The 55947-nt window shown below is 62.3% G+C and carries 52 protein-coding genes (2 of these 52 only partly in view); 27 read left to right on the forward strand and 25 right to left on the reverse strand.

Features of this window, described 5'->3' with window-relative positions:
• The 5 genes from ACQZ5H_RS19370 to ACQZ5H_RS19390 all read right to left on the reverse strand — a co-directional run.
• Window positions 1-730: the 5' portion of a DMT family transporter gene (locus tag ACQZ5H_RS19370; protein WP_449098751.1), read on the reverse strand. The gene continues 161 nt to the left of window position 1, outside the view; only the first 730 of its 891 coding nucleotides appear in the window; the start codon lies at window positions 728-730; the stop codon falls past the left edge of the window.
• Between the two features lie 126 nt (window positions 731-856).
• Window positions 857-1999 carry a PQQ-dependent sugar dehydrogenase gene (locus ACQZ5H_RS19375; protein WP_449098803.1) on the reverse strand — a complete coding sequence of 381 codons (1143 nt, stop codon included), beginning with the start codon at window positions 1997-1999 and terminating at the stop codon, window positions 857-859.
• Window positions 2000-2067: 68 nt separating this feature from the next.
• Entirely contained in the window at window positions 2068-2835 is a 768-nt protein-coding gene (locus tag ACQZ5H_RS19380) for a class GN sortase (RefSeq protein WP_449098752.1), read from the reverse strand.
• Complete coding sequence (locus tag ACQZ5H_RS19385) at window positions 2835-5171, reverse strand: marine proteobacterial sortase target protein (RefSeq protein WP_449098753.1); 2337 nt, start codon at window positions 5169-5171, stop codon at window positions 2835-2837. The genes ACQZ5H_RS19380 and ACQZ5H_RS19385 overlap by 1 nt, the downstream gene beginning before the upstream one ends.
• A gap of 60 nt (window positions 5172-5231) precedes the next feature.
• Window positions 5232-5483, reverse strand: a complete 252-nt coding sequence (locus tag ACQZ5H_RS19390) for a hypothetical protein (RefSeq protein ID WP_449098754.1) — start codon at window positions 5481-5483, stop codon at window positions 5232-5234.
• A 63-nt stretch (window positions 5484-5546) separates the two neighbouring features.
• On the opposite strand from ACQZ5H_RS19390, the gene ACQZ5H_RS19395 reads away from it, so the two are divergent.
• The 5 genes from ACQZ5H_RS19395 to ACQZ5H_RS19415 all read left to right on the forward strand — a co-directional run bounded on the left by ACQZ5H_RS19395 (window position 5547) and on the right by ACQZ5H_RS19415 (window position 8190).
• Window positions 5547-6749 carry a pyridoxal phosphate-dependent aminotransferase gene (locus tag ACQZ5H_RS19395; RefSeq protein WP_112719302.1) on the forward strand — a complete coding sequence of 401 codons (1203 nt, stop codon included), beginning with the start codon at window positions 5547-5549 and terminating at the stop codon, window positions 6747-6749.
• Between the two features lie 105 nt (window positions 6750-6854).
• Window positions 6855-7151 carry a nucleotidyltransferase family protein gene (locus ACQZ5H_RS19400; protein WP_449098755.1) on the forward strand — a complete coding sequence of 99 codons (297 nt, stop codon included), beginning with the start codon at window positions 6855-6857 and terminating at the stop codon, window positions 7149-7151.
• Window positions 7151-7495, forward strand: coding sequence for a HepT-like ribonuclease domain-containing protein (locus tag ACQZ5H_RS19405; RefSeq protein ID WP_449098756.1), 345 nt, complete (start codon window positions 7151-7153; stop codon window positions 7493-7495). Before ACQZ5H_RS19400 ends, ACQZ5H_RS19405 begins: the two co-directional genes overlap by 1 nt.
• A 45-nt stretch (window positions 7496-7540) precedes the next feature.
• Window positions 7541-7801 (forward strand): type II toxin-antitoxin system Phd/YefM family antitoxin, encoded by a 261-nt coding sequence (locus ACQZ5H_RS19410; RefSeq protein WP_130277858.1) that lies wholly within the window; start codon window positions 7541-7543, stop codon window positions 7799-7801.
• 2 nt (window positions 7802-7803) lie between these two features.
• Window positions 7804-8190: a type II toxin-antitoxin system VapC family toxin gene (locus ACQZ5H_RS19415; RefSeq protein WP_449098757.1), complete on the forward strand. Its 387-nt coding sequence runs from the start codon at window positions 7804-7806 to the stop codon at window positions 8188-8190.
• 8 nt (window positions 8191-8198) lie between these two features.
• Here ACQZ5H_RS19415 and ACQZ5H_RS19420 read toward each other — a convergent pair whose 3' ends face one another.
• Window positions 8199-9296: a calcium:proton antiporter gene (locus tag ACQZ5H_RS19420; RefSeq protein ID WP_449098758.1), complete on the reverse strand. Its 1098-nt coding sequence runs from the start codon at window positions 9294-9296 to the stop codon at window positions 8199-8201.
• 233 nt (window positions 9297-9529) lie between these two features.
• On the opposite strand from ACQZ5H_RS19420, the gene ACQZ5H_RS19425 reads away from it, so the two are divergent.
• The gene (locus tag ACQZ5H_RS19425; RefSeq protein WP_449098759.1) at window positions 9530-9814 is read left to right on the forward strand and encodes a DUF2188 domain-containing protein; all 285 of its coding nucleotides are present in this window, start codon (window positions 9530-9532) and stop codon (window positions 9812-9814) included.
• Between the two features lie 30 nt (window positions 9815-9844).
• On the opposite strand, the gene ACQZ5H_RS19430 is transcribed toward ACQZ5H_RS19425, so the two are convergent.
• The gene (locus tag ACQZ5H_RS19430) at window positions 9845-10756 is read right to left on the reverse strand and encodes a LysR family transcriptional regulator (protein WP_449098760.1); all 912 of its coding nucleotides are present in this window, start codon (window positions 10754-10756) and stop codon (window positions 9845-9847) included.
• Between the two features lie 88 nt (window positions 10757-10844).
• On the opposite strand from ACQZ5H_RS19430, the gene ACQZ5H_RS19435 reads away from it, so the two are divergent.
• Window positions 10845-11846: an SDR family NAD(P)-dependent oxidoreductase gene (locus tag ACQZ5H_RS19435; RefSeq protein ID WP_449098761.1), complete on the forward strand. Its 1002-nt coding sequence runs from the start codon at window positions 10845-10847 to the stop codon at window positions 11844-11846.
• Here the strand turns inward: ACQZ5H_RS19435 and ACQZ5H_RS19440 are convergent.
• The 8 genes from ACQZ5H_RS19440 to trxB form a co-directional block, all read right to left on the reverse strand.
• On the reverse strand, window positions 11843-12640 hold the full coding sequence (locus tag ACQZ5H_RS19440; protein WP_449098762.1) for an aminoglycoside phosphotransferase family protein: 798 nt from the start codon (window positions 12638-12640) through the stop codon (window positions 11843-11845). The genes ACQZ5H_RS19435 and ACQZ5H_RS19440 overlap by 4 nt on opposite strands.
• Window positions 12641-12676: 36 nt before the next feature.
• Window positions 12677-13471: a hypothetical protein gene (locus tag ACQZ5H_RS19445; protein ID WP_449098763.1), complete on the reverse strand. Its 795-nt coding sequence runs from the start codon at window positions 13469-13471 to the stop codon at window positions 12677-12679.
• Complete coding sequence (locus tag ACQZ5H_RS19450; protein ID WP_449098764.1) at window positions 13468-14376, reverse strand: ABC transporter ATP-binding protein; 909 nt, start codon at window positions 14374-14376, stop codon at window positions 13468-13470. Before ACQZ5H_RS19450 ends, ACQZ5H_RS19445 begins: the two co-directional genes overlap by 4 nt.
• 245 nt (window positions 14377-14621) lie before the next feature.
• Window positions 14622-15746, reverse strand: coding sequence for an alkene reductase (locus ACQZ5H_RS19455; RefSeq protein ID WP_449098765.1), 1125 nt, complete (start codon window positions 15744-15746; stop codon window positions 14622-14624).
• Between the two features lie 24 nt (window positions 15747-15770).
• Window positions 15771-16937 carry an MFS transporter gene (locus ACQZ5H_RS19460; RefSeq protein ID WP_449098766.1) on the reverse strand — a complete coding sequence of 389 codons (1167 nt, stop codon included), beginning with the start codon at window positions 16935-16937 and terminating at the stop codon, window positions 15771-15773.
• Window position 16938: 1 nt separating this feature from the next.
• Window positions 16939-17232 carry an ArsR/SmtB family transcription factor gene (locus ACQZ5H_RS19465; RefSeq protein ID WP_112715713.1) on the reverse strand — a complete coding sequence of 98 codons (294 nt, stop codon included), beginning with the start codon at window positions 17230-17232 and terminating at the stop codon, window positions 16939-16941.
• A gap of 560 nt (window positions 17233-17792) precedes the next feature.
• Window positions 17793-18689 (reverse strand): LysR family transcriptional regulator VtlR, encoded by an 897-nt coding sequence (locus ACQZ5H_RS19470; RefSeq protein ID WP_112386304.1) that lies wholly within the window; start codon window positions 18687-18689, stop codon window positions 17793-17795.
• A 23-nt stretch (window positions 18690-18712) separates the two neighbouring features.
• Window positions 18713-19687, reverse strand: a complete 975-nt coding sequence (gene trxB / locus ACQZ5H_RS19475) for a thioredoxin-disulfide reductase (RefSeq protein ID WP_112715711.1) — start codon at window positions 19685-19687, stop codon at window positions 18713-18715.
• Window positions 19688-19921: 234 nt separating this feature from the next.
• Here trxB and ACQZ5H_RS19480 point away from each other — a divergent pair, with 234 nt between their 5' ends.
• The 4 genes from ACQZ5H_RS19480 to ACQZ5H_RS19495 all read left to right on the forward strand — a co-directional run bounded on the left by ACQZ5H_RS19480 (window position 19922) and on the right by ACQZ5H_RS19495 (window position 23412).
• Window positions 19922-20389, forward strand: a complete 468-nt coding sequence (locus ACQZ5H_RS19480; RefSeq protein ID WP_112715709.1) for an Lrp/AsnC family transcriptional regulator — start codon at window positions 19922-19924, stop codon at window positions 20387-20389.
• A 30-nt stretch (window positions 20390-20419) separates the two neighbouring features.
• Window positions 20420-21463 (forward strand): glycosyltransferase family 2 protein, encoded by a 1044-nt coding sequence (locus ACQZ5H_RS19485; protein ID WP_449098767.1) that lies wholly within the window; start codon window positions 20420-20422, stop codon window positions 21461-21463.
• A gap of 104 nt (window positions 21464-21567) precedes the next feature.
• Entirely contained in the window at window positions 21568-22377 is an 810-nt protein-coding gene (locus ACQZ5H_RS19490) for a glycosyltransferase family 2 protein (RefSeq protein WP_449098768.1), read from the forward strand.
• Between the two features lie 12 nt (window positions 22378-22389).
• Window positions 22390-23412: a glycosyltransferase gene (locus ACQZ5H_RS19495; RefSeq protein WP_449098769.1), complete on the forward strand. Its 1023-nt coding sequence runs from the start codon at window positions 22390-22392 to the stop codon at window positions 23410-23412.
• 2 nt (window positions 23413-23414) lie between these two features.
• On the opposite strand, the gene ACQZ5H_RS19500 is transcribed toward ACQZ5H_RS19495, so the two are convergent.
• Together ACQZ5H_RS19500 and greA are read right to left on the reverse strand one after the other, a co-directional pair.
• Entirely contained in the window at window positions 23415-24494 is a 1080-nt protein-coding gene (locus ACQZ5H_RS19500; RefSeq protein ID WP_449098770.1) for a glycosyltransferase family 4 protein, read from the reverse strand.
• Window positions 24495-24500: 6 nt separating this feature from the next.
• Window positions 24501-24977 (reverse strand): transcription elongation factor GreA, encoded by a 477-nt coding sequence (gene greA, locus ACQZ5H_RS19505; protein ID WP_112715701.1) that lies wholly within the window; start codon window positions 24975-24977, stop codon window positions 24501-24503.
• A gap of 243 nt (window positions 24978-25220) precedes the next feature.
• Between greA and ACQZ5H_RS19510 the strand changes: the two genes are divergently transcribed.
• The 3 genes from ACQZ5H_RS19510 (at window position 25221) to ACQZ5H_RS19520 (ending at window position 28502) form a co-directional block, all read left to right on the forward strand.
• The gene (locus ACQZ5H_RS19510; RefSeq protein ID WP_449098771.1) at window positions 25221-26453 is read left to right on the forward strand and encodes a putative DNA modification/repair radical SAM protein; all 1233 of its coding nucleotides are present in this window, start codon (window positions 25221-25223) and stop codon (window positions 26451-26453) included.
• Window positions 26453-27928, forward strand: a complete 1476-nt coding sequence (locus ACQZ5H_RS19515) for a UdgX family uracil-DNA binding protein (protein ID WP_449098772.1) — start codon at window positions 26453-26455, stop codon at window positions 27926-27928. The genes ACQZ5H_RS19510 and ACQZ5H_RS19515 overlap by 1 nt, the downstream gene beginning before the upstream one ends.
• A 136-nt stretch (window positions 27929-28064) precedes the next feature.
• Complete coding sequence (locus tag ACQZ5H_RS19520) at window positions 28065-28502, forward strand: VOC family protein (protein WP_449098773.1); 438 nt, start codon at window positions 28065-28067, stop codon at window positions 28500-28502.
• 12 nt (window positions 28503-28514) lie between these two features.
• On the opposite strand, the gene ACQZ5H_RS19525 is transcribed toward ACQZ5H_RS19520, so the two are convergent.
• The 3 genes from ACQZ5H_RS19525 to ACQZ5H_RS19535 form a co-directional block, all read right to left on the reverse strand.
• The gene (locus tag ACQZ5H_RS19525) at window positions 28515-29525 is read right to left on the reverse strand and encodes an alpha/beta fold hydrolase (RefSeq protein ID WP_449098774.1); all 1011 of its coding nucleotides are present in this window, start codon (window positions 29523-29525) and stop codon (window positions 28515-28517) included.
• A 75-nt stretch (window positions 29526-29600) separates the two neighbouring features.
• Window positions 29601-33089, reverse strand: a complete 3489-nt coding sequence (carB, locus tag ACQZ5H_RS19530; RefSeq protein WP_449098775.1) for a carbamoyl-phosphate synthase large subunit — start codon at window positions 33087-33089, stop codon at window positions 29601-29603.
• Between the two features lie 174 nt (window positions 33090-33263).
• Window positions 33264-34289, reverse strand: a complete 1026-nt coding sequence (locus tag ACQZ5H_RS19535; protein ID WP_449098776.1) for a zinc-dependent alcohol dehydrogenase family protein — start codon at window positions 34287-34289, stop codon at window positions 33264-33266.
• A gap of 127 nt (window positions 34290-34416) precedes the next feature.
• On the opposite strand from ACQZ5H_RS19535, the gene ACQZ5H_RS19540 reads away from it, so the two are divergent.
• The gene (locus ACQZ5H_RS19540; RefSeq protein ID WP_449098777.1) at window positions 34417-34902 is read left to right on the forward strand and encodes a DUF2306 domain-containing protein; all 486 of its coding nucleotides are present in this window, start codon (window positions 34417-34419) and stop codon (window positions 34900-34902) included.
• Between the two features lie 80 nt (window positions 34903-34982).
• Entirely contained in the window at window positions 34983-35912 is a 930-nt protein-coding gene (ypfJ, locus tag ACQZ5H_RS19545; RefSeq protein ID WP_112715685.1) for a KPN_02809 family neutral zinc metallopeptidase, read from the forward strand.
• A 40-nt stretch (window positions 35913-35952) separates the two neighbouring features.
• On the opposite strand, the gene ACQZ5H_RS19550 is transcribed toward ypfJ, so the two are convergent.
• Window positions 35953-36948, reverse strand: a complete 996-nt coding sequence (locus ACQZ5H_RS19550; protein WP_449098778.1) for an aldo/keto reductase — start codon at window positions 36946-36948, stop codon at window positions 35953-35955.
• Window positions 36949-37057: 109 nt separating this feature from the next.
• On the opposite strand from ACQZ5H_RS19550, the gene ACQZ5H_RS19555 reads away from it, so the two are divergent.
• The 3 genes from ACQZ5H_RS19555 to ACQZ5H_RS19565 all read left to right on the forward strand — a co-directional run bounded on the left by ACQZ5H_RS19555 (window position 37058) and on the right by ACQZ5H_RS19565 (window position 40948).
• Complete coding sequence (locus ACQZ5H_RS19555) at window positions 37058-37963, forward strand: LysR family transcriptional regulator (RefSeq protein ID WP_449098779.1); 906 nt, start codon at window positions 37058-37060, stop codon at window positions 37961-37963.
• Window positions 37964-38119: 156 nt separating this feature from the next.
• Entirely contained in the window at window positions 38120-39367 is a 1248-nt protein-coding gene (locus ACQZ5H_RS19560) for a TCR/Tet family MFS transporter (RefSeq protein ID WP_449098780.1), read from the forward strand.
• A 177-nt stretch (window positions 39368-39544) separates the two neighbouring features.
• Window positions 39545-40948 (forward strand): MATE family efflux transporter, encoded by a 1404-nt coding sequence (locus ACQZ5H_RS19565; protein ID WP_449098781.1) that lies wholly within the window; start codon window positions 39545-39547, stop codon window positions 40946-40948.
• Between the two features lie 16 nt (window positions 40949-40964).
• On the opposite strand, the gene ACQZ5H_RS19570 is transcribed toward ACQZ5H_RS19565, so the two are convergent.
• Window positions 40965-41285 carry an antibiotic biosynthesis monooxygenase family protein gene (locus tag ACQZ5H_RS19570; protein ID WP_449098782.1) on the reverse strand — a complete coding sequence of 107 codons (321 nt, stop codon included), beginning with the start codon at window positions 41283-41285 and terminating at the stop codon, window positions 40965-40967.
• 114 nt (window positions 41286-41399) lie between these two features.
• On the opposite strand from ACQZ5H_RS19570, the gene ACQZ5H_RS19575 reads away from it, so the two are divergent.
• The gene (locus ACQZ5H_RS19575) at window positions 41400-42404 is read left to right on the forward strand and encodes an acyltransferase (RefSeq protein ID WP_449098783.1); all 1005 of its coding nucleotides are present in this window, start codon (window positions 41400-41402) and stop codon (window positions 42402-42404) included.
• A 6-nt stretch (window positions 42405-42410) separates the two neighbouring features.
• Here the strand turns inward: ACQZ5H_RS19575 and carA are convergent, their stop codons facing one another.
• Window positions 42411-43616 carry a glutamine-hydrolyzing carbamoyl-phosphate synthase small subunit gene (carA, locus tag ACQZ5H_RS19580; protein WP_449098784.1) on the reverse strand — a complete coding sequence of 402 codons (1206 nt, stop codon included), beginning with the start codon at window positions 43614-43616 and terminating at the stop codon, window positions 42411-42413.
• 270 nt (window positions 43617-43886) lie between these two features.
• Between carA and ACQZ5H_RS19585 the strand changes: the two genes are divergently transcribed.
• Window positions 43887-44339, forward strand: a complete 453-nt coding sequence (locus ACQZ5H_RS19585; protein WP_449098785.1) for a GatB/YqeY domain-containing protein — start codon at window positions 43887-43889, stop codon at window positions 44337-44339.
• Here ACQZ5H_RS19585 and ACQZ5H_RS19590 read toward each other — a convergent pair whose 3' ends face one another.
• Window positions 44340-45197 (reverse strand): hypothetical protein, encoded by an 858-nt coding sequence (locus ACQZ5H_RS19590; RefSeq protein WP_449098786.1) that lies wholly within the window; start codon window positions 45195-45197, stop codon window positions 44340-44342. It lies immediately after the preceding gene.
• Between the two features lie 574 nt (window positions 45198-45771).
• Window positions 45772-46113 carry a BrnA antitoxin family protein gene (locus ACQZ5H_RS19595; RefSeq protein ID WP_203428482.1) on the reverse strand — a complete coding sequence of 114 codons (342 nt, stop codon included), beginning with the start codon at window positions 46111-46113 and terminating at the stop codon, window positions 45772-45774.
• A gap of 149 nt (window positions 46114-46262) precedes the next feature.
• Between ACQZ5H_RS19595 and dnaG the strand changes: the two genes are divergently transcribed.
• The 6 genes from dnaG to ACQZ5H_RS19625 form a co-directional block, all read left to right on the forward strand.
• Window positions 46263-48260, forward strand: coding sequence for a DNA primase (dnaG, locus tag ACQZ5H_RS19600; protein WP_449098787.1), 1998 nt, complete (start codon window positions 46263-46265; stop codon window positions 48258-48260).
• On the forward strand, window positions 48260-50116 hold the full coding sequence (gene recQ, locus ACQZ5H_RS19605; RefSeq protein WP_449098788.1) for a DNA helicase RecQ: 1857 nt from the start codon (window positions 48260-48262) through the stop codon (window positions 50114-50116). The genes dnaG and recQ overlap by 1 nt, the downstream gene beginning before the upstream one ends.
• Before the next feature lie 133 nt (window positions 50117-50249).
• Window positions 50250-51437: a glycine C-acetyltransferase gene (locus ACQZ5H_RS19610; protein WP_449098789.1), complete on the forward strand. Its 1188-nt coding sequence runs from the start codon at window positions 50250-50252 to the stop codon at window positions 51435-51437.
• A 191-nt stretch (window positions 51438-51628) separates the two neighbouring features.
• On the forward strand, window positions 51629-52666 hold the full coding sequence (tdh, locus tag ACQZ5H_RS19615; protein WP_449098790.1) for an L-threonine 3-dehydrogenase: 1038 nt from the start codon (window positions 51629-51631) through the stop codon (window positions 52664-52666).
• A gap of 577 nt (window positions 52667-53243) precedes the next feature.
• Window positions 53244-55301 (forward strand): RNA polymerase sigma factor RpoD, encoded by a 2058-nt coding sequence (gene rpoD / locus ACQZ5H_RS19620; protein ID WP_112715661.1) that lies wholly within the window; start codon window positions 53244-53246, stop codon window positions 55299-55301.
• 179 nt (window positions 55302-55480) lie between these two features.
• On the forward strand, window positions 55481-55947 hold the 5' portion of the coding sequence (locus ACQZ5H_RS19625) for a DUF930 domain-containing protein (protein ID WP_449098791.1). The gene runs 244 nt beyond the window's last position; the window shows 467 of its 711 coding nt (coding positions 1-467); it begins with the start codon at window positions 55481-55483; its stop codon lies beyond the right edge, outside the window.

The following is a 55947-nucleotide window of genomic DNA, read 5'->3' on the forward strand; positions in this document are numbered from 1 at the left end:
AGATCGCCGCCTGCGACGGTGTCGTATATCGCTGGCCGATGATCTGCAGCACGAAGGCGACGCCAGAGGAGAAAACGCCGACATAGAGGATCTCGGGTGCTGCGCCCATGATGGCGTCGAGGCTGACGGGTTCGAAGATCGCGGCGACGATGAGAGCGAGCAGCGAGGTGATGGCAAACTGCGTGGCCGACAGGGCGAGCGGGCGGCCGGTTTCCTTGACGGTCGTTCCTGCCAGCGTGATCTGGATCGCCCAGAAGCCGGCGCAGATGACGGTCAGGCCATCGCCGACAGTCAGAGCCGACAAATGTCCGCCCGACAGAAGGTAGATGCCGGCGATTGCCATGACGGCGCCCGGCCAGATGATCCAGTGCGGCGGGCGGCGCAGGAAGAGCACGGCGATGACGGGTACGAAGACCACGTAGAGGCCGGTGATGAAGCTCGAATTGGTGACCGACGTCGTCTGCAGGCCGACCTGCTGGGTCGCGGCGCCGCCGAAGAGGGCAAGGCCGATCGCCAGGTAGAGGCCGAGATGGCGCCTGCTGGTCTTGACGGCAGCCTTGCGGCGCTCGAACAGAACGAAGGGCAGGACAGCGGCCGTCGCAACGGCGAAACGCAGGCCGATGAACCAGAACGGGCTGAGTTCCTTCATCGCTGTCGACTGCGCCACGAAGCCGCCGCCCCAGATGGCAGCAGCAAGCAACAGCAACAGGTTCGCCTGAACGCGAGTCATGTCATTCCTCGATTGCGGGGAGCACGGTGTGATGGCCGTGGTTAGCAGCTGGGTTTTGTTTCAGCAAGCGTGAATGAACACGTCAACCGGGGGCTGCCGCTGTGGACTGAAATTTCCAATCCGCGATCAGCCGTCCTGATTGGCGGCGCGGGAGACGCGCAGCAGCGCGCCGTCGCTTTCGTCGGTGACCATCAGCAATGCGCCATCGGGAGCCACGGTCACGTCGCGGATGCGGCCGTAATTGCCCTCGAACAGACGTTCCTCGGCGGTGAACTTGCCGCTTCCGTCACGCTGCATGCGCGACAGCAGCTGGAACTTCAGCGCGGCCACCAGCATGTCGCCGTCCCATTCCGGGAACATCTTGCCGCGATAGACGGCGATGGCGCCCGGCGCGATCGAGGGATCCCAGTAGTGGAGGGGTTGCTCCAGTCCGGCCTTTTCCGTTCCTTCACCGATCTTGGCGCCGGAATAGTCGCGGCCATAGGTGATGACGGGCCAGCCATAGTTCTTGCCCGGCTCGATCAGGTTGATCTCGTCGCCACCGCGGGCGCCGTGCTCGACGGTGTAGAGCTTGCCATCGGCGGTATCGAAGGTGATGCCCTGCGGGTTGCGGTGGCCCTTCGACCAGATTTCGGGGAGGGCTTTCGCGCCGTCGCGGAAGGGGTTATCGGCGGGGATGCTGCCATCGGCATTCACATGGATGATCGAGCCGGCGTCGTCCTTGAAATCCTGCGAGCGGTCGCGGCTGCCGCGGTCGCCGACGCTGATGAACAGGCTGCCGTCGCCTGCGATGGCGATCCGCGAGCCGTATTGGATATTGCCGCCGGTGAACTTCGCCATGGTGAAGATCGGCTTCACGTCCTCAAGCCTGCTCTCGTCGGCCGAGAGCTTTGCGGAGAAGGCTTCCGTGCCCGATCCCTTGGCATTGGCAATCGCGGCGGTGAAATAGAGGATGCGGCTTTGGGCGAAATCCGGGGCGAGCGCCACATCCATCAGGCCGCCCTGGCCGCGGGCGCTGACCTCGGGCACGCCACCAAGCGGCTCTGATGCCTTCCCGTCGCGGATGATCCTGATATTGCCGGGGCGTTCGGTGACGAGATAGGCGCCGTCAGGCATGACCTCGACCGCCCAGGGATGATCGAGCCCGGTTGCCAGCGTATCGACGCTGACCGTCACTTTCTTGGTCTGCACCCTGTCGGCGGCGAATGCCGCGCCGGCTGTTGCAAATGCGGCGCCTGCCGCCAAAGCGATGCGCAATCCCTTGAGCATGTTCATGATCTCCCCGTTCTACCATCCAGGCGGGTAGGTGGCGCGCGGGGGCGATCGCTTCAACCTCATTAGCTCCCGGATAACGGCTTTGTGTTGCCGGGTTGAACGGTGCCGGTCTGGATCCTGTCGACCAGTTCGGCTTCGACGATGTAGCGCATCGGGCCGCGCTCGGTGGCGTCGAACGGCCAGCAGGTCGTCAGGACGAGGTGGCGGCCCTCTGACGCGGCGTCGATGCCGCTTTCATCCCAGCGGGCGACACGGGCATCTGTTGCCTTGAAGGTCAGGACGGAGCCGTCGCGGCGGGTGATCTCGATATCGTCTCCGGCGCGCACATCCTTCAGCCAGCGGAAATGCGTGTCGCGGTGGGCGGCGATGACGGAGGTGCCTTCTTCACCGGGCTGCGGCGTGTTGCTGAGCCAGGCCGGGCCGAAGGCGAGGGCTTCGCCGGTGGCGCCTGAGAGCACTATCGCCGTCTTGCCGAGGCGCGGAGCGCTGACTTCGGCCTCTGTGGTGAAATCTGCCCAGGGCCAGGGCTTGGCATCCTCGCCGCGCAGCTCGGCGGCGAAGGCGCGTTTCAGCAGCACCTGCGAGAGTTCTGCCTTGCCCTTCATGTAGAAGCCGCTGGTCATCAGCGCTGTGCCATAGAGCCCGAGGCCGAGGATGGCGACGGCGATCACCTTCTCCATCGCCGACAGGCGGGCGAGGAGGCTTTTCCGGGGTGCGTCGATCTCAAACGCCGTCGCCGCGGCATTCGCCATCATCAGCTCCAGATAGCTCGGAAGCGGTTCGAACTCGCCCACTTCCTCGTTCCAGCTTCCGCGTTGTGCGCCGGGCATCAGCGGCCTCCCGCCAGGAAGGCGCCGCGGATGCGGCGGCGCCAGATCGCAAAGCCACCGGCAGCGGCCAGGGCTGCAAGCAGCATGGTCAGGCCCTGCATGATCTGCCGGTCGGCGAGCGTCGCGGTCTGCGGCAGCTTTACCGATGCCGACCGTTGGGCGATCAGGTTTGCGGCACCCGGTGTCGGGGCGGCGGCCATCTGGTTGGCGACGGCGGCAAATTCCATCTGCGGCTTTGCCATCGCGTGATCCGGTGCGCTGCCTGCCGGAGCAGGGGCGGGTTCGCCCATCACCTTATCGAAGTCCCAGCCGTCGGGCAGGTTGAGCGGCAGCTTGGTCGAGCTGACCGGCTGGCCATCGGGACGCGACGGCGTGACGTCGACGGCGACGAGGCTGGTGACGCGGGAGACGAGATGGTGGGCCATGGCGATCGCCTCGACATCCTTGTCGAGTGCTGCCGGGTCCTGGCGCTCATAGGAGCGGGCTTCAAGATCGTCGATCTTGCGGCGCGCCCAGAGCTTAGAGAGGCCCTTGCCGTCGGCGGCATTGGCGATATCCATCTCGACGCGCCAGGGCTGGGCGCCGGTCTTGCCTGATATCTGCAGCTTGCCTGATGGTTTGTCTGTCGGCAGTTCCGCCGTCAGGACGACAGGCTCGCCGGTATAGAGGTCGGGCATCGGGTTCGGCGTGATGTCGCTTGCCTGCACGCCGTCGAAAGTGGCGGCGATATCGGTCATCGCCGGGTTCTGCAGCTTGGCGAAGAGTTCGTCCATGCGTGAGGCCACCTGATCGGTCGAGCCGATATGGGTGAAGGTGCCGCGGCCGAGCTCGGCGGCCTTGGTCATGAAGTAGGAGTTTGGAGCCGAGCCGATGCCGACGGTGAAGACGCGCGCATCGCCGCGATTGTTGGTGATCTCCATGAACAGCTGCTGCTCGTTACCGATCGCGCCATCCGTGAGGAAGACCACCTGGCGGAGTGCGCCATTGGCGATGGTGCCCTGATTGCGCAGCGCATCCTCGAGCGCCGGCAGCATCTCCGTGCCGCCATCGGCGGTGAGGCCGCGCACATAGGCGATCGCCTTTTCGCGATTGTCCGGTGTCGCGCCGACAAGGCCGCCGAAGTAATCGGTCATCGTGTCGTCGAAACGGATGACGTTGAAGCGGTCGTCGGGGCCGAGCCTGGAGACCGCCAGAGACAGGCTTTCCTTCGCCTGGGCGATCGACTCGCCGGACATCGAGCCGGAATTGTCGATGACGAAGATGACTTCGCGCTTCAGCGGTGCCGTGGAGGCATCCGGCGTTGCGGGCGGGGTGACGAAGGCCAGCAGATAGGTCTTGCCGTTGAGGACTTCGCGGAAGAGGCCGGCGCTCGGCGTCTTGCCGGGGGCGGCCTTCCAGGTGAGCTCGAAATCCTTGTCGGCGGGGACGGAGTCACCCTTCAGACTGATGACGCGGTTCTGATCGCCATCCTGTTTGATATCGACATCGTGGAACGCGGATTTGACATCGCCGAGCGGGAAGCCGGCCTTGAGGTTCACGGTCAGCGCCACCGGATTGATCTTGGCGTTTTCGCGCGGATCGAGCACCGGTGCCTCGATCTTCTCGCGGTTCGGCACCGGATCGGACGGCACCGCGAAGCCGGCGCCGTTATTGAACTCGACGGTCTGGACGACAGGGGCCGGATTGTAGCGGGGGGCGACGACCATCGGGAAGCGCAGCGAGAACTCGCCGCCCGACTGGTGCACGGCCTGCTGATATTCGATCTGCACGACGATGGTTTCGCCGGGGCCGATATTGGCGACCTGGTTGGTGAAGATGTTCGGGCGCTGCTGTTCGAGAAGGGCCGCCTTCTTGCCTTCGGCCTTGGCCTGTTCGTAGATCTCGCGCGCTTCCTGGCGCGGCTTGATCTGGCCCTCAATGAAGCGGTCGCCGATCTGCATCTTCAGTTCGTCGACGGCGGAATTTTCCGGCAGCGGGAAGACGTATGTGCCTTCGACCCAGCCCTTGCTCGGGTTCTGGAAACGCTGGGTGACCTTGACGCGGGCGACGGGCCCCGAGACGTCCATCTGCACATCGGTCTTCAGCCGCGGCGCCTCGATGAAGAAGCCGGGCTCCTTCGACGGGAAGAGCAGCGAGCCGCTGTTGACGTCGTTCGGGCGAACGAGGCCTGCGAGCTGCTCGACTTTCTGCGGCTGCGCCTCTTCGGCGCGGGCGGCGGAGACCAGGCCTGCGGCCATCATCAGCGATGCGAAAAATGTGGTGAACGCGATCAGGAATGAAAAGGACACACGGCTGGCGCGGAGCCGCTCTGTCGCAAACTCGTCTTCCAGAAACATTGGCATACCCTCAATAACCAACTTCGGATGATCCAGATTGAGGCTTCGATCCCGGCGGGCTCACGACCGAATTGCGGCGTGCCGCGGCATTTGTTGCGGCTTATTTGCGGCAAAGGCCCGAAACGGGGAAGTTTCTGATTTTAAGGGGTAAATCTGGATGACTTCAGAAATCGATTCAAGTTCTTCGCAAAGTGATTCAGCGCATCGCTGCAAAGGTGATTCCGGCACGGCTTTCAGGTGCGGCAATTGATCAATAAGAATCATCGGCGCCATCGCGCCTTTGCCCTTGAAATGCCTGTCTACATTGGACATAGACCTTAGCGCAGAATTCCGGTCCCGGCTTTCTGCCCCTTTCAACCGTATAGGACCGATATCATGGCCTTCCTTGCCGATGCTCTTTCCCGTGTGAAGCCTTCAGCCACCATCGCAGTCGCCCAGAAAGCGCGCGAGCTGAAAGCCAAAGGACGCGACGTGATCGGCCTCGGCGCTGGCGAACCGGATTTCGATACGCCTGACAATATCAAGGAAGCGGCGATCGACGCGATCCGCCGCGGCGAGACGAAGTACACGCCGATCTCCGGTATCCCGGAACTGCGCAAGGCGATCGCCGCGAAGTTCAAGCGCGAGAACAATCTCGACTATACGTGGGAGCAGACGATCGTCGGCACCGGCGGCAAGCACATCCTCTTCAACGCCTTCATGGCGACGCTGAACGCCGGCGATGAAGTCGTCATCCCGACGCCTTACTGGGTTTCCTATCCCGAGATCGTCGCGCTCTGCGGTGGTACGCCCGTCTTCGTCGCGACGACCCAGGAGAACAACTTCAAGCTCCAGGCCGCCGACCTCGAAAAGGCGATCACGCCGAAGACCAAGTGGTTCATGTTCAACTCGCCGTCCAACCCGTCGGGCGCTGCCTATACGCATGACGAGCTGAAGGCGCTGACCGACGTTCTCGTCAAGCATCCGCATGTCTGGGTTCTGACCGACGACATGTACGAACACCTGACCTATGGCGACTTCAAGTTCGCGACGCCTGTCGAAGTCGAACCCTCGCTCTACGACCGCACGCTGACGATGAACGGCGTTTCCAAAGCCTATGCCATGACCGGCTGGCGCATCGGTTACGCAGCCGGCCCGCTGCAGCTGATCAAGGCCATGGACATGATCCAGGGCCAGCAGACCTCGGGCACGACCTCGATCGCCCAGTGGGCCGCTGTCGAAGCGCTGAACGGTCCGCAGGACTTCATCCCGGCCAACAAGAAGATCTTCGAAGGACGCCGCGATCTCGTCGTCTCGATGCTCAACCAGGCCAAGGGTATTTCCTGCCCGGTTCCGGAAGGCGCCTTCTACGTCTATCCGTCCTGCAAGGGCCTGATCGGCAAGACCGCACCGTCCGGCAAGGTCATCGAAACCGACGAAGACTTCGTCACCGAGCTGCTGGAAAGCGAAGGCGTTGCCGTCGTCCACGGCTCGGCTTTCGGCCTCGGCCCGAACTTCCGCATCTCCTATGCAACCTCGGAAGACCTGCTGGAAGAAGCTTGCCGCCGCATCCAGCGCTTCTGCGGCGCTTGCAAGTAAGCGATAGCTTTTAATTGGAATATCGAAGCCCGCCGGAGACGGCGGGCTTTTTGTTTGGGTGGGCGGCTGTAGAGATCGGCCGGCGCATGTGTTAGCTTTTCGCTCATGGATAGAAGAGAAGCGCTCGAAAGCTTGAAGGCGCATTCCGATGCCGTTCGCGGCATGGGCGCGACGGGGCTTTATCTTTTCGGCTCGGTGGCCCGCGATGAGCCGACTCCCGATAGCGACCTCGATATTTTCATCGACCATGAAGCTGGCTCGCATTTCTCGCTTCTCGATCTGGTCGCCATCAAGCAGTTTCTCGAGGACAAGCTCGACGTGGAGGTCGATGTCACGACCCGCGACAGCCTGCACCCGATGTTGAAGGCTGATATCGAGCGGAGCGCCATCCGGGTCTTTTGATGCCGCGGAAGCTGAAGCCCGTTCTCGCCGAGATCATCGAAACCATAGACGGGGTAATGGCTGCCACGGACGGCAAGTCGCTCGATGATTTCAAGGCTGATTGGCTATTGCGACTGGCGACGCAACGGGCACTGGAAATTATCTCGGAAGCCAGCCGTCATCTGCCGGATGATTTGATCGCGAGCGAGCCGGATATTCCGTGGAAGCAGATCCGGGGCATCGGAAACATTCTGCGGCACGAATACCATCGGATAGCGGATGATATCATCTGGGCTGCTGTGGTTAACAGTCTCTCGCCGCTGCGTGGAGCTGCCTTAAGATTGCTTGATCGGGTCGCCGACTAAGCAGGTTGATTTGACGATGTGGCCACATGTGGCTACATTGGCCACATGAAAACCGTATCGATCAGAGATGCCAAGAACCGGCTGACCGAGCTTGCCCGCGAAGTGGAAGAGGGCGAGACGATCGTCGTCACCCGCAATGGAAGGCCGGTTTTCGATCTGGTGCCGCACAAGCCGCGCGGCGGTTTGGATCTCGCGGCAGGGCAGGCTTATTTGAAGTCGAAGGGCATTACCAATCCCGTGCCCTTTATCGCCGATGATTTCGACGACCCGTTGCCTGAAGATTTTCTCATTCGGCCTTTGCCCTAAATATGAGGCTGCTGCTCGACACCCATATGATCTTGGCGATCCTGCGTGGAGATGTCGGTGAACGCTTTCCCGATGTCCCCGAGCTGCTGGCAGATCAGGAAACTGTGGGCTTCGCGAGCATTGCCAGCCTATGGGAAATTGCCATCAAGACGAGATTGGGAAAGCTCGACCCGGGCATGCCTCTCGACGAGATAGCGCGGTCGCTTGATGAGATGGGGCTTTCGCTGCTGGGCATCGAGGTCGGCCACGTGATTACCGCAGCTGAACCCGAGCCGAGTACCCGCGATCCTTTCGACCGACTTCTATTGTCTCAGTGTCAGATCGAAAACTTGAAGCTGCTAACAGTGGATCGCGCCTTGGCGGATCATCCACACGCTTTCAAATTCTGAGTCCGCTTCTAAAGCCCCAGCGCCGAGAGCATCAGAAACGTTGCGAACAAAATGAAATGGGTCATCCCCTCGATGGCGTTGGTTTCGCCGTCGTTGAGGTTGATGGCGGCGGCGATGAGGGTGATGGCGACCATCACGGTCTGGACCGGCGTCATGGCCATGACGAAGGGCTGGCCGGTGTAGAGGGCGATGGCCTCCATGACGGGGACCGTCAGGATCACCGTCGAGAGCGAGGCGCCCATGGCGATGTTGACGGTCGCCTGCATGCGGTTCTTCAGAGCGGCGCGGAGCGCCGTCAGGATTTCGGGGGCGGCGGAGATTGCGGCGACGACGATGGCGGTCAGCGCGATCGGGGCGCCGGTGTCGCGCAGGCCTTCAGTCATGAAGGCCGACATGAATTCGGCGAGCGCGCCGATGATGACGACGCCGATCAGGATGGTGATGATCGAGGCCGATGCCGGTTCGTCGGCGTGGTGCTCGTCCGGCGTGTTGCTTTTCCGCTCGGCGCGCGGATAGCTGTAGCTGAAGAAATAGCTGTGCTGTCCCACCTGCATGCGCAGGAAGAGGCCGTAGAGCGCGATCATGGCGATGATCGTGAAGCCGGAATAATAGTGCCATTTGTCGTCGGGCACGAATTCCGGAACGATCATCGAAATGCCGATCGCGGTCAGGATCATCACGCCGTAGGTCTTGCCGGAATTGTCGTTGTAGGGCTGCTCGCCGTGCTTCAGGCCGCCGAGCAGGGCGGCGAGGCCGAGGATGCCGTTGATATCCAGCATCAGCGCCGAATAGATCGTGTCGCGCACCAGCGTCGGCGAGCTTTCGCCTGACATCATGATGGCGAGGATGATGACCTCGACGAGGACGGCCGACAGCGTCAGGATCATCGTGCCATAGGGGTCGCCGACCTTGACGGCAAGGATCTCGGCATGGTGGGCAACGCGGATCGAGGCGAGTACGATCGTGCCGACGAGGGCTGCCGCGGCGATCAGCGCCGCACTGCGGCCCATTTCCAGGATGCTGTGCTCGAGCCCGTAGGCCAGCGCGGCGACAATCACCGCAACGACCAGGAATTTCTCGTCTTTCAGTCGTGCGGCGAGGGTCACGCTACGCTCCGGAATTGATTCATCAGAACAATCTAAGTCGATGATATCGCTAATCAAGCCGGGGCCAGCACACGCCAAATTTGCGCTATGTCCGATTTAATGGAATACTGCCCAAATCGGTCAGCCGGACAGACATCGCGGCGTGCCTCGTATCTTGTTTCATCGCCCGCGATCCGCCGGATTGATCTCCGGAAGCTTTTCGCCGCGTCCAAGAAAACAAAGAGGAGAGGTGCATGGTCAAGGTGGTTTATGAGGTTGTGCCGCATGACGGAGGCTGGGCGTATCGCCTGGGCAACGTCTATTCCGAGGCCTTCCCGTCACATGCCGAAGCGCTGGAAGCTGCGCGCATCGTTGCTGCAGAGCAGCAGGTCGGCGGCGATTCCGCCGAGATCAGCTGGCAGGACGACAAGGGCAAGTGGCACGAGGAATATGCCGAGGGTGGCGATCGTCCGGAGACCGAGGTGGTCGACGGCCTGTTCAGGAAAAGCAGTGGGGCCGAGGCATCGCCCGGCGCCTGACTTCGCTCCGATCCAATATCGAACCGCGCGTCATCGGGCGCGCGTGATGGCACAGCTGTCCAGATAAAGCTTCAAACCCTCGACCAGGGCATCGAAGGCCACGCGGCAGCGCGGTGACGTCTTCAGATTTTCATGCATGGCCACCCACGTGCCGATATGCATGTCCATGACGCCGGGAAGAACACGCCTGAGGTTCGGATCGGCATCCCCAAGACCCGTCTGACACATGCCGATGCCGGCGCCGGCGCGGATGGCGGCGAGCTGCGCGAGATAGCTGTCGGTGCGTAGCGAGAAGGCAATGCCTTCGGCGACCGGGAAGCGCTTAACCATCGTGCGCACATAGGCGGTCTGCCGGTCGAAGCCGATCAGGCGATGCGTCTTGATATCTTCCAGCGTCTGCGGCGTGCCGTGCTTTTCCAGATAGGCGTGATGGGCGTAGCAGCCGATCGGAATGTCGCCGATGCGCCTGACGACGAGCGCGTCCTGCTGCGGCTCCATCATCCGCACGGCGATATCGGCCTCGCGGTTGAGCAAATCCTCGACGGTGTCGGACGCCGAGAGCTCGATCTCAAGTTCGGGGTGGCGGTCCTGAAGGGCGGCCAGGATCGGCGGCAGGACCTCGACTGCGATCACTTCGCTGGCGCTGATCCTCACAGTTCCGTCGATCCGGTCGCGATGGCCGGAGGCGGCGCGCAGCAGGGCCGAGGAGCTTGCGGCCATGGTCTGCGCGAAGGGCGCGAGCAAGTGTGCGGCATCCGTCGGCAGCAGGCCGCTTTGCGAGCGGGTGAAGAGCTCGGCGCCGACGGCCTGCTCGAGAGCGTCGATATGGCGGCCGATGGTCGGCTGGGTGAGGCCGAGCTCACGGGCGGCGGCCGAAAGCGAGCCGTGTGCCAGCACGGTCAGAAAGGTGCGGTAAAGATCCCAGCTTGGTTCGTTGCTCATTGATTTATGTATAGATGATGCACGTATTTCGTCAATTTCGTTTATCGCGCGACGGGCGCATGATCGCGTCATCATCAAGGAGATTGAGATGACAGAGGATCGGAAGACAGCTCTCGTTCTTGGAGCCACGGGCGGTATCGGCGGCGCCGTTGCCCGCAAGCTGATGCAGCGCGGATGGCAGGTGCGGGCGCTGAACCGCAACGCGAAGGCCGCATCGCAGCGCATGCCTGAAGTCGAATGGGTCCAGGGCGATGCGATGGATGCGGGTGATGTCCGCGCGGCCGCGGAGGGCACGGCGCTGATCGTCCATGCGGTAAACCCGCCCGGTTATCGCGACTGGGAAAAGCTGGTGCTGCCGATGCTCGACAATACGATTGCCGCTGCGCGCTCGGTCGGCGCACGCATCGTCCTGCCGGGGACGGTCTATAATTTCGGGCCGGATGCCTTTCCTGTCCTTCGCGAGGACAGCCCGCAGAACCCGGTGACGAAGAAGGGGGCAATCCGTGTGGAGATGGAGAAGCGGCTGAAGCGGGCGGCGGTGCAGGGGGCGGGTGTGATCATCGTCCGCGCCGGCGATTTCTTCGGCCCGGGCACGACCGGCAACAGCTGGTTCTCGCAGATCGTTGCGCCGGGCAAACCGGTCCGGACGCTGAAGAACCCGGCGCGCGATGGCATCGGTCATCAGTGGGCCTATCTGCCCGATGTGGCGGAGACGATGGTGGCGCTTGTCGAGCGCGCCACTAGCCTGCCCGATTTCGCCGCCTATCACATGGATGGCTTCTGGGATCGCGATGGCCGGCAGATGGTCGAGGCCATCAGACGTGTCTCCGGCGGGCGAGCGAAGATAGCAGCCTTTCCTTGGTGGATCGTGCCGCTGGCGGCACCCTTCGTCACCGTCATGCGGGAGGTCAAGGAGATGCGTTATCTCTGGAGGCAGCCGCTGCGCATGTCCAATGCCAAGCTGGTGGCCGAGCTCGGCCGCGAGCCGCAGACGCCGATCGATGAAGCCGTGCGTGCCTCGCTGGTGGCGCTCGGCTGCCTGCCGAAGACCGCCGGGCTACTTGCCAATCGCGAGGCGATCGCCGGCTAGCCAAGTTCGCCAAGCGCGATCCGGGCGACCGTCAGCTGGAGCTCGGCGCTCTCCGTCGAGGCGTCGCCCATAAACCATGCCGCCGACAGGCCGGAATAGGCGACGATCCATTGCAGCAGGCGGCGCGGCTCAAGCCCGGTTTCCGCCGAGACGATCGGCAACTGGCGCTGCAGGCGGCCGGGCGCGGCGATGATATCGAGGTCCTCGTTGGCGAAGGTGTTGGCGAAGTCGAAGCCGCGCTCGCCATAGAGCCCCTTGGGATCGATCGCCAGCCAGCCGTCCTCGCCGAAATCGAGGATGTTGCTGTGATGGATATCGCCGTGGAGGACGGCCGCAGGCTGCGGCTCGGCCAGCAACGTCCTGGCGACGCGGTCGCAATCGGCAAGCGTGCCGCCATGGGCCGCTGCCGCGGGCGCCAGTTCGCGGAACCATCGATCCAGCGGGATCAGCGCCGGCAAAGGCTTTTGGTGTGGGGCGTGGAGAGCGTTGACGGCCCGGCAGATAATTCGCGTCGCCTCGTCGTCCATCCCACCATGCGCCATCTTGAGCAGCGACTGCCGGCTGAGCGAACGTTCCATCAGAACGGCGTGACTGTCATGGGCATAGACGCGCGCCGCACCCTTGCCGTCCCACCAATCCAGCACCGCGCCACCGGCCCGCTCCGCCTCGTCCTCCGACATCTTCAGCATGGCCGGCTTGCCGCGCCAGAGAACGGGCAGGAGCTTGCTGCTATGGGTGACGATCGGCTGGCCGTCGGGCGTGAGCGACCAGCGGGAGAGGTAGGGTTCGAACATGAGGCGATGCTAACGGCTCGATGGCGGAAGGGATAGCTATTCCGCCGAGAGCTGTTGCCTCGAAAACAGGAAGAGCCCGAGGCCGCCTGCAGCGATCAGCCAGACAAGCAGGATGGCGCCGCCGCTGGCACCGGCATCGGCCGGGCCTTGCTGGAACAGCCATGTTCGTAGAGCCTCGGCTCCCGTCGACGGCAGCGGAAGGACGTCTTTGGTCGGGCCGACATAGATCTGCAGCATCGATGTGCCGATTGCCAGAAGGAAGGCGGGGATCACGGCTGCGACCATCGAGCGGCTGAGGATGGTGATGGTTGAGACGATGGCGGTGAGAACCGCGAGCTCCAGAAGCGCTACGGCGAAGGCCGCCAGCAGTGCGGGTAGGCCGGCGATGCGGATGGAGAGGGTCGAAGGCCCGTCGCCCGAGAGCAGCGCGAGAACCGAGTTCAGCACCATGTCGCCGACGGCGGCGAGCAGCAGGCCGGCGGCCAGGCAGACGAGGCATGCCAGGCACTTGGCGGCCCAGAGCTGCAGGCGGCTGCGGCGCGGAATGAGATGCCGCCACGTGGCGAAGCGATATTCCGAAAAGAAGATCGACGATATGCCGATGGCGTAAAGCAGATGGCCGACCGAGTTGCCCGAGAGGGTCAGGATGTTTGCGGCAGACTGCAGCAGATCCGTATTGCCCGTCACGATGCGCCCGGCGCGAACGAATACCATCCCCTCCAGCACGAGCCGGAAAAGGACCGCCAGCAGCGGCACCGACAGGAAACCCCAGAATAGCGTTGCCGGCTGGCGCATCAGCTTCAGAAGTTCGAAGCGAAGCAAGGCGCTCATGGCGTGGGCTCCCTGGTTTCGGAGAGGAAGACCGATTCCAGGTCGGGCTTGACCCATTTGGCCTCGTGGATCCTGACGCCTGCGGCGACCAGCGCGGCTATGAGATCGGGAACCTCGTCACGCTCCGTGCGGACATAAAGGCCGCCATCGCCGGCTTCGGCCTTTTCGCCGAGGCGTCCGATTGCCGAGACATCGTCGGTGGTGTGCAGCCAGAAGCGGCCCTTGCGGTCGAGGAGATCGGCGACGTCGCCCTCGGAAACCAGCCGGCCGCGCTGCAGGATGGCGATACGCTCGCAGACGCGCTCGACCTCATCGAGCAGATGGCTCGAGAGAAGAACGGTGATGCCATCGCGCTCGACAAGTTCGCGGATCAGGGCGCGCATTTCCAGAATGCCGTCGGGATCAAGACCGTTCGTCGGTTCGTCGAGCACGACCGCTTCCGGGCGCCCGATGAGGGCGCAGCCGATGCCGAGGCGCTGCTTCATGCCGAGCGAGAAGCCCGCAACCTTTTTGTCCGCGGCATGGTGAATACCGGTCCGGCGAAGGATTGCATCGACCGAAATGGGATTATCCGCGAGCCGCGACAGCGTTTCCAGATGCTCCCGCGCGGTCAGGAAGGGATAGAAGGACGGGGACTCGATCATCATGCCGAGCCTGCGGCGGGTTGCCGGGGAGGCCGGTTCGCCGAAGATCTCAATGCTTCCCCGATCTGGCCGTAGAAGGCCGGCAATGATGCGCAGCAGGGTACTCTTGCCGGCGCCGTTCGGACCCAGCAATCCATAGACCTTGCCCTTGGGGATGCTCAGCGACAATCCATCGAGCGCGGTCACGGAGCGTGCGCCCATCCCGAAGGTCTTCACTACACCCGATATGGTGATGGCATCGCCGCCTTCGGTTGGGCTCATAGGTTTGCCCGGCGCGCTACGCATTCTTCAGCAAAGGCTATCAACTATTTCCCATCCCAAAAGGCTGCGTGACTGAAGGTGTTTTGAAATTTCAATCGCTTGGGCAATTCAGTACCCGATTACAATAAAGCTTTTGTGGCCGATTTTTGAGCGGCGCGGACCTAAGGCTAGCAATGGCAAAGAAAAGCCACCTGCAACGCTCTGTTGCAGGTGGCTTTCTGAAGTCAGGCTCAAAGAAGCTATTCTTACGCGACCTTGTCGATCAGCGGGTAGTCCGTGTAGCCCTTGGCGCCGCCGCCGTAGAAGGTGGCCTGGTCGCCGGCGTTGAGGGGCAGGTTCTTCTGCAGGCGCTCGACGAGATCCGGGTTGGCGATGAAGGGCTTGCCGAAGGCGACGAGGTCGGCGCGGCCGGTTTCGGCGGCGGCGATCGCCATGTCGCGGTCGTAGCCGTTGTTGACCATCCAGCTTGCCTTGCCGCCGGCCTTTTCATAAGCGGCGCGCAGCGCTGCATAGTCGAAGGAGGGGTTGGTGCCGCCCTTGTAGTCGCGTTCGCCGCCGGTCTGGCCTTCGACGATATGGATATAGGCGAGATCGTACTTCGCCAGTCCCTCGACCACGTGGGTGAAGACGGCCTGCGGGTTCGAATCGTAGCTGTCGTTCGACGGGGTGACCGGCGACAGGCGGATTGCGGTGCGGCCCGCGCCGATTTCCTTGGTGACGGCTTCCACGACTTCGAAGGTCAGGCGGGTGCGGTTTTCGATCGAGCCGCCATACTGGTCGGTGCGGTCGTTGATGCCATCGCGCATGAACTGGTCGAGGAGGTAGCCATTGGCGCCGTGGATCTCCACGCCATCGAAGCCGGCATCGATGGCAGCGCGGGCAGCCTTGCGATAATCCTCGATGATGCCGGGAATTTCGGCGGTTTCGAGCGCGCGGGGCTCGGAAGTCTCGGCGAAGGTGCCGGTTCCGTCAGGATTGACGAGGTAGGTCTTGCCCTTGGCGGCGCGGTTGGTCGAGGAGACCGGCTTGCCGCCGTTTGGCTGCAGCGTGGTGTGCGAGATACGGCCGACATGCCACATCTGGACGACGATCTTGCCGCCGCCGGCATGGACGGCGTCGGTGACGCGCTTCCAGCCATCGAGCGCTTCCTTCGTGTAGAGGCCGGGAACATCGGCGTAGCCCTGGCCCTGATGGGTGATCGGGGTTGCCTCGGTGATGATCAGGCCGGCAGTGGCGCGCTGGCGGTAATATTCGACATTCAGGTCGTTCGGCACGGCGCCCGGCGAGCGGTTGCGGGTCAGCGGGGCCATGACGATGCGGTTCTTGACGGCGATGTCGCCAACCTGTGTCGGTTCAAAAAGCTTGGTCATAAGTCTTTCCTTTTCTGGCGGGGATCACGCGGCCGGGGCGGGGGCTGTCTTGCCCCGGGCCGAAAGATAGGTGAGGGCGGTCGCGCCGAGGCCGATCAGGGCCATGAGGGCGGCTGCCAGGGGTACGCGGGTGAGCTCGAAGCCACTCTCGATCACCATGCCTCCGGCCCAGGCGCCGAGCGCATTGCCGGTGTTGAAGGCGCCGATATTGATGGTCGAGACCAGGTTCGGGGCATCCTTGCCGAAGCTGACGACACCGACCTGCAGCGCGGGAACGGCGGCAAAGGTGGCGATCGCCCAGACGAGCAGGGTGATTTCGGCCGGGATGAAGAAGCGGCTGGTGAAGCTGAAGACCACCGAGGTGACGGCGATCGCGGCAAAGACAGCGGCCAACGTGACGCCAAGCTTCCAGTCGGCGAGCTTGCCGCCGATCAGGTTGCCGATGGTGAGGCCGATGCCGATCAGGAACAGGGTCCAGGTAACGCCTTCCGGCGACAGGCCGGTGACATCGCGCAGCAGCGGCGCGATATAGGTGAAGAGCGCAAACATCGAGGCCGAGAAGAAGACGGTGGTCGACAGCGCCAGCCACAGGCGGCCGTTACGCAGCGCCGAGATTTCGGCAAGCAGGCTGCTTTGCTTTTCCTGCCTGTCCTTCGGCAGGATGGCGATCAGGCCGATGATGGTGATGACGCCGATAACGGTGACGACACCGAAGGTGGAGCGCCAGCCATAGGCCTGGCCGATTGCGGTGCCGAGCGGGACGCCGAGGACGTTTGCCAGCGTCAGGCCGGTGAACATCAAAGCGACGGCGCGGGCCTTGCGGTCCTCACTTACGAGACCGGCTGCAACCACCGAGCCGATGCCGAAGAAGGCGCCGTGGCAAAGGGCGGTGACGACGCGGGCAAACATCAGCACCCAGTAATTCGGGGCGATGGCGCAGAGCAGGTTGCCGGCGATGAAGAAGGCCATCAGCGCGATCAGCGCCGTGCGCCGCTTCAGCTTGGCGGTCGAGACGGCCATGACAGGCGCGCCGATCGCCACCGCCAGCGCATAGCCGGTGACGAGCCAGCCGGCCTGCGGAATGGTGACGGAGAGGTCTGCCGCCACTTCCGGCAGCAGACCCATGATGACGAATTCCGTGGTGCCTATCGCAAAGGAGCTCAAGGCGAGAACGAGGAGGGCGAGGGGCATATCAAAGATCCTGGGAGAGCTGCTTCAGGAAGGCAGCGATGGTTTCTTCGTTTCGCTTGTAGAAGATCCACTGGCCGACACGGCGCGTGGTGACGAGACCGGCGCGGTGCAGCGTGCCGAGATGCGAGGAGACCGTCGACTGCGAGAGGCCGCAGCGCTCGAACTGGCTGGCGCAGACGCCCATATCCAACGGATGCTCCTGAGAGGCGAAATGCGCCTCCGGATTTTTCAGCCAGTTGAGGATTTCCATCCGGGTGGGATGTGAAAGTGCCTTGAGGATTTCGTCCTTGTCCATCGCCTGCTCTCGATCCTTAAATCGAACTTTCTCGATATATGGATCGCTGTGTGTCGATATGCAAGAGGCGACGGTGTGAGCCGTTGCACGATATTTCTCTGATTAAACTTTAAGCAAAAAAAGAGGGCCACCGGAAAGCCGGGGCCCTTTAAAGGTGTGAAGGTCAATAAACCTCCAGAGGGGAACAGCTAACGCGGTGGCACTGGGAGAGAACCACGAAATGCATCAGCTATGTGCGATATGGTGGTTTATTGGGCAGGTTGCAATGCATTTTTGTGCATGCCTGCTATGCACTGCACAAATTATGCTGCGCCGCAGCGAATTTGGGCAAAAAAAGAGGGCCGCCGAAAGCTCGGGGCCCTTTTAAGGTGTGAAGGTCAAAAACCTCCAGAGGGGAACAGCTAATGCGGTGGAACTGGGAGGAAAAGCCACCATGTGCATCAGCTAAGTGCGATATGGTGTTTTAATGTGCAAACGGCAACCCCTCTTTTGTGCATGTCAGTCATGCAGTGGTTGCATAGTCTGCAATTCATTCCACAATTCGCGTCTGTCGAGCCCGCTCAGAAGTTCCAGTTTCTGGCCTTGGTGACGATGAAATCGCGGAAAGCCTTCAGCTTCGCGGCATTCTTGATCTCGTCGGGATAGCAGAAATAAGTATCGAAAGAGGGGACATCGGCATTGATCGCCAGCTGGATCAGACCCGGGTCGCGGCCGACGATATAATCGGGCATGCAGGCGACGCCCATGCCGAGCAGGCAGGCTCGCTTGATCGAGGTCTGGCTGTTGATCTGCAGATGCGGAATGCGCTTGTTGTCCGACGAGCGGCCGGCAATCTCCAGCCAGTTGACGTCGAGCAGATAATTCGGCGCCGGCTCGCCGAAGGTGATGATCCGGTGGTTGTCGAGATCCTCCACCGTCTGCGGCTCGCCGTAACGGTTGATGTAGGAGGGGGCCGCGTAGACGTGCATATGCACGGTGAACAGCTTGCGCTGGATCAGATCGGATTGCTGCGGCTGACGCAGGCGAATGGCGCAATCGGCGTGACGCATGTTCACGTCGACTTCCTCGTTGTCGAGGATCAGCTGGATCTGCACATCCGGATAGAGCTGCATGAACTCCTGGATCTTGTCCGTCAGCCAACCCTGGCCGAGACCGACCGTCGTCGTGACGCGCAGCTTGCCGGACGGCGTTTCCGTCGTTTCGGTAAGCTGCATCTTCACGGTTTCGAGCTTCAGCAGCACGTCATGCGCGGTGCGGTAGAGCAGTTCGCCCTGTTCCGTCAGGATCAGGCCGCGCGCATGGCGGTGGAACAGCTTGGTGCCGACATCCTGCTCCAGCGCGCTGACCTGGCGGCTGATGGCGGATTGAGACAGATGCAACTTGTCGGCCGCATGCGTGAACGAACCCGCTTCGGCAGCTGCGTGAAAGATACGCAGCTTGTCCCAATCCAATGGCATTCCCCCACCCCTCATAGCCATGCTTACTCCGCGGCCACGGCGACGGGCATGTGGCCCGTCAGATAACGCTCGGCTTCGAGAGCGGCCATGCATCCCATGCCGGCGGCGGTGATCGCCTGGCGGAAGGTGTCGTCCGTCACGTCACCGGCAGCATAGACGCCCTCTACGCTTGTGGCGGTGGAGTCAGGAGCGGTCCAGAGATAGCCGTTGTCCTTGAGCTTCAGCTTGCCCTTGAAGAGTTCGGTGGCCGGCGCATGGCCGATGGCCACGAAGACGCCGTCGATGGTGTTTTCGGAGATGGCGCCGGTGCGGGTGTCGCGCAGGCGCACGCCCGAGACCGACGGCGGCATTGGCGGCTTTGCCGGCGTGCCGGTGATTTCGGCGATCTCGGTGTTCCAGAGGATCTTGACGTTTTCCTTGGCGAACAGGCGCTCCTGCAGGATCTTTTCCGAACGGAAGCTGTCGCGGCGGTGCACGACCGTGACCGACTTGGCGATATTCGAGAGATAGAGCGCTTCCTCTACGGCGCTGTTGCCGCCGCCGACGACGATGACGTCCTTGTTGCGATAGAAGAAGCCATCGCAGGTGGCGCAGGCCGAAACGCCGAAGCCCTGGAAATGCTGCTCGCTCTCGATGCCGAGCCACTTCGCCTTGGCGCCGGTGGCGATGATCAGCGTATCGGCAGTCCAGACCTGGCCGCTATCGGTGCGTGCCACGAAGGGGCGCTGGTTCATCTCGACTTCGGTGACGAGGTCGTTGACGATTTCGGCGCCGACATGCTTTGCCTGCTGCAGCATCTGGTCCATCAGCCACGGGCCCTGGATCGGATCGGCAAAGCCCGGATAATTCTCGACGTCGGTCGTGATCATCAGCTGGCCGCCTTGCTCCATGCCTGCGATCAGCACCGGCTTCAGCATCGCGCGCGCCGCATAGACGGCAGCCGTATAGCCGGCAGGGCCGGAGCCGATGATGAGCACCTTCGTGTGGCGGGCGGACATGTCTTTAATTTCCTTTCGACTGGCGGGACGCAGCGGCTAAAGAGCGAATGAGGCCGTTTGGCGTTCCCCGCACATTTATGAACGTCCAGTGCTTTTATTCAAGGGCAGCCTTGCATTACCAACAAGGCATTGCGCTTGGCTGTGCAAGAATCCACCGCAGGGGCGAAACATTCTTGCCTATTGCCGCACTTTATATAGAAGCTGGCGCGAAGGAATTAAAGAAAGGCCGAAGGCTTGGTGCGCGCCGAACTCGATGTCATCGACATAAAGATCCTGAGGGAACTGCAGGCGGACGGCCGCATGACCAATGTCGAGCTCGCCGACCGCGTCGGCATCTCGGCGCCGCCCTGCCTGCGCCGCGTGCGCAAGCTTGAGGAAGCCGGCATCATCGAGGGCTACCACGCGATGCTGAACAGCCCGAAGCTCGGCTTCGACCTGGTGGCCTTCTGCATGGTCGGCCTGAAGCACCAGTCCGAAGCCAACCTGAAAGCCTTCGCCGCCGCCACCTCCAACTGGCCGTTGGTCCGCCAGGCCTGGATGGTCTCCGGCGACAGCGACTTCCTGCTGCATTGCGTCGCCGAGAACCTGACGCGCTTTCAGGACTTCGTGATCGAGGTGCTGACGGCGAACGAGCATGTCGATACGGTGAGGACCATGCTGACGATCCGCCAGGTGAAGCGGCTGGGGCTGGTTGAGGTTTGAGGCGTGGGGCAAGCCGGCGAAGAGACGCACATGCCTGAGGCAGTCTATCCAGCACCGGGTATGAAGGGTCCTCTGTGGCGCCGCTCGCTTTTCCGCAAGTGCCTGACCTGGTACCGGACCAGCCGCTCGCGCAAGCGTTTGCGCGGTATCGAGCAGGATCAGTCGCTCAGCCTGGTCTCGCCGCAGCAGTTCAGGCAGTTGACCGATAGCGATCTGCCGCTGGTTTTCCTCTGCCGCAACGACAGGCGGCTGCTTCCCTCGTTTTTGAAGCATTATCGGTCGCTCGGCGTTACCAGATTCATCTGCGTCGATGATCGCTCCACCGATGGCTCGGCGGAATTTCTGCAGTCTCAGCCCGATCTTGACCTCTGGACATCGAGCCAGCGCTACAAGGACGCGCGTCGCGGAAAGGCCTGGCGGGAAGGTCTTTTCAGGACGTATGGGATCAACCGCTGGTATCTGAATATCGATTCCGACGAGTTCCTGATTTACGAGCGGTGCTTTGAGAACCCGCTGCCCGTCCTGATCCGGCGCCTCGAAGCCCAGTCGATCAACCGGTTGGCAGCGCCGATGCTCGATATGTATCCGCTGAATGACATTGCCGCTGCCGAATTCACCGGCGAAGACGAGCGGATGCCGTGGCAGATCGCTGACTGCTATGACCGGGATGGATATGCGGTTGTCAAGAACGACCGCTTCGTGCGGATACGCGGCGGGGTGCGGAAGCGCGTATTCGGCGCCGATGTCGATCTGATGAAATATCCGCTGCTCTTTTGGGACAAGGATTGCTCACTGGGCGAGAACATCCACCAACCCTTGCCCTACGATCGCAATTTCTCGCCGATCTTCGGCGTCCTCCTGCACTTCAAGTTCTTCTCCGACTATCAGGAGCGCGTTCAGCAGGCGATCGACGGCGGCCAGCATTTCGGTGGCGCGCGCGAGTACGTCAACATGATGGAAAAGATCTCCGCAAATCCCGACATGGCGTTTGGCTATTCGGGGAGTGCGCATTTCAGCGGCCCGGATCAGCTGGTGGAGCAGGGCTTTGTTGCGCAGGCCTTTGAGCGGCGCTAGGGCCGCCGCGTGGAAAATGTATGTGTCGCTTTGTGTGAACTCGACTTCTATGATTGTGATGGGTTCTCCGCAGCCTCAACTCAACTTCGTTCCGTAAGATCGTCATGACCAAACTCCCCATCTCCGCCTTCATCATCTGCCTCAACGAGGAGGCCTATCTCGGGAATTGCATCGAGAGTCTCGCGGATTTTGCCGAGATCGTGGTGGTCGATTCCGGGTCGACGGATGGGACGATTGGGCTTGTGCAGGCCTATATCGACAAGGGGTGGCCTATTCGCGTCTTTAAAGAGAAATGGCGGGGTTATGCCGGGCAGAAGCAGTTTGCGCTGGAGCAGTGCACGCAGCCCTGGTGCTTCAATATCGATTCCGATGAGCGCCTTGATGCGCCGCTCAGGAAGCTTTTGCCGGAGCTTGTTGCTGCGCCGGCGGAGGTGGTCGGCTGGCGGGTGGCGCGGCGGCCTTATCTGATCGGGTTCGGCTATACGCCGGAGCATGTGCGCGAGCGCAAGAACCTGCGACTGATCCGTCGAGGGCATGGGGCCTATGACCTGACCCAGGCGGTGCATGAGGGGATCGTGGCGACAGGCCGGGTCGAGAAGGCGAAGACCGGGAGCCTCCTGCATTACCGGCCGCTGATCATCGACGAGCAGATCCTCAAGGAAAACAGATACTCGACGCTGAAGGCCGACCAGCATTTTGCGGCGGGCAAGACGCCGAAGGCGGCCAAGCTGTTCTTCTCGCCGCCGATCTATTTCTTGCGTCTCTATTTCAAGAATGGTCTATGGCGTTGCGGTGTTCCGGGCTTCATCGAGGCGATGACCGGCGCCGTCTACGCGTTTTTGACGCAGGCCAAGCTTTATCAGCGCAATGCCCTGAAGCGGCGTCCCAATGCGGATGATGCCGGGGATCGCTAAGAGGAATTTCGTGTGAAGGTTTTTCATTTTCACTTCGGCAAGGATGGCGGCGCGGAGAAGTTTTTCGTGCATCTGGCCAGGGGCCTCGGGCGCCGGGGCGTCGAGCAGACGTCGGTGATACGGCCGGATCGTCTTTGGCGGAAGGATATCGAACCTTATTCCAAGATCATCGAAAGCAATTTTCGCAATCTTTCGCCGGACCGGCTGCTGCTGCCGATGAAGGTGCGCTATCTGGCCGAGCGTGAGAAGCCCGACGCCCTGTTTTCCTGGGCGACGCGCGCCAGCCGGCTGATGCCGAACTACAAGGGCTGCATCAAGATTTCGCGTCTTGGCGATTACCCGACCAATCTCAGCTATTTCAAGAATACCGACGTACTGGTGTGCAATACGCCCGGGATCGGCGAACATGTGCGCAATATCGGCTGGACGCGCGGTGTCGAGGTCATTTCCAATTTCACGACGACGGATCGGGTTGCTCCCGTCGATCGCGCTTCGCTCGATACGCCTGAGGGCGTTCCCGTTGTCATGTCGATGGGGCGCTTCGTTCCGCGCAAGCAGTTCGCCTTGCTGACCGCTGCCGTCGCCAAGCTGCCGGGCGTCTATCTCTGGCTTGCCGGGGACGGCGAGGAAATGGAGAATGTTCGCAAGGTTGCAGCCGATCTCGGCGTGACCGATCGCGTCCGTTTTCTGGGCTGGCAGAAGGATACGAGGCCCTTCGTCGCGGCTTCCGATATTTTCGTCATGCCCTCCAGCCATGAGCCGCTCGGCAATGTCATCCTCGAGGCCTGGGCGCAGCACAAGCCGGTGGTTTCCAGCCGCTCGGAAGGGCCGCTCTGGTTCATGCGCGACGGTGAGAACGGTTTGCTGGTCGATATCGGCGATACGGATGGATTTTCGCGCGCCATCGAGCGGTTGATCAATGATAGCGTTCTGAGGGAGAAAGTGGCGGCCGGCGGCAATCAGACGCTGATGCAGCAATTCTCCGAAGAAGCCGTCTGCAACGCCTATATCGAGCTCTTCAAGCGCAAGCCGTAAAATCAGTAGCGGGTCGAGCGGTAAACCGCGGCGATCCGCTTTGCTTCCATGTCGATCTGGAAATCTTCCAGGATATGCGCCAGACCGGCGGCGGCGAGCGTGTCGCGGCCGGGCGTGTCGTCCATGTAGCGGGCGGCCATTTCTGCCATGGCATCCAGGCTGTCGCGGGCGATCATGCCCTGCGGTCCATTGCCGTCATCCACCAGCAATTCCGGAAACGCCCCGACATCCGTCGCGATGACGGGTACGCCCGTTGACATCGCTTCCAGCGGCGTCAGGCCGAAGCCTTCCCAGCGTTGGGGGGCGATGAAGAGGTCGAGGGTGCGGTACCAGTCGTTGATGTTCGTGTGCTCGCCGACGAAGAGGATGCGGTCTGCGAGGCCGGCGGCGGTGACGCGGGCTTTCAGGCCGTTTTCGAAATCGATGTGCTTGGCGGTGGCGCGGCCGGCGATGATGGCGATCCAGTCCGGACGGTCGGGGAGGAGGCGGATCATCGTGTCGACGAAGAGGTCCGTGCCCTTCTGGTGGCGGACGCGGCCGAAGCAGCCGGCGATGTTCTTGGTGGGATCGAGACCGACGGCGGCCTTTGCTGCTGCCTTATCTGCAGGCGGCGAGAAGCGGACGGTGTCGATGCCGTGCAGGATGACGGTGCTCGGCACTTCCAGATAGGCCGCCGTCTTGCCGCTGGTGGCGATCACGGCGTCCATCTTCGAGATCAGCCACTTGGTCCAGCCGGTATGCTTGCGCTGCGAGGCCGAGGTGAAGACGATCTTCAGCTTCATGCGCAGGATGTCGCGCATGATGATGGCCGGCAGCATCTCGACATTGCGGCGCGCATGCCAGACGCGGTGCTTCTTGCCCACCGGCGGCGTCCAGAGATGGATGAGATCGCGGAAGCGGATATGCGGAAGACTTGCCGGCAGGCCGGGGCCGAGCGCTGCGATCTTCTGACCGAGCGCCCGCTGAACCGGAATCAGCTGGATGATCGTCGACGTGACGCCGGAGAGGCGCCGCTTGAAGTTCGGCGCGATGATCTCGACGTCACGGATATCGATGCGGGCAGGGCGGCTGTCTGGCGCCACGGATGATCAGCCCCAGGAAATCTGGAGGATTTCGTAGGCCTTGGATCCGCCGGGCGCGTTGACTTCGATGGATTCGCCGACTTCCTTGCCAATCAGCGCGCGGGCGATTGGGGAGGAAATGGAGATGCGGCCGGCCTTCACGTCGGCTTCCTGGTCGCCAACGATCTGATAGGTCTTTTCTTCCTCGGTGTCCTCGTCGACGAGCTTCACCTTGGCGCCGAACTTGATCTTGTCGCCGGACATCTTCGAGAGGTCGATGACTTCAGCGCGCGCCGTCAGGTCTTCGAGCTCGGCAATACGGCCTTCGTTGAGGCTCTGGGCTTCCTTGGCAGCATGGTATTCTGCATTTTCCGACAGGTCGCCATGGGCGCGCGCTTCGGCGATCGCCTCGATGATGCGGGGACGCTCTTCCTGCTGGCGCCAGCGCAGTTCTTCCTGCAGCTTGACGAAACCACCCTGCGTCATCGGAACCTTATCTACCATTTTCCCGTCCTTTATTCTTCGTGCCGCTGCAGGTAGGCAGTGACACAAAAGAAAACAGGTCCCGAAGAGAACTTCGGAACCGTGCCAACAATCCTAGTTGCTTCGCTTATAGCAGATCGCTACCGGCGATTTCCATAAAATTCGTATCAGCGCTTCTGACCCGGCTCACGGTTGCGATATCTGGCGCAGAAATCCGCTGGCTTTCATTGACTTTTAGCAAAAGAACATATAGGGAACAAATCCATGAAGAAGTCGCTGAATGAACGATTGGCCATCCTCTCAGATGCCGCGAAGTACGATGCTTCCTGTGCTTCCAGCGGTACGACGAAGCGCGATTCGGGCGCCAGCGGCGGGCTGGGCTCGACCGAGGGATCCGGCATCTGCCATGCCTATGCGCCGGATGGACGATGCATCTCGCTGCTGAAAATCCTGCTCACCAATTTCTGCATCTATGATTGTGCTTTCTGCATCAACCGCTCGTCGAGCAATGTCGAGCGCGCCCGCTTCACGCCTGAAGAGGTGGTGTGGCTGACGCTGGAGTTTTACCGGCGCAATTACATCGAGGGGCTGTTTTTATCCTCCGGCATCATCCGCTCTTCCGACCATACGATGGAGGAGATGGTGCGGGTGGTGAGGGAGCTGCGCGTCACCCATAATTTCCGCGGCTATATCCATCTGAAATCGATCCCCGAGGCGTCTGCGCATCTGATCGAGGAGGCGGGGCTTTATGCCGACCGGCTGTCGCTCAATATCGAGCTGCCGACCGACAACGGCATCACCCGTCTGGCGCCGGAGAAGAAGCCGTCGAGCATCCGCCGCTCGATGGGTGATCTCCGGCTGAAGATCGAGGAGGCCGGTGAGCCGACGCTGCAGACCAAACGGCGCAAGCGCTTCGTGCCGGCCGGGCAGAGTACGCAGATGATCGTCGGGGCCGATGGCGCCAATGATGCGACGATCCTCGGCACCAGCGCGCGGCTCTACGGCAGCTACGGGCTGCGGCGCGTCTATTATTCCGCCTTCAGCCCGATCCCGGATTCCTCGAAGAACCTGCCGCTGATCAAGCCGCCGCTGATGCGCGAGCACCGGCTCTATCAGGCAGACTGGCTTTATCGCTTCTATGGCTTCGGTATCGACGAGATCACCGCGACGCAGGAGGGCGGCATGCTGGATCTCGATCTCGATCCGAAGCTCGCCTGGGCGCTCGGCCATCGCGACCAGTTTCCCGTCGACATCAACAAAGCCGCCAAGGAGCTGCTGCTGCGCGTGCCCGGCCTTGGAACCAAGGCGGTGAAGGGCATCCTGTCCGGCCGCCGGTTCCGCAAGCTGCGCATCGAGGATCTGTCGCGGCTCGGCGTGTCGATCAAGAAGGTGCAGGCCTTCGTCACGGCGGAGGGCTGGACGCCGAAGCGGCTGATCGACCGGCCGGATCTGCGCGCCATGTTCGAACCGAAGCCCGAACAGCTGCAGTTGCTCTGATGCTGAAGGTGGCGCTGCATGGCAGGGGCGATTTTACCGAGTGGCGCGATGCCGCCCGATCGCTCGCCGCTGCCGGCATTGCGCCCGGCGAAATCGAATGGCGGGAGAGGGGCGGCGACAAGCAGCTGTTCTGGGAAGAGGATGTTCTGCCGCCGCAACCATCGGGCAAATCGCAGTTGACGGTGCCGCAGGCCTTCATCGACCTTGCCTCTGCCGTCATCTGCCATACCGATCCCGTGCGGTTTACGCTGCTCTATACGCTCTTGTGGCGGCTGCAATCGGACAGGAAGCTGCTCGATATCGTCTCCGACGAGGATGTCTCGCGGGCCCGGCTGATGGAGAAGAGCGTGCGCCGCGACGCGCACAAGATGACCGCCTTCGTTCGCTTCAAGGAGGTCGGCAGCGGCATCTCGATGAACGGGCGGCGGAAGTTTTTGGCCTGGTTCGAGCCGGATCATCATATCGTCGTGCGCAAGGCGCCGTTCTTCCAGCGGCGGTTCAACGACATGGACTGGATCATTCTGACGCCGAAGGGATCTGCCGGATGGGACGGGGTGAAGCTGACGACCAGCCACGAGCCCTGCGAAAAGCCCGATCTGACCGATGATGCCGATGTGCTCTGGCGGACCTATTACGCCAATATCTTCAACCCGGCGCGGCTGAAGGTGAAGGCGATGCAGGCGGAGATGCCGAAGAAATACTGGAAAAACCTGCCGGAAGCGGAGCTCATTCCGGGGCTGGTCGCCAATGCCGAAAGCCGGGTGATCGAGATGTCGAAGCGCCAGGCGACGACGCCGCAGCCTTTCCACGACCGGCTACAGCAGGCGGCGAGAAGCCAGCCCCTGCCAGAGCCGGCACCCGCCGGCACGCTGGAGGCGTTGCGGGAGCAGGCCGCCGTCTGCACCCGTTGTCCGCTGCATGAGAAGGCGACGCAGACGGTTTTCGGCGAGGGGCCGGAGAATGCGGATATCGTCTTCGTCGGCGAGCAGCCGGGCGATCAGGAGGATCTGGCAGGACGCCCGTTTGTCGGCCCGGCGGGAAAGGTCTTCGATCAGGCCATCGAGGCGGCGGGGATCGACCGTTCGAGCTTCTATGTCACCAATGCCGTCAAGCATTTCAAATACGAGCCGCGCGGCAAGCGGCGCATCCATCAGCGCCCGAATATGGGCGAGGTACAGCATTGCCGCTGGTGGCTGAAGCTGGAGCTCGATCTCATAAAGCCGAAGATCATGGTGGCGATGGGGGCGACGGCGCTGGCGGCGCTGACCGAGACGAAGCACCGGCTGACCGACATCAGGGGGCAGGCGATGCGGATGCCCAATGGACGGCTGCTTTTCGTCACCGTGCATCCGTCCTACCTGCTGCGGCTTCCGGACGAGCGGGATAGGGCTGAGCAGCTGGCGCTTTTCCAGCAGGATATGGTGGAGATTCAGACGCTTATGCGCAGGATTTCGCAAAGTGATTCCGCTGCCTGAATTTTTGATTCAATGGTAGCTCGGATCGATGGGCGGCGAAAAAGTCGCTGCCGATGTCGGTTGAGAGGCATCTGAAACGTCCTCTGGCCGATGAGGGATATCCTCTCGATTGAAACCATATCAGGAGACGGGAAGCATGGCGCTCAAGCGGATGGACAATATCGGGATCGTCGTCGAGGACCTCGATGTGGCGATCGATTTCTTTCGCGAACTCGGGCTCGATCTCGAAGGGCGCGCGACGATCGAAGGGGAATGGGCGGGACGCGTCACCGGGCTCGGCGATCAGCATGTCGAGATCGCCATGATGCGCACGCCCGACGGCCATAGCCGGCTCGAGCTTTCCCGGTTCATCCGGCCCGCGGTGATCGCCGATCACCGGAATGCGCCCGTCAATGCGCTCGGCTATTTGCGCGCCATGTTCACCGTCGACGATATCGATGACACGCTCGCGCGGTTGCGCGCACGCGGTGCGGAGCTCGTAGGCGAGGTGGTTCGCTATCAGGACGTCTACAAGCTCTGCTATATCAGAGGACCGGAAGGTCTGCTGATCGGGCTTGCCGAAGAGCTCGGCTGACCTGACGCGCGCCTAGTTGCTGCCCGGTGCCTGTAGCGAGGAGACGAAGGTCGCAATCAGGCTGGCGGTCTTTTCCGGTGCCTCGATCTGCGGAATGTGATTGACGCCGTCGAGAACGGAGAGCTGCGCCTCCGGCAGCAGGCGGGCGATCTCTTCGCCCTGCGCCAGCGGCGTGACGCTGTCTTCTTTGCCCCAGATCAGCAAGGCCGGTTTCTGGAAGCTTTGGTAATTCTCCGGCTTGAAGGCGCGGGAGGCTTCCTCGTTGCCGAAGAGACCGGTGACGAACCAGTTTGCAACGGCGTGGCTCGTGCCTTTGACGACGAGCGGACGGCGGTAGACCTCGATCCGTTCCGGTGTCGCGACGGCATCGTCATCGGCCACGAAATCGCGCAGCCCTTTGCCGATCATCCGCGGATTGGTGAAGGTCGCGGCGATGATGGCTTCCCGTAGGCCGGGGGCGGCAAAGAGCGGTGCCAGCGGCGGCTTGGAGGGCGGGCGGCCAAGGCCGAGAGCAGCATCCAAGAGGACGAGACCGGAGATACGGTCCGGCGCGATGAGCGCGGTTTCCATGGTCGCGCCACCGCCGAAGGAATGGCCGAGCAGCACGAATTGCTGGAGGCCTGCGGCATCGGCAAAGGCGAGGATGCGGCGTGCCTGCGCCTGCCGGGAATAGTCGCCGGAAGCGGGGCGCTCGGAATAGCCGAAAGGCGGCAGGTCGGGGGCGATGACGCGGAAGCCTTCAGCGCCCAGCCGCTCGGCGATCGGCGCCCAGGTTTCGGACCATGCCATGGCGCCGGGGATCAGCAGGATCGCCGGACCGCTCTGTGGTCCCCATTGCTTGTAGTGGAGGTCGAGGCCATCGGCCTGCAGATATTGCCCGGCCTCGCCATTGCGGCCCGGCGGCAGGCTCTCGCGCCAGATCGAGGCGGCATAGAAACCGGCAAACACGAGAAGCGCTAGGCCGATCAGCGCACCGGCGATGCCAGCGAGAATTTTGACGATCCGGATGGCTATGCTTCTCATGCGCGCTCCCCCGCCGCAATGTTTCATGCGGCGAGGAATAGCAGACAGCCCGTTAAGAATTTCGGGCCGTGATGCTTATGCGAAATAGCTCTGCAGCGGGCGGACTTCGAGATTGCCGGCCCGCAGGGCCTTGATGGCGAGGGCGGCGGCTTCGGCGCCGGCCATCGTCGTGTAGTAGGGCACCTTCTGCATCAGCGTGGCGCGGCGCAGCGACTTCGAATCCGAGATCGCCTTGTTGCCGTCGGTCGTGTTGATGACGAGCTGGACCTGGCGGTTGCGGATGGCGTCCTCGATATGCGGACGGCCCTCAAGAACCTTGTTGATCTTCGTCGCCTCGATGCCGTTTTCGCCGAGGAAGCGGGCGGTGCCGCCGGTTGCCAGAACCTTGAAGCCTTCACCGACCAGAATGCGGATCGCCGGCAGGACGCGCTGCTTGTCGGCATCGCGCACCGAGACGAAGACCGTGCCGTCACGCGGCAGTTCGACGCTGGCGCCGAGCTGCGACTTGGCGAAGGCCAGCGCGAAATCGGTGTCGAGGCCGATGACTTCGCCGGTCGAGCGCATTTCCGGGCCAAGCAGCGTATCGACGCCCGGGAAGCGGGCGAAGGGGAAGACGGCTTCCTTGACGGCGATGTGCTTCAGGTTGCGCGGATCCGGCTTTTCGCCGTAGGCGGCGAAGGTCGGGTCGAGCTTTTCACCGGCCATGGCGCGGGCGGCGATCTTGGCGATCGGGGCGCCGATGGTCTTGGCGACGAAGGGCACCGTGCGCGAGGCGCGCGGGTTGACTTCGAGCACGTAGACGGTGCCGTCCTTGATGGCGAACTGCACGTTCATCAGACCGACGACGTTGAGCGCCTTGGCCATTGCCTTTGCCTGACGCTCGAGCTCGTCGAGCATTTCCGTCGACAGCGTGCGCGGCGGCAGCGAGCAGGCCGAGTCGCCGGAGTGAATGCCGGCTTCCTCGATATGCTCCATGATGCCGGCGACATAGGCGTCGGTGCCGTCGGAGAGGCAATCGACGTCGACTTCGATGGCGTTCGACAGGTAGCTGTCGAAGAGCAGCGGGTTCTTGCCGAGCAGGGTGTTGATCTGGCCGGTCTTGTCGTTCGGGTAGCGCTGCTTGATGTCTTCAGGCACCAGTTCCGGCACCGTATCCAGCAGGTAGGTCTGCAGCTGGCTTTCGGCGTGAATGATCTGCATCGCACGGCCGCCGAGAACGTAGGACGGGCGGACGACCAGCGGGAAGCCGATTTCGGTGGCGACCAGACGGGCCTGCTCGACTGAGTAGGCGATGCCGTTGTTCGGCTGGTTGAGATCGAGCTTCATCAGCAGCTTCTGGAAGCGGTCGCGGTCTTCGGCAAGGTCGATCATATCGGGCGCGGTGCCGAGGATCGGGATGCCGTTCTTTTCGAGCGCTTCGGCGAGCTTCAGCGGCGTCTGGCCGCCGAACTGGACGATGACGCCGACGACTTCGCCCTTTTCCTGCTCTGCGCGGAGGATCTCGATGACGTCTTCTGCCGTCAGCGGCTCGAAATAGAGGCGATCGGAGGTGTCGTAGTCGGTCGACACGGTTTCCGGGTTGCAGTTGATCATGATCGCTTCATAGCCGGCGTCGCGCAGAGCAAACGCGGCATGGCAGCAGCAGTAATCGAACTCGATGCCCTGGCCGATACGGTTCGGACCGCCGCCGAGGATGACGACCTTCTTGCGGTCGGAGACTTCGGCTTCGGAGCGCGCGGCGCCGACGAAGGGCGTCTCGTAGCTCGAATACATGTAGGCGGTCGGCGAGGCGAATTCGGCGGCGCAGGTGTCGATGCGCTTGAAGACCGGGCGGACGTTCAGGCTGTTGCGGAGCTCCGCAACTTCCTTCGGGCGCTTGCCTGATAGTGTTGCGAGGCGGGCGTCGGAGAAGCCCATGGCCTTCAGGCTGCGCAGGTTTGCGGCATCCTGCGGCAGGCCGTGTTCGCGGATACGGGCTTCGGTATCGACGATCGCCTTGAACTGGGCGATGAACCACGGGTCGATCTTGCAGCCTTCGTGGACCTCTTCGGGGCTCATGCCCTGGCGCAGCGCCTGGGCGACCATGCGCAGGCGATCCGGCGTTGGCGTGCCGATGGCGGCGCGGATGGCGTTCTGGCTGGATTCGCCTTCTTCGACGCCGGGGATTTCGATCTCGTCGAGGCCGGTCAGGCCGGTTTCGAGGCCGCGCAGCGCCTTCTGCAGCGATTCCGCGAAGGTGCGGCCGATCGCCATGACTTCACCGACGGACTTCATCGCCGTCGTCAGGATCGGCGAGGCGCCCGGGAACTTCTCGAAGGCAAAGCGCGGGATCTTGGTGACGACGTAGTCGATCGACGGTTCGAACGAGGCCGGCGTCGCGCCGCCGGTGATGTCGTTGTCGAGTTCGTCGAGCGTGTAGCCGACGGCGAGCTTGGCGGCGACCTTGGCGATCGGGAAACCGGTGGCCTTGGAAGCGAGAGCCGAGGAGCGCGAGACGCGCGGGTTCATTTCGATGACGACGAGGCGGCCGTCCTTCGGGTTGACGGCGAACTGGACGTTCGAGCCGCCGGTTTCGACGCCGATCTCGCGCAGGACCGCGATCGAGGCGTTGCGCATCATCTGGTATTCTTTGTCGGTCAGCGTCAGCGCCGGAGCGACGGTGATCGAATCGCCGGTGTGGACGCCCATCGGGTCGATGTTTTCGATCGAGCAGATGATGATGCAGTTGTCCGCCTTGTCGCGGACGACTTCCATTTCATATTCCTTCCAGCCGAGAACCGATTCCTCGATCAGCACTTCGGTGGTCGGCGAGGCATCGAGGCCGCCGCCGATGATTTCGAAGAATTCCGAGCGGTTATAGGCAATGCCGCCGCCGGTGCCGCCCATGGTAAAGGACGGGCGGATGATGGCGGGCAGGCCGACGACGTCGATCGCCTGGGCGGCGATCGCCATGGCATGGCTGATATAGCGCTGCTTGCGGTCGGTCTCGCCGAGGTTCCAGTGGTTTTCCAGCTCGTCGAGCGCCTTGTCGAGATCGGGGCCGGAGAGGCTCTCGCGCAGCTTGGCGCGCTCGGCTTCATGCGTCTTGCGGTCGGCATCCTTGATGTCGGTGGCGTTTGCCAGCATCGAGCGCGGGGTTTCGAGGCCGATCTTCTCCATGGCTTCGCGGAAGAGGGCGCGGTCTTCGGCCTTGTCGATGGCGGCCGGCTTGGCGCCGATCATCTCGACATTGTAGCGGTCGAGAACGCCCATGCGCTTCAGGGAGAGCGCGGTGTTGAGCGCCGTCTGGCCGCCCATGGTCGGCAGCAGGGCGTCCGGACGTTCCTTGGCGATGATCTTGGCGACGACTTCGGGGGTGATCGGCTCGACATAGGTTGCGTCGGCGAGACCCGGGTCGGTCATGATCGTTGCCGGATTGGAGTTGACGAGGATGACGCGGTAGCCTTCCTCCTTCAGCGCCTTGCATGCCTGGGTGCCGGAATAGTCGAATTCGCATGCCTGGCCGATAACGATCGGACCCGCGCCGATGATGAGGATCGATTTGATATCTTGGCGCTTCGGCATCGGCTTTTCCACTTTCTAGCTGCGCAAAAAACCGGCCAGGGTGGGAGATCACCGGGTCGGGTCGCGCATTGAGGGTCTTTTCAGGCTAGAAGCGGCTTATAGGCAAAGCGAAACCGAAACGGAACCCCATAATTCAAGGAATCGACAGGAATCCGCAGTCTCTCGGAAAAGCCTTCACAGACCGGGTATGACGAGGGCTCGAATCTCGCCGTTCGGGGCCGGGTTGATGATGGTCTGGCGGGCTTCCTCCAGGCCGATCTTGCGGGTGATCAGCGGCTCCACCCTGATGGTGCCGGTGGCAATCAGATCGGCGGCACGGGCATGGGTGAAGGGGTTGACGAAGGAGCTCAGCAGGCGGATCTCGCGAAACAGCAGGTCGAAGGGCTCGATCTCGACCTTGGTGCCCTGCGGCATGGCGCCGAGAATGAGCGCCGTGCCGCCTTTTCTCGCGAGTCGCGGCGTCTCCTCGACGGTCTGGGCAACACCAGCACACTCGATCACCACGTCGGCTCCGCCAGGAAGAAGGCCTGATGCGCCGGCGATCAGCTCGATGACATCGCCGGAGGAGGGGTCGATGGTCGCGGTGGCGCCGAGTTCTTGGGCGATCCGGCGCTTGTCTGCATTGCGGGTGACGAGCACGACGCGCGTCGCACCTGCCAGCCGCGCCAGTTGCACGGCGAGCAGGCCGATGACGCCGCCGCCGAGGACGACGACGGAATAGCCGGTCTTGATCTCCGCCATGTCGATGCCGTGGATGCAGCAGGCGAGCGGTTCGCAGAAGGCGCCGTGGAGCGGATCGAGCGCGTCGGGCAGGGCGAAGGCCTGGGTTTCCGGGATGCAGACATAATCGGCAAAGCCGCCATCGCGATGAATGCCGATCGCTTCGAGATTGCGGCAGAGATTGACGCGGCCGCGCTGGCATTCCGGGCAGCGGCCGCAGGAAATGTTGGGGTCGCCGGTGATGCGCATGCCCGGCCGGAAGCCGGTGACATCGGCGTCGACCGCCTCGACGATGCCGGTGAACTCGTGGCCGAGGATCACCGGCGGGCGGGCCGGAAACTCGCCGTGAAAAAGATGCCGGTCGGTGCCGCAGATCCCGCAGGCTTCGACCTTCACCAGGACATCGCCGGGGCCGGGAACCGGCTTTTCGGTCTCGCATACAGCCAGCCGGCCGGTCGCTTCAAGACGCAGCGCTTTCATGATCTTCTCCTCGCTCCGCCCGGCATCAGGGACAAAAAGCGCGGGGCCGTCAAGCCGCTGGTGTTTTGCCTCTTGCGTCCGTGGATATTGCTCGGGACAATCGGCCATTCCGGAGGAGGAGCCAGGCATGACCCTTGAACCCTTGCTCGATGCATCGCCTGCCATTCAGGTCCATGTGGCGACCGTCATTCCGGCAGCGCTGCTCGGCGCCTTCATCCTGCTGCACCGGAAGGGCACGCCGCTTCACCGGCTGCTCGGCAAGATCTGGATGGCGTTGATGGTGGTGACGGCGGCGACAAGCTTCTTCATTCACGAGATCAAAATGTTCTTCGGCTTCAGCCCCATTCACCTGCTCTCGGCCGCGACGATCTTCGGCGCCTGGCAGGCGATCGCGGCGGCGCGGCGCCATGACGTCGCGACCCACCGGCGGATCGTCCGGTCGATCTATTTCGGCGGCATCATCATTGCGGGCGGATTCACGCTGGTCCCCGGCCGGATCATGAATGAGGTGGTATTCTCGGGGCATGACATGGTGGCGCTGGTTTTCGGCCTGCTGGTGGCGGGTGCTGCGGCGGCGATCGTGCTTTCGGCGCGGGTGCAGCGGGCTGCATGATGCCGCTGGAATTCGGTCAAGCGCCGGATATATAATCTCAAACGAAAGAGACGCGTTCGGCGTTGCCGGGGAGAGTTCAGATGGAATGGAAGGGTCGTCGCCAGTCGGACAATATCGAGGATCGCCGCGGAGACCCTTCGAGCGGCGGTCTCGGGCAAAATCCCTTCGGCCGCGGAGGCGGTTTCAGCTTTCCATCCGGCGGCGTGCGCCGCGGTGGTGGTGGCCTGTCGATCGGCACGATCATCTTCCTCGTCGTCATCTATTTCATCTTCAAGGCGATGGGCATCGACCTGATGCAGGTGATGGACGGCACGATGAGCGGCGGCTCGGGCTACGAGCAGAGCGATTCCCAGAGCCGCGGTACGCCTGCCAATGACGACATGACCGCCTTCGTGCGCACCGTGCTCGCCGATACCGAGGATACGTGGACCGGCATCTTCCAGGCCTCCGGCCAGACCTACGAGAAGCCGGCGCTGGTGCTGTTCTCCGGCTCGACGCGCTCGGGCTGCGGTGCCGCATCGGCGGCGACCGGGCCATTCTATTGCCCTGTCGACCGCAAGGTCTATCTCGACACCGATTTCTTCCGCCAGCTCAGCCAGCAGTTCGGCGCCAAGGGCGAATTCGCCGAGGCCTATGTCATCGCCCATGAGGTCGGCCATCACGTCCAGAACATTCTCGGCGTGCTGCCGAAGTTCAACGAGGCCCGCCAGCGGATGAGCGAGGTCGATGCCAACAAGATGTCGGTGCGCGTCGAGCTGCAGGCCGATTGCTTTGCCGGGGTCTTCGCCAAGTTCGAGCAGCGCAAGGGCTATATCAATCCGGACGATCTCGAGGACGCGCTGAATGCCGCCCAGCAGATCGGCGACGACACGCTGCAGAAGCGCAGCCAGGGCTATGTCGTGCCTGACAGCTTCAACCACGGCACCTCCGCGCAGCGCGTGAAATGGTTCAAGCAGGGCTTCGATACCGGCAAGGTTTCGGCCTGCGACACCTTCAGCGGCCCGGTCTGATCAAGAGGCTCCGCCGCCGTGCGGCAGCGGAGCCTTATTCTCAATGTTCGCTGTCCATATGTTTCAGCTGTGCTTCCGGATAGCGCGCACCGGCCGCCGCATCCTTCGGGACGGCGCGCTCTATTGCCGCCATATCCCCGGCGCTTAGCTGCACGGCGCTTGAGCCCAGCGCTTCCGTCAGCCGGTCGCGGCGGCGGGCGCCGATCAGCGGAATGATATCCTTGCCTTGAGCGGCGACCCAGGCGATGGCGATCTGTGCGACGCTCGCCTGCTTCTCGGCGGCGATCTTGCGAAGCTCTTCGACGAGGGCGAGGTTCTGGTCGATATTGGCGGCCTGGAAGCGCGGGCTGACGCTGCGGAAATCGCCCTTGCCGCCATCCTGACCCTTCTGCCAGTGGCCGCTGATGAGGCCGCGCGACAGCACGCCATAGGCGGTGATCGAAATGCCGAGCGCGCGGCAGGTGGGCAGGATCGCGTCCTCGATGCCGCGGGAGATCAGCGAATATTCGATCTGCAGGTCGGCGATCGGATGAACGGCGGCGGCGCGGCGGATGGTTTCGGCGCCGACTTCGGAGAGGCCGATATGGCGGACATAGCCGGCCTTGATCATGTCGGCGATGGCGCCGACGGTTTCCTCGATCGGCACATTGGGATCGAGGCGAGCAGGGCGGTAGATGTCGATATAATCGGTGCCGAGGCGCTGCAGCGAATAGGCGATGAAATTTTTCAGTGCTGCCGGGCGGGAATCGTAGCCGTTCCAGGCGCCGAGCGGATCGCGCAGCGCGCCGGTCTTGACGCTGATGATCAGCTCCTCGCGCTTGCGGGTCTTCAGGGCCTCGCCGATCAGCATCTCGTTATGGCCCATGCCGTAGAAATCGCCGGTATCCAGCAGGTTGACACCGGCATCGAGGGCGGCGTGGATGGTGGCAATGCTTTCGGCGCGGTCGGCGGCGCCATACATGCCCGACATGCCCATGCAGCCGAGGCCGATGGCGGATACGTCAGGGCCGGTGTTTCCCAAGCGGTAGGTTTGCATCTTCGTCTCCTTGGCCGACGCCGGAGCGGCGTCTTTCGCCCTTTCTATTCCTTGCCTCTCTGTGCGATAATCCGGATGATTGCGAACGGCCCGTACGGAAAAGCGCACAATGGACGATCTTCCCCTCAGTGATCTGGATGCCTTCACCGCCATTGCAAGAGAGCGGAGCTTTCGCGCCGCGGCCCGCAAGCGCGGTGTCTCGCCGTCGTCGCTGAGCGACTCGCTGCGGCGGCTGGAGGAGCGACTCGGCGTACGCCTGCTCAACCGCACGACCCGTAGCGTGACGCCGACGGAGGCGGGCGAGCGGTTGCTGGAGAGACTGGCGCCGGCGCTCGGCGAGGTGGTTTCAGCGCTCGGCCAGCTCGACAGTTTCAAGGACAGCCCGGCCGGCACGCTGCGGCTCAATGTGCCGACGATCGCCGCGCGGCTGTTCATGCCTGATCTCGTCAGCCGGTTTCTGGCGCTTTATCCGCAGATCAAACTGGAAGTGCTCGGCGAAGACGATTTCATCGATGTGGTGGCGGCCGGATATGATGCCGGTATCCGCTATGACGAGCGGCTGGAGCGCGACATGATCGCCGTGCCGATCGGCCCGCGGCGGCAGCGCTATATCACCGCCGCTGCACCTGGTTATCTCGCCAAACGCGGGACGCCGTCGCATCCCCGCGATCTCCTAGACCATGACTGCATCCGCCATCGTTTTCTGAGCCGGGCGCCGTTTGCCTGGGAGTTCGACCGCGGCGAGGAGAGCCTATTGCTTTCGGTGACGGGGCCGTTGGTGGCGAATTCGATCGAGATGGAGGTCGGGGCGGCGGTTGCCGGGCTCGGCGTCATCAGGACATTCGAGGAGGTGCTCGCTCCGGCGATCCGCCGTGGCGAGCTCGTGCCGATCCTGGAGGATTGGGTGAGCGAATTCTCGGGGCCGTTTCTCTATTACGCCAGCCGCAAGCATATGCCGCCGGCGCTGCGCGCCTTCGTCGATTTCGTCAAGGCGGAGGCGCGGCGAGGGGCTTAGTCCCCGTTTTGTTCGCTTCCACGATCAATTTCATTGTTTTCGTCATCAAAAACTTTGAAATGTTCACGTATTGTTTCATTTTTCTGCTTCGGCTATGTAACATCCCCGGCGATCAGATCGTCTTTCCAGAAAACAACGCCTGTCGAGAGATGACCTATGCTTGATCCGAAATTCGTTCGCCGCGGACTTTTCCTCGTCTTCATGATCCTGTTTCTCGACGTCATCGGGATCGCCATCATCATGCCCGTGCTGCCCGCCTATCTGGAGGAGCTGACGGGCGGCAGTGTCAGCGATGCCGCGCTCGATGGCGGCTGGCTGCTCGTCGTCTATGCCGTGATGCAGTTTCTGTTTGCGCCGCTGCTCGGCAATCTCAGCGACCGTTTCGGCCGCCGGCCGGTGCTCCTTCTGTCGGTGCTGACCTTCGCGATCGACAATTTCATCTGTGCGATCGCCACCAGCTTCTGGATGCTGTTTGTCGGCCGGGCGCTGGCGGGCTTCAGTGGCGGTAGCTTCGCGACCTGTTCGGCCTATATCGCCGATATCAGCAACGACGAGAACCGGGCGAAGAATTTCGGCCTGATCGGCATCGCCTTCGGCGTCGGCTTCACCATTGGCCCCGTCATCGGCGGCTTCCTTGGCGAGTTCGGGCCGCGCGTGCCGTTCCTGGGTGCCGCGCTGCTGTCCTTCCTGAATTTCGTGGCCGCCTATTTCCTGCTGCCGGAGACGCTGGATGCCAAGCATCGCCGTCCCTTCGAACTGAAACGCGCCAATCCGCTCGGCGCCTTGAAGCAGATGCGCAACTATCCGGGCATCGGCTGGATCGCCGCCGTGATGTTCCTGTTCTGGCTGGCGCATGCGGTCTATCCGGCGGTCTGGTCCTTCGTCGGCACCTACCGCTATGGCTGGAGCGAGGGGCAGATCGGTCTGTCGCTCGGCATCTACGGCATCGGTGCGGCGATCGTCATGGGTCTCATCCTGCCGAAGATCGTGCCGGTGCTCGGCGAATGGAAGACCGCGGTCGTCGGCTTGTGCTTCTCGGTGGTCGGCCTCACCGGCTATGCCTTCGCCTGGGAGGGCTGGGTCGTCTATGTCGTGATCGTGCTGACGGTGATGGAAAACATCGCCGATCCGCCGCTGCGCAGCATCGCCGCCGGCAAGGTGCCGCCTTCCGCTCAAGGCGAACTGCAGGGCGCGCTGACCAGCCTCAGCAGCCTCACGACGATCATCGGCCCGGTGATCTTCACGCAGCTGTTCGGCTATTTCACCAAGCCGGATGCGCCGCTGACCTTTGCGGGCGCGCCGTACCTGATGGCCGCCTTCTTCATCCTCGTCGCGGCACTGGTCCTGTTTGGGAAAGTGCGGCCGGCAAAGCAAAACGAGACGGCGGAAGCCCCTGCCGGATAGCCAATCGACACCCTAATGTCGATTGGTCTCGGCCATCAGATTTGGTGATGCTGTGATGAATAATTCAGCATTTGCCTATTTTAGGGTAGCTCTTGGCCGGGCTTTGATCTAAGGCCCGGTAATAGTCTTGCCGCCCGTGTGCGGCCGAAAACGATTCAAAACAATTGGACTTTTGCTATGGACGCGCCTCTCGACGTGCACAAGCTTGCGCCGCAAACCGACAACCACTGGGGATCGCATTTCCGTGCGACGCTGGCGCTCGGCATCCCGTTTATCGGCGCGCAGCTGGCCCAGCTCGGGATCAACACGACCGACGTGATGATCGTCGGGCGGCTCGGCGCTGAAAACCTGGCGGCCATGGTTCTCTCCGCGCAGTTCCTGTTCACCATCCTGATCTTCGGCTCGGGCTTTTCGATCGCCGTCATTCCGATGGTGGCGCAGGCCTATGGCCGCGGCGATATCGTCACCGTGCGCCGGTCGATGCGCATGGGCCTGTGGGTGGTCACTGCCTATTGGCTGATCATGCAGCCGGCCTTCATCTATGCCGAGGAGATCCTGCTGGCCGCCGGGCAGAAGCCCGAGGTGGCGAAGCTGGCGCATGGCTATATCCTGATCGGCCATTTCGCCGTGCTGCCGGGGCTGCTCTATAACGTCATGCGGGCGCTGGTCAGCGCGATCGGCAAGGCGGCCGTGGTTCTCAACGTCACGATCGCCATGCTGGTGCTGAACGCGATCTTTGCCTACGTCCTCGTGCTTGGCCATTTCGGCTTTCCGGCCATGGGGCTGGAAGGTGCGGCCATCGTTTCCGTTGCCGTGCAGACGGCGGGCTTCCTGTTCATCCTTGCCTATGTGCAGATGAAGGAGGAGACGCGGCGCTACGAGATCCTGGTACGCTTCTGGCGGCCGGACTGGCATGCGCTCTGGGACGTGGTGCGCCTCGGCCTGCCGATCAGCGTGACGATCCTTGCCGAAGTCAGCCTGTTTACCGCGGCGTCGCTGCTGATGGGCCATATCGGCACGATCGAGCTCGCGGCACACGGTATCGCGCTGCAATGGGCCTCGATCGCCTTCATGATCCCGCTCGGCCTCAGCCAGGCGGCGACCGTCAGGATCGGGATCGCGCACGGGCAGGGGGATCATCAGGCCGTTGTCCGGGCTTCCGTCGCGGTCATGGCGATTGCCGCGTCGCTCGCGGCACTCGGCGGCGTGCTGTTTGCGATCATGCCGGAGTTTTTCGCCCGCTGGTTCCTCGATGTCAGCCGTCCGGAAGCGCCTGAGGTGCTCGCCTATGCCGGTCCGCTGATCGTTGTCGCCGGCCTGTTCCAGCTGGTCGATGGCATCCAGGCGATTGCCAGCGGTCTGCTGCGCGGCCTGAAGGATGCGCGCGTGCCGATGATCCTGGCACTGATCGCCTATTGGCCGATCGGTTTCTTCCTGGCGTGGCTGCTCGCCTTCCGTCTCGGCTTCGGCGGCGTCGGCATCTGGTTCGGCTTCCTAGTGGGGCTCGCCGCCGCTGCGACGATGCTCTGCGCCCGCTTTTATATTCTGGTGCGCCGGGAAGGCGGCATGGCCGCCGCCTAACGGCGGCCATCGCCACTCAGGCCGCAACCGGCCGGTAGCTGGCGATATCGGCGCGAATGCCGAGCCGCTGGAACAGCGCCTGCGGATCGAGCCTGCAGGCCTTCTGCGCCGTCTGCACGGCGATCTTGACGCGCTCGGCGACTTCGGCGCTTTCCCACTGGGCAATGGTCACGAAATTGAATTCGCCGGGGCCGGAGACCTGTTCGAGAACAGAGTGGCCCATGAAACCCGGCTGCACCTGCAGCACCTCATGCACCATCAGCACGTTCAGCAGAAATTCCTCGCGCGCCGCCTCCGGCACCACGAACTTGTCAACGCGGTAAAAGCCGCCGTTCATCCATCATCTCCTTGATTTCGATGTCACGGCTACCTCTGTAATTCCTCAAGTTAAGTTGAGGTCAAGAGCTCTGCCACCCGATGAATGCCGGTGGCTCATACCTTTGATAAAGGAATGGACACTAGGCTGGCGGGCATCGAGGTAGCGGGTTCAACGTGCGCCATGGCTTTTCCGGGTATCGAGCTTCTGAGAGTGATCGGCATCTTTGCCGTGGTCATCATCCATGCCAACGCGGTGGGGCTGTTCGGCGAATGGAAGACGACGGGCTTCGTGCTGGATGAGCTTTGCCGCTTCGCCGTCCCCTGCTTCTTTGTCGTTTCGGGTTTCTTCTGGAAGACAGAGGCGATCGAACGGCCTTGGCGGGCGATCGGCGCGTTGGCCGCCAAGCTTCTGCCGCTCTATGCATTCTGGCTTCTGTTCTATTTCGCAGCCGAGTTCTCGGAGCTCTTCTATCCCCGGCTCTACGGCCGCGATTTCATCGTCGCGCTGGTGCCGTTTTCGGGAGGGCCGGGCTTCCATCTCTGGTTCCTGCCGGCGCTTTTCATCGGTGTGTCGCTGTGCTGGCTGTCGCTGCGCTATGTCGGGGTAGCGCTGACGGCGGCGGCCTGCGTTCTGCTCTATCTGGCGGGCGTGATCTTCGGCACTTATGGCGACCTGATCGGTATCCATCTTCCGCTCGTTGCCTATCGCAACGGGATATTTGAAGCGCCGCTCTTCCTGTTGTCCGGCTTGATGCTGCGCCGCTATCTACCGCGCTTCACGACGGCGCAGTTTGCGCTGCTCGGTCTGGCGGGACTTGCACTTCATCTGGCAGAAGGCTTTGCCGTCAGCACATCAAGCCTTGGTCACGACTATTCGTTCGGCACCATCGCCGCGGCGATCGGCATGACAGGCCTCGCCACTAGGCTGTCGCAGACACGCGATTACGGATGGGGCCGGGACGTGCTCGGCGCCTATCTCATTCATCTTTTCATCTTGAAAACGGTGGCAGCGCATCTGCCGGTCAGCGGGCCGCTCTGGGCTCTTTCAATCGCAGCTATCGTCGCTGCAGTCAGCCTCGGCCTATCCCGGCTGTTCAAGCAGACGCCGGTTTCCCGGCGTCTGGTGGCTCTGTCCTAACAGTTCTTAGCGTTCGGCGAGAGCCGCTTCGCCCTTCTTGGCGCGCACCATGTTGATGAAGCGGCGGAAGAGGTAGTGGCTGTCCTGCGGGCCGGGGGAGGCTTCCGGGTGGTGCTGGACCGAGAAGATCTGCTTGCCGGAAACGCGCAGGCCGCAATTGGTGCCGTCGAACAGCGAAACGTGAGTCTCCTCAACGCCTTCGGGCAGCGACTTCGTGTCAACCGCGAAGCCGTGGTTCATCGAGACGATCTCGACCTTGCCAGTCGTATGATCCTTGACCGGATGATTGGCGCCGTGATGACCCTGGTGCATCTTTTCGGTCTTGGCGCCGAGCGCGAGGCCCAGCATCTGGTGGCCGAGGCAGATGCCGAAGACCGGGATATCGGTGGCGATCAGCTTCTGGATGACGGGAACGGCATATTCGCCGGTGGCGGCCGGGTCTCCCGGGCCGTTCGACAGGAAGATACCGTCCGGCTGCATGGCGAGCACGTCTTCAGCGCTCGCCGTTGCCGGCATGACGGTGACCTTGCAGTCGAGACCGGCGAAGAGGCGCAGGATGTTGCGCTTGACGCCGTAGTCGAGGCAGACGACGTGATACTTGGCATCGCCGGTGGCGAGTTCGCCGTAGCCTTCGTTCCAGATCCAGGGCGTCTGCGTCCACTGCGAGGACTGGCCGGAGGAGGCGATCTTGGCGAGGTCGAGACCTTCCAGGCCGCTCCAGGCCTTGGCTTCAGCCTTCAGCGTGTCGATGTCGAAGACGCCGTTCGGGTCATGGGCGATGACGGCATTCGGCGAGCCGTTCTCGCGGATCCAGGCGGTCAGCGCGCGGGTATCGACGCCGCAGAGGCCGATGATGCCGCGAGCCTTCAGCCAGGCGTCGAGATGCTTGGCGGCGCGGTAGTTGGAGGGTTCGGTGATGTCGGCCTTGAAGATGACGCCGACCGCGCCGTGGCGTGCTGCCGGCGTCAGGTCTTCGATGTCTTCGTCATTGGTGCCGATATTGCCGATATGCGGGAAGGTGAAGGTGACGATCTGGCCAAGATAGGAGGGGTCGGTGAGGATTTCCTCGTATCCGGTCAGTGCCGTGTTGAAGACCACTTCGGCCTGAACCTTGCCGGTCGCGCCGATCCCCTTGCCTTCGATCACTGTGCCATCTGCGAGAACGAGCAGGGCGGTCGGCTTTTCGGTGGTCCAGGGGGCTGTCGCGGTCATCTTCATCCCGTTTTCCGGCGGCTCGCGGCGGTTTCGCCGGGCGGCCATTTGTGTTCGCAAGCGTATGGGCACGGCTCGTCGCCGCGCGTCTCAGGCCTGATCACGAATTTTGGTGCAGGTGGCGGTAGATAGCCATGCTCCTGCCTGCCGTCAATCTTTTCTAACGCATTGCAGCACGCTTTTCCTGCGCTTTCTGGCCGCAATATCGCAATTTATTTGATCCCGGCCATCGGCGTGGTTTATGTAGCGCCATTCAACAGGAGTGAAAAAATGCTGCGCGATCAACTCGCCACCGCGCTCAAGGACGCGATGAAATCCAAGAATGCCGAGCGTCTTTCGACCGTTCGCCTGATTCAGGCGGGGATCAAGGATCGCGATATCGCCAATCGCGGTGCCGGCAAGGAAGAGGCCAGCGACGACGAGATTCTGCAGATCCTCGCCAAGATGGTGAAGCAGCGCGACGAATCGGCCAAGATCTACGACGAGAACGCGCGCCCCGAACTCGCCACCAAGGAACGCGCCGAAATCGCCGTGATCCAGGACTTCATGCCGAAGCAGCTGTCGGACGCGGAAGTGCACGCCAATATCTCGGCGATCATCGCCGAAACCGGCGCCGAAGGTCCGAAGGACATGGGCAAGGTGATGGCCGCTCTGAAGGAGCGCTATGCCGGCCAGATGGATTTCTCCAAGGCTTCGGGCGCCGTCAAGGAACTCTTGAAGTAATCAGACCGCGGGGCCGAGCATAGCCTCGGCCGCCGCATCGACGACCGCAAATTTTGCCGCCTGGTAATTGCGGTACTCGAGGATAAAGCCGCGCGACAGCCACAGATCGCCCTTGCGCGGCGGCTCGTCCCAGCCGACGCTTCCCATCTCGCCGGCCTGCGTCAGCAGCCGCTTCAGATGCGTATTCGAGATCATGAACTTGGTACGGAGCTCGCCGAGCGAGACCGGCCCGATCGAGACGCGCTCCTGCGCCGGGTCGAACGGCGGCAGGCGCGACATCAGGTAGTCCATCACCAGACCGCCGGAGTTTGCCCAGTTGAAGAGATTGTAGGTGGCGCCGGGATCGCGCACCGGATTGGTCTCAAGGATCGCCAAAGCAATCAATGGTTGAATTTTTGCGATCAGGTTGGGCTCGGCAGTTACCTTTTCGGCGCGCTTGCCGCCGTCCAGGTTGTCGAGGATGAAAAGGTGGGTCACCAGCCATTTCAGGAAGTGCTGTTCTGCCGTTTCGGTCGGCTCGACAAGGCGCGTGCGGCGGTCCGCCTGGCCGGTCGAGGGACGCAGGAAGCGGTAGACGAGCATTTCCTGCAGGAAGGCTGCCGCCGTATTGCGGCTGGCGATCTTGTTGCTGACGATGAAATCGACGAAGCGCCCGGAATATAGACCTTTTTTGTCTTCGCCGGGCAGACCGTAGTGCAAAGCAAAGCCGGCATGCGCCATCAGCCATCGCTGCTGCGCAGCAAAGATCGAGGCGATTCTCGGGCTTTCTTTATAGATTGCCAGCATCTCATTGGCGCAGATCAGTACTGCACCAAAGAAGCGGTCATCATTTGCAAGTGTTTCGGCGGAGACGGACATCAGTGAACTCTAGCGGGCAATGGATATTCCATTTGCGCTCAGGGTTCGCCGAGTCAATGTCCATTTTCATACAAATGTCCCAAAAATGGTTGGGGCAGTTAACCAGCAAGGTTAAATTGCAAAAATCTGGAACAGCTATGCCGGAAATTAAAGAAGGCAGGAGCTGGGGGCGCTCCTGCCTTCTTGCTCTTTGCGGCCGCCAGTGACGCTGGGCCTAAGCCCACACTGGCGGTTTATTTGCAAAGGCACCCTTGCGAGGCGGCGCCGGGGGTAGGGATGGTGCCTCGCTCGGGGATCGCTTTGATGAGAAGACGGTATTGCGATGCAGCGGAGTATTCAAATTACAAAAATATAATAATTGGGTTGTGACCCCCGGCAATGCCCGCTCAGGCTTTTCATTAGCACGCTTTTTATCAGCCGTTTTTCTGCCGGTTGTGCAGGTCAACCATTTGAAATCATATAAATATAATCTTTTTCATATGCATTTTGGCGAACTTGAAAACAGGCGTGACACGCGCCCGAAGTGCACAATTGTCGCACCCTGTCGCAGGCAGGCGTCACGCTTTGTTGATGTTCATTTCTGGCGCTTTTCTTTCAGTATTTTTTGCTGATCGACGTAATGGCGCAGCACGGCGTTGATCCGAGTCTGGTAGCCTTTGCCGGTTGCTTGAAAGAAATCGACGACATCCTGGTCGAGTCTTATCGACAGGGGCTTCTTGGTTGGAGGCTGGACGATCGTTGCACTGGACCAGTCGATATCGATAGAGCCCGCCCAATCGGGGTCATCGAACATGGCTTGCTCGATTTCGGCACTGATTTTGCTGTCGACGCGGGCGTGATCGCTTCGATCCTCGCCGTTGGTGATCATCTTCTCGATGTCTTCAGCCGAATAGCTGACGATACGCTCTTTGCTCATTGTCGCGTGCCGAGGCTCCTGGATCATCGTAGATGCAATTGTATATACGGAGGTAGGGGCATCAACCCTGTGAATAGCTGGGGTTTCCGGCAAAGTGCGTGGCGACCTGCGGCAAACCTGCTTATATGATGGCTCACCACGAGGTTCTGATGCGCTTTTCCAATTCCTTTCTCGATGACATACGCGACCGCGTCCAGATTTCGGACGTGATCGGCAGGCGTGTCAGCTGGGACAAGCGCAAGACCAATGTGCCGCGCGGCGACTATTGGGCCTGCTGCCCGTTCCATGGCGAGAAATCGCCGAGCTTCCATTGCGAGGATCGCAAGGGCCGCTACCACTGCTTCGGCTGTGGGGTGACCGGCGATCATTTCCGGTTCCTGACCGAGCTTGAGGGGCTCAGCTTCCCCGAGGCCGTGCAGCAGATCGCCGATATGGCGGGTGTGCCGATGCCGGTCGCCGATCCGGCGATGGAGAGGCGCGAGAAGGAGCGGACCTCGCTTCTCGATGTCATGGAACTCGCCACACAGTTCTTCCAGGATCAGCTGCAGACGGCGAATGGCGCACGCGCGCGTGCCTATCTGCGCGACCGCGGCCTGACGGGCCGGACGATCGAGACCTTCCGGCTCGGCTTTGCGCCCGACAGCCGCAATACGTTGAAGGAGTTTCTTTCGGGCAAGGGCGTCGGCAAGGAGCAGATCGAGGCCTGCGGTCTCGTCGTGCACGGGTCCGACATTCCCGTCAGCTACGACCGGTTCCGTGATCGAATCATGTTTCCGATCCTGTCGTCACGGGAAAAGGTGATCGCCTTCGGCGGCCGCGCCATGTCGCCGGACGCGCCGGCGAAATATCTGAACTCGAACGAGACCGAGCTCTTCCACAAGGGGCAGGTGCTCTACAATTTCGCCCGTGCGCGCCGTTCGCTGCAGGGTGCGGACGGAGAACCGACGGTCATTGCCGTCGAAGGCTATATGGATGTCATCGCGCTGCATCAGGCAGGTGTCGAGAACGCCGTTGCGCCGCTCGGCACGGCTCTGACCGAGAATCAGCTCGACCTTCTCTGGAAGATGACCTCACAGCCGGTGCTCTGCTTCGATGGCGATGGCGCCGGTATCCGCGCCGCCAACCGCGCTGCCGATCTGGCGCTGCCGCATCTGAAGCCGGGGCGCACCGTGCGTTTTGCGCTGCTGCCCGATGGCAAGGACCCTGACGATCTCGTGCGCAACGAGGGCCGGGCGCCGTTCGACAAGGTGATGAGCCAGGCGAAGCCACTGGCCGAAATGCTCTGGGGCCGCGAGGCCGGCGGCGGCGGTTTCGATACGCCGGAAGCGCGCGCCGAGCTGGAAGCGCGGCTGAAGCAGATGGTGTCGGTGATCGGCGACGAGAATGTCCGCCGCCATTACCAGCAGGATATCCGCGATCGTCTCAACAAGTTCTTCCAGCCGCAGTTCCAGAACCGCGGCAACGACCGGCGCAGCTTCGAACGGGGCGGCGGCGGTGGCAATTTCCGCGGCAAGGACGGGCAGGGGCGGCCTTCGCCGGGCGGCGCGCGCACGGTCAATCTGATCTCCGAGCGGCTCGCCCGTTCCGGTCTGGTGCGCGGCCATCAGGAAATTCCGGCACTGCGCGAAAGCGTGCTGGCGCTGACGGTCATCAATCATCCGGCGCTGATGCAGGACGAGTATGACGAGATCGCCGCCATCGAATACGACAATCGCGATCTGCAGCGGCTGTGGTCGGCGATGCTGGGTGCGGCAGCGATGGTCGCCAGCCCGCATCTGACGCGCGAGTATCTTTTCGAGGAGCTCGAGCGCCAAGACTTTACCGGCCTTCTGAAGGGGCTCGATCAGCAGGTGCGCAATGCGCGCCTGTGGACCGCGACCGAGCAGGCCGCGATGGAGGATGCGCGCGAGGGCTACCGCCAGGCGCTGGCGTTTCACAAGCGCGCCAAGGCACTGCGCTGGCAGAAGATCGAGCTCGAGCGCGAGATCGCCGAGGCGACCGAAGAAGGCAATGCCGAGATCATCGACCAGCTGATGCGCGCGCTGCAGGAAGTGCATTTCGAAGGATTGCGGCTTGAAAACCAGGAAGCGATCATCGACGGCTTCGGCGTGCTCTCCGGCCGGGTCAAGGGTGCGGCGAGCCATTGATGGACGGCGGTGACAAGGCATTTTCGGCGGGTGGCGCGCTGTTCGGCAATGGCCGGGCGCCGCTCGATATCCTCAAGCGCGTCTATGGCTATTCGGCCTTCCGCGGCAAGCAGCAGCAGGTCGTCGAGCACGTGACCTCGGGCGGCGATGCCGTCGTGCTGTTTCCGACGGGGGCGGGCAAATCGCTCTGCTTCCAGATCCCGGCGCTCTGCCGCGACGGTCTCGGCATCGTCGTTTCGCCGCTGATTGCGCTGATGCGCGATCAGGTGGAGGCGATGAAGCAGCTCGGCATCCGCGCCGCGGCGCTGAACTCGACGATCACCCGCGAGGAATATGTCGATATCCGCCGGGCGATCTCGTCCGGCAATCTCGATCTCCTCTACGTGACGCCCGAGCGCATCCTGATGGAGGGTTTTCGCGAGATCATCGGCGAGGCCCGGATCGCGCTGTTTGCGATCGATGAAGCCCACTGTGTCTCCCAGTGGGGACATGACTTCCGGCCGGAATATCGCGAGCTCGGCAGGCTCTCGGAGCACTATCCGGGCGTGCCGCGCATCGCGCTGACGGCGACGGCCGATCCGCATACGCGCGAGGACATTATCGAGCGGCTGAGGCTCGGCAATGCTGAGGTCTTCACCACGAGCTTCGACCGGCCGAATATCGCTTACGAAATCGTCGAGCGCGACCAGCCGCGCCAGCAGCTGTTGCGGTTCCTCTCCGGCCACAAGGGCAATAGCGGCATCGTCTATTGCCTGTCGCGCGCCAAGGTCGAGGATACCGCCGAGTGGCTGAACACGCAGGGCATCCGGGCGCTCGCCTATCACGCCGGCATGGACCGGGCGATGCGCGACGCCAACCAGGATGCGTTCCTGAAGGAGGACGAGCTCTGCCTCGTCGCCACCGTCGCCTTCGGCATGGGGATCGACAAGCCGAATGTGCGCTATGTCGCCCATCTCGATCTGCCGGGTTCCGTCGAGGCTTATTATCAGGAGACCGGCCGCGCCGGGCGCGATGGCCTCGCGTCGGAAGTCTGGATGGCCTATGGCATGGCCGATGTCATCCAGCGGCGGCGGATGATCGACGAGGGCAATGCGGCCGATGAGATCAAGCGCATCGAGCGCGGCAAGCTGAACGCGCTGCTCGCCATCTGCGAGACCGCTTCCTGCCGCCGCCAGGCGATCCTGGCGCATTTCGGCGAGGCGCATGCGGGCGGCTGCGGCAGCTGCGACACCTGCACCAAGCCCGTCGAAACCTGGGACGGCACGGAGGCGGCGATCAAGGCGCTCGCCGCCGTCTACCGCACCGGCGAGCGCTTCGGTACCGGCCACGTCATCGACGTGCTGCTTGGCAACGTCAACGAGAAGACCGAGCGTTTCGGCCACACGACGATGCCGGTCTTCGGTGCCGGCAAGGATATCGCCGCGAAAACCTGGCAATCGATCTTCCGGCAGCTGCTGGCGATGGGGCTCGTCCGCAGCGACCACGACGCCTATGGCGCGATGAAGCTGGAGGCGGAGGCGCGCGCCGTCTTCAAGCACGAGCGGCAAGTCCACTTCCGCAAGGACCGGGCGGTCGCCGGGCGCAGTAGCCGCAAGGCCGAGCGCACCAACCGGCATGCCGGTCTGTCGGGCGCTGACGGCCTGCTCTTCGAGGCGCTGAGGGCCGAACGCACCTCGATCGCCAAATCGCTCGGCGTGCCGCCCTATGTCGTCTTCCCCGACACAACGCTCATCGCCTTCGCCACCGAACGGCCTCGCAGCCGCAAGGAGATGCTGGATATCTCCGGCGTCGGCCAGTCGAAGTTGGAGCGCTATGGCGAGGCGTTTCTGGACGTGATCCTCAGTCATGATGATTGAGAGCGCGCGATAGCGTCGCGCTGTTGAAATAGCCAAACCGAAAATATTTCGTACCGGATCGGGGACATCTGCACTTGCTTTGTGCTAATTGCAGCGCCCGTCGGAGGAAATTTTAGGGGTATTGGCGTTTACAATGACAAAAGCATTTCTCTCACATCTCACGACCGAGCTCGCCTCTCTGAAGGAAGCTGGGCTTTACAAGTCCGAGCGGGTCATCACCTCGAAGCAGGCCGGTGAAATTGCCGTCGCTTCGGGCGAGCGGGTTCTGAATTTCTGTGCCAACAATTATCTCGGTCTCGCCGACAACGAGGAGCTCGCCGAGGCCGGCAAGGCGGCGCTCGACCGGTATGGCTACGGCATGGCGTCAGTGCGCTTCATCTGCGGTACGCAGGAGGAGCACAAGCAGCTCGAGGCGCGCATCTCCTCGTTCCTCGGCATGGAAGACACGATCCTTTATTCCTCCTGTTTCGACGCCAATGGCGGTCTCTTCGAGACGCTGCTCGGCGAAGAGGATGCGATCATTTCCGACGCATTGAACCATGCCTCGATCATCGACGGCGTGCGTCTCTCCAAGGCCAAGCGCTTCCGCTATGCCAACAATGACATGGCGGCACTCGAAGAAGAGCTGAAGAAGGCCGAAGGCAGCCGCTTCAAGATGATCGCCACGGATGGCGTCTTCTCGATGGACGGCATCATCGCCAATCTGCAGGGTGTCTGCGATCTCGCCGACAAGTACGGCGCGATGGTCATGGTCGATGACAGCCATGCCGTCGGCTTCGTCGGCAAAAACGGCCGCGGCTCGGCCGAATATTGCGGCGTCGAGGGACGGGTGGATATCATCACCGGCACGCTCGGCAAGGCGCTTGGCGGCGCTTCGGGCGGGTATACGTCCGGCAAGGCCGAAGTGATCGACTGGCTGCGGCAGCGTTCGCGCCCCTACCTGTTCTCGAACACGCTGGCGCCGGTCATTGCGGCGGCTTCGCTGAAGGTCTTCGACCTGATCGAGAACGGCGATGCGCTGCGCGAGAAGCTGACGGCCAATTCTACGCTGTTCCGCTCCGAAATGACCAAGCTCGGCTTCACGCTGGCCGGCGAAGGGCATGCCATCATTCCGGTGATGCTCGGCGATGCGAAGCTGGCGCAGGATATGGCGGCGCTGATGCTGAAGAAGGGCGTCTACGTCGTCGGCTTCTCCTTCCCGGTGGTGCCGAAGGGCCAGGCACGTATTCGCACGCAGATGTCGGCGGCGCATTCGACTGTTGATGTCGAACGGGCGATTGCGGTGTTTGCCGAAGCGGGCGGGGAGCTTGGGGTTATCTGACGGCTTGCGGCCTCTTCCCTTCTCCCCAGCGGGGAGAAGGTGGCCCGAAGGGTCGGATGAGGGGGCCTCTAGCTATATTGCAAATTAATTGATGCCGTGCCGCGCAGCCCCCTCATCCGCCCTTGCGGGCACCTTCTCCCCGAGGGGAGAAGGGAAGGTGGAGCCAGCGGAAGCCAAGAGGAAATAATCTGATGTCGAATATGATGAAGGCGCTGGTGAAGTCGAAGGCGGAGGTCGGGCTCTGGATGGAGAGCGTGCCTGTACCGGAGGTCGGCCCGAACGACGTGCTGATCCGCGTGAAGAAGTCTGCGATCTGCGGTACCGACGTGCATATCTGGAACTGGGACCAGTGGGCGCAGAAGACCATTCCGGTGCCGATGGTCGTCGGTCACGAGTTCTGCGGCGAGATCGCCGAGGTCGGCTCCGCGGTCACCAAATACCATGTCGGCGAGCGTGTCTCCGGTGAGGGGCATATCGTCTGTGGCAAGTGCCGCAACTGCCGGGCGGGCAGGGGCCATCTCTGCCGCAACACGCTCGGCGTCGGCGTCAACCGGCCGGGCTCGTTCGGTGAGTTCGTCTGCATTCCGGAAGCCAATGTCGTGCCGATCCCGGATGATATTCCCGATGAGATCGCCGCGATCTTCGATCCGTTCGGCAATGCCGTCCACACGGCGCTCTCCTTCGACCTCGTCGGCGAAGACGTGCTGGTCACCGGCGCCGGTCCGATCGGCATCATGGGCGCGCTGGTCGCCAAGCGTTCGGGTGCCCGCAAGGTCGTCATCACCGATATCAACCCGAACCGCCTCGATCTCGCCCGCAAGCTCGGCATCGATTATGTCGTCGACGCCTCGAAGGAAAACCTGGCGGACGTGATGAAGTCGATCGGCATGACCGAGGGCTTCGATGTCGGGCTCGAAATGTCGGGTGCCGCACCTGCCTTCCGCGACATGATCGACAAGATGAATAATGGCGGCAAGATCGCCATCCTCGGCATTGCGCCGGCCGGTTTCGAGATCGACTGGAACAAGGTGATCTTCAAGATGCTGAACCTCAAGGGCATCTATGGCCGTGAGATGTTCGAGACCTGGTACAAGATGATCGCCTTCGTGCAGGGCGGGCTCGATCTGTCGCCGGTCATCACGCACCGCATCAAGATCGACGAATTCCGCGATGGCTTCGAGGCGATGCGCTCGGGCAATTCCGGCAAGGTGGTGATGGACTGGATGTAAACAGCGAGGCAACCGCGCCGGATGGAACGGCGATGGCGGCGATCAAGCTGCGCTGCGTTCCGGCGATCGATCTCGGGTCGTTGAAGATCAACCCCTATGATGGCCTGCCGCGGTAACGATCTATACTGCGGCAGCCTGGACGAGATGCTCTTCAGGTCACTATAAAACCGCAGTTGACTCGGATATGAGGGCGCAGGAGCTTTGCGCTCTTGTCTTTCACCGGTGACATCCTATCTAAGGCTGGCAATCGCTTGAGCGGTTCCTCTGCCTGTGGATAAGGCATTTTCCGTGTTTTCGGCGGCTTTTTTTGTGGAAAAGCTTGACGAGATCAAAAATTGTGGGAATCACCGTTCGACTTGAAGCGGTGAACTTGGGTCAAGGCGGATCGCACAAACCATGGCCGGAATTTTCGAAGCATTGAAGCTCTGTCATCCGGCGCCGGCAATCGTGGTTAATCAGGCTTTAAAGGTCATCCCGTTAGGTGGGTGAAATTGATTCGAAGCGAGCGTTGATGCGCGCGTTTCGAAGCGGCTTCGCACCAGCGAGTTTGGATAGCGTCAGGAAGGCGACGACATAAATGGCAACGAAGGTCAAAGAGAACGAAGAAGCGGAAGTCGAACGCGACGGCGCAACCGACGGCCCTCTTCTCGATCTTTCCGATGACGCGGTCAAGAAGATGATCAAGGCCGCGAAGAAGCGCGGCTATGTGACGATGGACGAGCTGAATGCCGTTCTTCCGTCCGAAGAAGTGACGTCCGAACAGATCGAAGACACGATGGCGATGCTGTCCGACATGGGCATCAACGTGATCGAGGACGAAGAAGCTGAGGAAGCCCAGGGCGGCGCCGGCAGCGACGACGACGACAGCGGCAGCGACGACGACAACGAAGGTGGCGAACTCGCGCCTTCGAGCGGCACTGCGCTTGCGACCACGAAGAAGAAGGAACCGACCGATCGTACCGACGATCCGGTGCGCATGTATCTGCGCGAAATGGGTTCCGTCGAGCTTCTGTCGCGCGAAGGCGAAATCGCCATTGCAAAGCGCATCGAGGCTGGCCGCGAAACGATGATCGCCGGTCTCTGCGAGAGCCCGCTGACCTTCCAGGCCATCATCATCTGGCGCGACGAACTGAACGAAGGCACAACGCTGCTGCGCGAGATCATCGATCTCGAAACCACCTATTCCGGTCCGGAAGCCAAGGCTGCACCGCAGTTCCAGAGCCCCGAGAAGATCGAAGCCGACCGCAAGGCGGCTGAAGAGAAGGAAAAGACCCGCCGCGCCCGTTCGGGTGACGACGACATCACCGATGTCGGCGGCGAAGGCATGCCGATCGAGGAAGAGGAAGAGGACGAAGACGAGTCCAACCTTTCGCTCGCCGCGATGGAAGCCGAGCTGCGCCCGCAGGTCATGGAAACTCTCGACCTGATCGCCGAGACCTACAAGAAGCTGCGCAAGCTGCAGGACCAGCAGGTCGAGCAGCGCCTTGCCGCGACCGGCACGCTGTCTTCCGCCCAGGAGCGCCGCTACAAGGAGCTCAAGGACGAACTGATCAAGGCCGTCAAGTCGCTGTCCTTGAACCAGAACCGTATCGAGGCTCTGGTCGAGCAGCTCTACGACATCAACAAGCGCCTCGTGCAGAACGAAGGCCGCCTGCTGCGTCTGGCTGAATCCTACGGCGTCAAGCGCGACAGCTTCCTGGAACAGTACCAGGGCGCCGAGCTCGACCCGAACTGGATGAAGTCGATCGCCAATCTGGCCGCCCGCGGCTGGAAGGAATTCGCCAAGGGCGAGAACACGACGATCCGCGACATCCGCCAGGAAATCCAGAATCTGGCGACCGAAACCGGCATTTCGATCTCGGAATTCCGCCGTATCGTGCATATGGTGCAGAAGGGCGAGCGCGAAGCGCGTATCGCCAAGAAGGAAATGGTCGAAGCGAACCTTCGCCTCGTCATCTCCATCGCCAAGAAGTACACGAACCGCGGTCTGCAGTTCCTCGACCTCATTCAGGAAGGCAATATCGGCCTGATGAAGGCGGTCGACAAGTTCGAATACCGCCGCGGTTACAAGTTCTCGACCTATGCGACGTGGTGGATCCGTCAGGCGATCACCCGCTCGATCGCCGACCAGGCTCGCACTATCCGTATTCCGGTGCACATGATCGAAACGATCAACAAGATCGTTCGTACCTCGCGCCAGATGCTGCACGAGATCGGCCGCGAGCCGACGCCGGAAGAACTGGCCGAAAAGCTCGCCATGCCGCTCGAAAAGGTCCGCAAGGTCCTGAAGATCGCCAAGGAACCGATCTCGCTCGAAACGCCTGTCGGTGACGAAGAAGATTCGCATCTCGGCGATTTCATCGAGGACAAGAACGCGCTTCTGCCGATCGACGCCGCCATCCAGGCGAACCTGCGCGAAACGACGACCCGCGTTCTGGCATCGCTGACGCCGCGCGAAGAGCGCGTGCTGCGCATGCGCTTCGGCATCGGCATGAACACCGACCACACGCTCGAAGAAGTCGGCCAGCAGTTCTCGGTCACCCGCGAACGTATCCGCCAGATCGAAGCGAAGGCGCTGCGCAAGCTGAAGCACCCGAGCCGCAGCCGCAAGCTGCGCTCGTTCCTCGACAGCTAAGCGAACGACACGACGACATCAAAAGCCCGGCCTCAGTGCCGGGCTTTTCTTTTGGCGGAATGCAACCGGCACGCTTGCTGCCTCCGTCCCGCCATAATTGAATTGAGGATGGGCGCAGTTTCACGAGCATCGGGCCGCAGCATGATGAATGCTTCCTGCTTCTACTATCCCGCAGTCTGATGACTGCCGCGGCGCGCTCGTTCGAGGAGAGGGTCGGCTGGGGTGGGCCGGCGTCGCTTGCGCTGCATGCCGCTTGTCTCGCCCTGCTTCTGATCTATCTGCCGAAGCCGCGGATTTTTCGCACGCCGCCTGACGATAGCGTCAGCGTGGAAATCGTGCCTGCTGCTACTCAAGCCGAGCCCGCAGCACCGCCTGCAGACATCAGGCCGCAGCCGCAGCAAGCGCCCGCCGTGCCACTTGCGCCTCCTGCTGACGATCAGCCGGGCAGGGTGCTGGTGCCACCGGTGATCAAACCGGCTCCGGCCCCGGGTGCGCTGGTTTCGGCACGGCAGCTTTTCTCTGGTGGCGTGCTCAGCGATCCCCGCAGCAAGAAGGCGCGGGCGGCATTGCGGCAGCTCTCCGGTGACGAGCGCAATCTGCAGCTTTGCGGGCTTGAGGCGATGGAGCAGGTTCGCAGAACGCGTCC

Source organism: Rhizobium sp. 21-4511-3d, assembly GCF_053522545.1.

Excerpts from the sequence above, each read along its gene's own strand:
- ACQZ5H_RS19415 (WP_449098757.1), top strand. The coding sequence starts at position 7,804 with ATGAGGCTGCTGCTCGACACCCATATGATCTTGGCGATCCTGCGTGGA.
- ACQZ5H_RS19485 (WP_449098767.1), top strand. The coding sequence starts at position 20,420 with ATGCCTGAGGCAGTCTATCCAGCACCGGGTATGAAGGGTCCTCTGTGG.
- ACQZ5H_RS19595 (WP_203428482.1), bottom strand. The coding sequence starts at position 46,113 with ATGAGCAAAGAGCGTATCGTCAGCTATTCGGCTGAAGACATCGAGAAG.
- ACQZ5H_RS19380 (WP_449098752.1), bottom strand. The coding sequence starts at position 2,835 with ATGCCCGGCGCACAACGCGGAAGCTGGAACGAGGAAGTGGGCGAGTTC.
- carA (WP_449098784.1), bottom strand. The coding sequence starts at position 43,616 with ATGACCGCGACAGCCCCCTGGACCACCGAAAAGCCGACCGCCCTGCTC.
- ACQZ5H_RS19490 (WP_449098768.1), top strand. The coding sequence starts at position 21,568 with ATGACCAAACTCCCCATCTCCGCCTTCATCATCTGCCTCAACGAGGAG.
- ACQZ5H_RS19550 (WP_449098778.1), bottom strand. The coding sequence starts at position 36,948 with ATGCAAACCTACCGCTTGGGAAACACCGGCCCTGACGTATCCGCCATC.
- ACQZ5H_RS19440 (WP_449098762.1), bottom strand. The coding sequence starts at position 12,640 with ATGTTCGAACCCTACCTCTCCCGCTGGTCGCTCACGCCCGACGGCCAG.
- ACQZ5H_RS19590 (WP_449098786.1), bottom strand. The coding sequence starts at position 45,197 with ATGTCCGTCTCCGCCGAAACACTTGCAAATGATGACCGCTTCTTTGGT.
- recQ (WP_449098788.1), top strand. The coding sequence starts at position 48,260 with ATGGACGGCGGTGACAAGGCATTTTCGGCGGGTGGCGCGCTGTTCGGC.
- ACQZ5H_RS19400 (WP_449098755.1), top strand. The coding sequence starts at position 6,855 with ATGGATAGAAGAGAAGCGCTCGAAAGCTTGAAGGCGCATTCCGATGCC.
- ACQZ5H_RS19570 (WP_449098782.1), bottom strand. The coding sequence starts at position 41,285 with ATGAACGGCGGCTTTTACCGCGTTGACAAGTTCGTGGTGCCGGAGGCG.
- ACQZ5H_RS19555 (WP_449098779.1), top strand. The coding sequence starts at position 37,058 with ATGGACGATCTTCCCCTCAGTGATCTGGATGCCTTCACCGCCATTGCA.
- ACQZ5H_RS19560 (WP_449098780.1), top strand. The coding sequence starts at position 38,120 with ATGCTTGATCCGAAATTCGTTCGCCGCGGACTTTTCCTCGTCTTCATG.
- ACQZ5H_RS19540 (WP_449098777.1), top strand. The coding sequence starts at position 34,417 with ATGACCCTTGAACCCTTGCTCGATGCATCGCCTGCCATTCAGGTCCAT.
- ACQZ5H_RS19515 (WP_449098772.1), top strand. The coding sequence starts at position 26,453 with ATGCTGAAGGTGGCGCTGCATGGCAGGGGCGATTTTACCGAGTGGCGC.
- ypfJ (WP_112715685.1), top strand. The coding sequence starts at position 34,983 with ATGGAATGGAAGGGTCGTCGCCAGTCGGACAATATCGAGGATCGCCGC.
- tdh (WP_449098790.1), top strand. The coding sequence starts at position 51,629 with ATGTCGAATATGATGAAGGCGCTGGTGAAGTCGAAGGCGGAGGTCGGG.
- ACQZ5H_RS19465 (WP_112715713.1), bottom strand. The coding sequence starts at position 17,232 with ATGGACAAGGACGAAATCCTCAAGGCACTTTCACATCCCACCCGGATG.
- ACQZ5H_RS19510 (WP_449098771.1), top strand. The coding sequence starts at position 25,221 with ATGAAGAAGTCGCTGAATGAACGATTGGCCATCCTCTCAGATGCCGCG.
- ACQZ5H_RS19410 (WP_130277858.1), top strand. The coding sequence starts at position 7,541 with ATGAAAACCGTATCGATCAGAGATGCCAAGAACCGGCTGACCGAGCTT.
- ACQZ5H_RS19445 (WP_449098763.1), bottom strand. The coding sequence starts at position 13,471 with ATGAGCGCCTTGCTTCGCTTCGAACTTCTGAAGCTGATGCGCCAGCCG.
- greA (WP_112715701.1), bottom strand. The coding sequence starts at position 24,977 with ATGGTAGATAAGGTTCCGATGACGCAGGGTGGTTTCGTCAAGCTGCAG.
- ACQZ5H_RS19430 (WP_449098760.1), bottom strand. The coding sequence starts at position 10,756 with ATGAGCAACGAACCAAGCTGGGATCTTTACCGCACCTTTCTGACCGTG.
- ACQZ5H_RS19450 (WP_449098764.1), bottom strand. The coding sequence starts at position 14,376 with ATGAGCCCAACCGAAGGCGGCGATGCCATCACCATATCGGGTGTAGTG.
- ACQZ5H_RS19525 (WP_449098774.1), bottom strand. The coding sequence starts at position 29,525 with ATGAGAAGCATAGCCATCCGGATCGTCAAAATTCTCGCTGGCATCGCC.
- ACQZ5H_RS19390 (WP_449098754.1), bottom strand. The coding sequence starts at position 5,483 with ATGTCCAATGTAGACAGGCATTTCAAGGGCAAAGGCGCGATGGCGCCG.
- ACQZ5H_RS19610 (WP_449098789.1), top strand. The coding sequence starts at position 50,250 with ATGACAAAAGCATTTCTCTCACATCTCACGACCGAGCTCGCCTCTCTG.
- trxB (WP_112715711.1), bottom strand. The coding sequence starts at position 19,687 with ATGTCCGCCCGCCACACGAAGGTGCTCATCATCGGCTCCGGCCCTGCC.
- ACQZ5H_RS19470 (WP_112386304.1), bottom strand. The coding sequence starts at position 18,689 with ATGCCATTGGATTGGGACAAGCTGCGTATCTTTCACGCAGCTGCCGAA.
- ACQZ5H_RS19520 (WP_449098773.1), top strand. The coding sequence starts at position 28,065 with ATGGCGCTCAAGCGGATGGACAATATCGGGATCGTCGTCGAGGACCTC.
- rpoD (WP_112715661.1), top strand. The coding sequence starts at position 53,244 with ATGGCAACGAAGGTCAAAGAGAACGAAGAAGCGGAAGTCGAACGCGAC.
- ACQZ5H_RS19435 (WP_449098761.1), top strand. The coding sequence starts at position 10,845 with ATGACAGAGGATCGGAAGACAGCTCTCGTTCTTGGAGCCACGGGCGGT.
- ACQZ5H_RS19460 (WP_449098766.1), bottom strand. The coding sequence starts at position 16,937 with ATGCCCCTCGCCCTCCTCGTTCTCGCCTTGAGCTCCTTTGCGATAGGC.
- ACQZ5H_RS19585 (WP_449098785.1), top strand. The coding sequence starts at position 43,887 with ATGCTGCGCGATCAACTCGCCACCGCGCTCAAGGACGCGATGAAATCC.
- ACQZ5H_RS19375 (WP_449098803.1), bottom strand. The coding sequence starts at position 1,999 with ATGCTCAAGGGATTGCGCATCGCTTTGGCGGCAGGCGCCGCATTTGCA.
- ACQZ5H_RS19575 (WP_449098783.1), top strand. The coding sequence starts at position 41,400 with ATGGACACTAGGCTGGCGGGCATCGAGGTAGCGGGTTCAACGTGCGCC.
- ACQZ5H_RS19565 (WP_449098781.1), top strand. The coding sequence starts at position 39,545 with ATGGACGCGCCTCTCGACGTGCACAAGCTTGCGCCGCAAACCGACAAC.
- ACQZ5H_RS19425 (WP_449098759.1), top strand. The coding sequence starts at position 9,530 with ATGGTCAAGGTGGTTTATGAGGTTGTGCCGCATGACGGAGGCTGGGCG.
- ACQZ5H_RS19385 (WP_449098753.1), bottom strand. The coding sequence starts at position 5,171 with ATGTTTCTGGAAGACGAGTTTGCGACAGAGCGGCTCCGCGCCAGCCGT.
- ACQZ5H_RS19395 (WP_112719302.1), top strand. The coding sequence starts at position 5,547 with ATGGCCTTCCTTGCCGATGCTCTTTCCCGTGTGAAGCCTTCAGCCACC.
- ACQZ5H_RS19405 (WP_449098756.1), top strand. The coding sequence starts at position 7,151 with ATGCCGCGGAAGCTGAAGCCCGTTCTCGCCGAGATCATCGAAACCATA.
- ACQZ5H_RS19455 (WP_449098765.1), bottom strand. The coding sequence starts at position 15,746 with ATGACCAAGCTTTTTGAACCGACACAGGTTGGCGACATCGCCGTCAAG.
- dnaG (WP_449098787.1), top strand. The coding sequence starts at position 46,263 with ATGCGCTTTTCCAATTCCTTTCTCGATGACATACGCGACCGCGTCCAG.
- ACQZ5H_RS19535 (WP_449098776.1), bottom strand. The coding sequence starts at position 34,289 with ATGAAAGCGCTGCGTCTTGAAGCGACCGGCCGGCTGGCTGTATGCGAG.
- carB (WP_449098775.1), bottom strand. The coding sequence starts at position 33,089 with ATGCCGAAGCGCCAAGATATCAAATCGATCCTCATCATCGGCGCGGGT.